Below are 56,841 nucleotides of genomic sequence, written 5' to 3' on the forward strand. Positions count from 1 at the left end.
CCAGGATCAAACTCTTCACTTAAGTTTTCGACAACCTCACCCTCGCGGGCTCGGCCATCTATCTTTCCGAAGCGTATGTCCCAACCAACAAACTCATTACTGTGTTTCTTTGGTTGGACGCTTGCATTTCTATGGACAGGTCGTAACCCTCCATCGCAAGACGTCCACACAATTCACCTGCGCACACTGTCAAAGATCAATCACTTGCCACCGATTTCTCGATCGCCCCGAGGACGTTTCGTCCTAGGTGAGCCGCCCATTCTACATCGCTTTTTACGACCGTCAACACCTTCGTTGAGAAATTTTTCAGCGAGGTTCGTTGCGGAAATCTTCGCGAGAGGGCGTCTCGTCGAACGGGCGAGAATCATAGCGCCGTGTCGCACGCCTGTGAAGAGGGCACGACGATTTTCTTTCATGAAAGTCGCCCGCGATCGCGGCGCTACACTTCTCGCCATACCTATTCCACTGCGACGAGTACACATGATGAAGCGATGGCTTGCACCGATATTCTTGTTGCTTACCGGCTGCGTCAGCGCTGCTCCCGGAAGCAAGGCGCCCGCGGTGGTGCTTCACGGGCAAAGGTTCTCGGCGGAATTCGCCGCTGACGAGCCCAGCCGCGAACACGGCCTGATGATGCGCACCACGCTGGCTCCGGATCACAGCATGCTGTTCGTGTTTTCCTATACTGCACCGCAGGCGTTCTGGATGAAGAACACACTGATCCCGCTCGACATACTGTACTTCGACACGGATCGACGACTGGTCTCGATGCAGTTGGATGTGCCACCGTGCAAGGCCGACCCTTGCCCCGTCTATCCCAGCGACGCGCCAGCGCGTTACGTACTCGAACTGTCAGCCGGTACGGCGCGGCGCATTGGTGCAAAGGCCGGCGATGAACTAAGGATCGAGGGCGACATCGGCCCGGTGCGTTGAGCTGCCGGGCCGGACCTGTTCAGCATCCCCACGCGATAGGGGATCAGTTCTTCGGGCCGCAGGCTTGCCAATACGTCCCAATCGTCTTCGAAAGGAATGAACTGTCGCACGGGATGCTCCTCGGTTGCGCGCCACGATACGTGCGCAGGAACATCAGAGCAGACGGCCCGGCCAATGCGCCGGCAAGATCGGGCCGTTTGCAGGCGGAAGTCGGCCTTCAGTCGAGTTCGATCATCTCGAAATCATCCTTGGTGGTGCCGCAATCCGGGCAAGTCCAGGTGTCGGGCACATCTTCCCAGCGGGTGCCTGGTGCAATCCCTTCGTCAGGAACGCCCACAGCTTCATCATAGATATAGCCGCAGACAACGCACATCCATTTGTGCAAGGCAACGGCTTCGGCGGAACTCTGGCTCATGGTTGGACTTCTTTGGATCGTCATGGAATGGCACATTCTCGCAACTCGCCCGGCAATGCGAAAGCATCGCAATGCGCTGGCCACACATCTGCACATATGAGGTATCGAATTGAACAGGTTTGCACCATGGTCAGGCCGCGGCCTTTACGCCCTCACCGACGGGCCTCGCGAGGATCTGTTCGAAGTCGTCTCCCAGGCGCTTGCCGGCGGCGCGCAACTACTGCAGTACCGCGACCCGACCGCTGACGCAGCACGCCGTCACGCCGAAGCGACTGCCCTCAGACAGCTATGCCACGAGCATGGTGTGCCATTGATCATTGACGATGACATTGCGCTGGCCAAGGCCGTCGGCGCGGATGGCGTTCACCTGGGCGATGCAGAGAACGATATCGGTGTCGCCCGCAGCGAACTGGGCGACCACGCGATCATCGGCATGGCCTGTCGCGACTCGCTGCAGCTGGCCCAGATCGCCGCCCACGCCGGCGCGAGCTATCTGTCGTTCGGCGCGTTCTTTCCCTCAACGACCAAGCCATTGGCGCCACGTGCCTCGATCGATCTGCTGAGGCAAAGCGCCGCGCTCGGCCTGCCGCGGGTGGCGATCGGCGGAATCACACCGGACAATGGCGCACCGTTGATTGAAGCCGGCGCAGATTTTCTGGCGGTAGTTTCAGCCCTTTTCGGTGCCTCCGATGTACGCGCTGCCGCGCAACACTTTTCCAACATGTTCTCCCCCGATCGAGAATCCACACGATGACCAACCACGAACTCTTCCAGCGCGCCCTGCAACTGATGCCCGGTGGCGTGAACTCGCCGGTACGCGCGTTCCGGTCGGTCGGTGGCGAGCCGTTCTTCACGGCGCGCGCGGATGGTGCTTATCTGTGGGATGTCGAGGGCACTCGCTATATCGATTACGTCGGCTCGTGGGGGCCGATGATCGTCGGCCACAACCACCCGGCGGTGCGCGAAGCGGTTGAGCGCGCAGTGAAGGATGGGCTTTCATTCGGCACACCTTGCGCAGCCGAAGTCACCATGGCCGAGATGATCACCCGGCTGATTCCCTCGGTGGAAATGGTGCGCATGGTCAACTCCGGAACCGAAGCGACGATGTCGGCCATCCGGCTCGCACGCGGCGCCACCGGCCGCGCCAGGATCGTGAAGTTCGAGGGCTGCTACCACGGCCACGGCGACAGTTTTCTGGTCAAGGCCGGCTCCGGCGCGCTGACCTTCGGCGTGCCCACCTCGCCCGGCGTGCCCAAAGCCAATGCCGATCTCACGCTGACCTTGCCCTACAACGATATCGATGCGGCACAGACCCTGTTTGCCGAACAAGGACACGACATTGCCGGCCTGATCATCGAGCCGGTCGCCGGCAACATGAACTGCATCCCGCCCGTGGACGGCTACCTGCAGGCATTACGCGAACTGTGCACGCAGCACGGCGTACTGCTGATCTTCGACGAAGTGATGACCGGCTTCCGCGTCGCACTCGGCGGCGCACAGGCGTATTACGGCGTGACACCGGATCTGACCACGTTCGGCAAGATCATCGGCGGCGGTATGCCGGTCGGCGCCTATGGCGGCCGTCGCGATCTGATGGAACAAATTGCCCCGAGCGGCCCGATCTACCAGGCCGGCACGCTCAGCGGCAATCCGGTGGCGATGGCGGCGGGCCTGGCGATGCTGGAACTGATTCAGACGCCAGGCTTCCACGATCAGCTCGCCGCCCGCACACGCCTGCTCGCCGACGGCTTTCAATCGGTCGCCGATGGCGAGGGCATTCCGTTCAGCACGAATCGCGTCGGCGGCATGTTCGGTCTCTTCTTCAGTGCTCAAAAAAAGGTGACCAGCTACGCGCAGGCGACAGCGGCTGATGTGGCGCTGTTCAACCGCTTCTTCCACGGCATGCTGAAACGCGGCGTGTACTTGGCACCGTCCGCATTCGAGGCCGGCTTCATGTCCAGCGCGCACAGCGACCAGGACATCGCCGACACCCTGGAAGCCGCGCGCGGCGCACTGCGCGACGCGCGGGCCTGATTCACCAGCTGCCGGTATTCGGCATCGACGCCCACGGTTCGCGTGACGGCAGATGGCCTTCCTGCAGTAGCTCGATCGAAATCAGATCGGGTGAGCGCACGAAGGCCATGTGCCCATCGCGTGGCGGACGATGGATGGTGCAGCCCATCGCCTGCAAACGCTCGCAGGTGGCGTAGATATCCTCGACGCGGAACGCCAGATGGCCAAAGTTGCGCGCCGAGCCGTAATCCTCCTGCGAGCCCCAGTTCCAGGTCAGCTCGATCTCGGCCTCCGGGCTGTCCGGCGCCGACAAAAACACCAGCGTGTACTTGCCTTCGGGCACTTCGGTGCGGCGCACTTCACGCAGGCCAAGACCGTCGCAATAGAAGCGCAACGAGGCGTCGAGGTCATGTACGCGCACCATGGTGTGAAGGTATTTCATCGGAATGCTCCTGATCGATGGGCCGCCGCGAAAAATCGCCTCAGCCTGCCGCAAAGTCACTCAACGCCGCGTGCAGACGGGCGAGGCCTTCGGCCAGTTCTTCGTCGGTGATGGTCAGCGGTGGCACGAAACGCAGCACATCCGGCCCGGCCTGCAGCAATAGCAGGCCATGCGCGGCGGCGTGATCGAGAATCGCGCCCGCCTTGCCCTTGTGCGTGTCTGCGAGCACCGCCCCGATCATCAGGCCGCGGCCGCGCACTTCGGCGAACAGGTTCAACTCATGGTTGATGTGGGCCAGTCCGGCGCGCAAGGCGTTCGCCTGGCGTTCCACGTTCATCAGTACCGCCGGCGAAGCCAGCTTGGCCAGCGCGACACGCGCGACCGCAGCCGCCATCGGATTGCCGCCGAACGTGGTGCCGTGTGCGCCGTACTGCATGATCTCGTCCACTTTCGGGCCAGCCAGCATCGCGCCGATCGGGAAGCCGCAACCGAGTGCCTTGGCCAGGGTCACGATGTCCGGTGTGACGTTCTCGTGGGTGTGCGCGAACAGCGTGCCAGTGCGGCCCATGCCGCACTGGATCTCGTCCAGCACCAGCAAGGCGTCATGCTGATCGCACAACTCGCGGGCGCGCTTCAGAAAACCCGGCGCAGCCGGCAGCACACCGCCCTCGCCCTGTACCGGCTCAAGCATCACTGCGGCAATGTCGCCCGCAGTGAGGGCTGCCTCCAGCGCGGCCTCGTCATTGAAATCGAGATAGCGAAAACCCGCCGGCAGCGGCTCGTAGCCCTCCTGGTATTTCGGCTGCGCCGTGGCAGTGACCGTGGCCAGCGTGCGGCCATGAAACGAGCCCCTGAAGGTGATGATGTTGCGTTGTTCCGGCGTGCGACCTTTCGACGCCGCCCACTTGCGCACCAGCTTGATCGCCGCCTCGTTCGCCTCGGCGCCGGAATTGCACAGAAACACCCGCTCGGCGAATCCGGAGGCAAGCACCAGCTCCTCCGCCAGTCGCAGCGGCGGCTCGGTATAGAACACGTTGCTGGCATGCCACAGCTTGTGCACCTGCGCGATCAGTGCCTCGATCAGATCCGGATCCTGATGGCCGAGCGCGTTCACCGCGATGCCGGCGCCAAAATCCACGTAGTCGCGACCTTGCGTATCCCATATGTATGCACCCTTGCCGTGGTCGAGCACGAGCTCGCGCGGCCGATAGACGGGTAGCCAATAACGCTTCCCCAGATCCGTCAGGGATGTGCTGGGCGGCAGTCGTTCGTGCATGTCTTGCTCCGGGCATCGCCGACAGGCGACACCAGCGATGGATGATCAAGGTGGGGATTCGGGCCACCCTCGGCACATGGTCGGGGCGACACACACCATGCATCGTAAAACCTGGGGGCAGGTTTTGCACGGCTCCGTACGGCCGCGCTGTATACCAACCAACACGTTGTATCGCTTATGTATCACTCCAGCAGAAACGGTTCACCGCGCCATCTGCCAACCCAACCATGGGCGGTAGAGCGGATGCCGGGCTGTAACGCTGTGACAGTTCCGACCGAGCAACAAACCATCGCATCCGTTGGCAACCCTTGCTGTTGCAGCATTGCCGGCCCTTGGCACAGGCATTGCTGTACTTCGCACGCTTGCCAGGGTTGAGGGCGGTCACCGAGACAACTCATCCACTTTCGAAGGTGTGGGTTTGCCGCGATGGCTGACCCGCGAGAACAACCTGCTGCCGCGGAGCGCGGCGAAGGCGAACGAGGGCGGTAACCCGGCACCCTGTAGCCGGGCACCACTGGAACCCCCGGCCCGTCCCCTGCGGGCCGGGGGATTCCTCTGACGAGGCCTGACGTAAGGCTGACCCGAACGCTGCAAACCGCAGCCGCACCTTGGTGGCTCTACATGCTCTGCGCCACTGGCGACCCATGGCCGTTCACGGCGGCTATTCGCCGCCCGGCAGGTGGCCGATCACCGTCGCGAAGCTCTTCCAGCGCCACCTTGTGCTTCTTGCACAGACGGTACACGGTGACTCGCGACACGTTGAGTCGTCGCGCACATTCGCTGATATTGAAATGGCTTTCGTGCAGGCAGTTCAGTACCGCCTCGCGTTCGGCCGAAACGCGGGTCAGACCGAGACTCGAACGACTGGCGGGCGTCGGCTGCATGTCCTGCAGATCCAGGTCCGCGGCGCTGATCAACGTGCCCTCGGCGACCACGGCCGCGCGTTGCACCCGATTGAGCAGTTCGCGCACGTTGCCGGGCCACGCAAACCCGCGCATGGCCTGTCGTGCCTGGATGCTGAAGGCATGGGCACGGCTGTGATGTCGCAGACGGAATGCATCGAGAAAATGTTGCGCGAGCAACTCGACATCACCCTCGCGTTCGCGCAGTGCCGGCATGCGCAAACGCAGCACGTTGAGCCGATAGTACAGATCCTCGCGGAAACGACCTTGCGCCACGGCCATTTCCATATCCACATGCGTGGCGGCCAACACCCGGACATCCAGCTTGATCGGCTGGCTGGAGCCCACCCGCACCAGCGTGCCCTCTTCCATCAGGCGCAGCAGGCTGGTCTGGGCATCGAGCGGCAGGTCACCGATCTCGTCGAGAAACACGGTGCCGCCGGCCGCCGTCTCGAAATGCCCGATGCGGCGCACATTCGCTCCGGTGAAAGCGCCGCGCTCGTGACCGAACAGCTCGGACTGCACCAGGTTCGACGGCAGCGCACCGCAGTTGATCGGCACGAACGGGTGTTCGCAGCGCGCCGATAACCCATGCAGAGCGCGGGCGGCTATTTCCTTGCCGCTGCCGGTCTCGCCGGTGATCAGTACCGGCAACTCCACCGGCGCATATTTGCGCAGGCTGCTCATGATGGTGCGCATCACCGGGCTGACGGCGCCGACGATACCGGGGATATCCGCTTTTTCGGCTGTCGGCGACCAGCCGTTGCTGATCTTCATCAACGTGTGGAGCAGGCGCTTCATGTCAACCGGCACGGTGAAGAAATCGGCACTGTCGCGCAGGACGCGCACCACTTCCGGCTTGCCCGCGGCGGTCTCCTGCGGAACAAGCACCAGCCACGGCAGCCACGGATGATTATCCATCAACCGCCCCATGGCCTGGATTGCCTGCTCGTCGCCGTGCCGCAGATCGGCCATCGCCACCACGATATCGTCGCGTCGCATGCCGACACCGTCCTGCAGCCGGGCATCGCCTATCCGTGTGCGCCATCCTGCTTGCGCCAGACTGGCACACTCCTCGGCGGTGGGTTGACCAAACCAGACTACGCAACGCCTCGATGCCTGTTCATTCGTCATGGCACTGACCCCTGTCCCCACGGTCGCTGATGCAGTTCGAGACGACCACCTTGGCAGGCGATGATTCCCGGTACTTTCGCAGCCGCATCCTGCGCCCTGGTTGCTACAAAAGTGTGATGTGCATCACGCAATATACTCCCAAGTAAGCCGGAAATGCATGAAGCGACAAAGCATTTTCGTCCGCATAAGTCCATCGGTGACAAGGGTTTACAGCATATGCAGGCTAGGTACACCACCCCCGGTCTTGTCAGATTTTGCCGATTGGCGGCCCGATCACGGTCATACCAGCGCTCACTCGGAGAGATTCAGTCCAGAAAAAGATCCGGCAATAGCGACATGCCCGGCTGTACGGCGTAGTTGGCGAAGTCGCCTAGACCCGTCTCACGCAGGACGTCTTCGTCGATCGCGAAGTGGCCCGTATAGTCGCGTGCCGGACGGCTCAGGATGACGTGCGCGGCATCGGCGACGATCTCCGGTTTGCGGCAATGCTCGACCTTCACGCCGTCGATCATGCCGATGGCCGCGGTGGCAATCACCGTGCGCGGCCACAACGCGTTCACCGCGATACCGATCGAGGCAAACTCCGCGCTCATGCCCAGCACGCACAGGCTCATGCCGTACTTGGCGATCGTATAGGCGGTATGCGGCGCGAACCATTTCGGATCGAGATTCGGCGGCGGCGACAGCATCAGCACATGCGGATTTGCCGCCCGTTTCAGGTAGGGCAGACAGCTCTGGGTAACCAGAAAGGTGCCACGGGTATTGACCTGCTGCATCAGGTCATAGCGTTTCATCGGTGTGTCGGCAGTGCCGGCCAGCCAGATCGCACTGGCGTTGTTGATGACGATATCGATGCCACCGAAATGGTCGGCCGCCTGCGCTGCGGCGGCGCGCACCTGCTCCTCTTCCCGGATATCCACCTGCAACGCCAGCGCCTTGCCACCGGCGGCCTCGACAGCGGCCGCCGCGGTGTGGATGGTACCGGGCAGTTTCGGGTTCGGCACGCCACTCTTGGCCGCGATCACGATATTGGCGCCGTCGCGTGCGGCGCGTATGGCAATCGCCAGGCCAATGCCGCGCGAGGCGCCACTGATGAACAAGGTCTTGCCGGCCAGGTTGCCCATGCGCATCGACTCCGTCGCGGGTGTCAGGTGAGGTCCGGCCAGTGTAAGGCTTGTCGATTCACGGTTTCTGGAAACGCGGCAGGATGTCGCGCAGTTCGGCCAACCGTTGCAGCGGATCGTTCAACTCCAGCATGTGCTGCTGTTCGATCGCATCCAGCGGCAACAGTTCGGCCAGCCGGAAGCCCACCCAGCTGGCGTCGTCATAAGCACTGCGTGGAGCCTGCCGCCAATGCGGAGCCATAGTCTCGATCAGTCGTTCGAGGATGCTCTGCAGCAAGGCAAACTCTACCGGCACCGGTAGCTCCGGCTCGGCCGGCCATACCTCCACTTCGCCGCGCACCAGGCCGTCGGCGCGAACGCGGCTGCGCGCAGCCCGAAAGCGCTGGTCGCCCACGGCAACAATGCCGAGCAGGCCATCTTCGTCGCGATGAAAGTCGCTGATCCTGGCAATCGTGCCGATGGCGGCCGGCACTGCCGGCGCGCCCGTTTCATGTCCATCGAGGATCAGACACACGCCGAAGCCGGTACCATGGCGGGTGCACTCTCGCACCAGGTCGAGATAGCGCGGCTCGAAGATCCGCAGCTGCAGCTGGCCGCCGGGAAACAGGACGGAGGCGAGTGGAAACAACGGCATCTCGATAAGCGGCGATTGGGCGACCATGCAACGAGTGTAACCAGAGGGCCCTTGTCGTGTTCAGGTGCCTGCCCGCAACGCCTCGACGAAGCGGCGCGGCGCGTTTTCGAAACCGCCGTTGGACATGAACACCACTTGATCGCCGGGCCTGGCCAGGGCGCGCAGCGCAGCAATCAGGGCATCGACGCTCGGCGCGGTGGTGCCCCGCCCGCCCAGTGCATCAGTAACGTGATGCGCGTCCCATGGCAATTCCGGCCGTTGCAGAAACACCACCGCATCGGCATCGGCCAGCGATGGCGCCAGCGTCTCGGCATGCGCGCCCTGACGCATCGAATTGGAGCGTGGTTCCAGCGCCACCAAGATGCGCGCTTCAGCCACCTTCGCGCGCAGTCCAGCCAAGGTCGTGGCGATGGCAGTGGGATGGTGGGCGAAGTCGTCGTAAATGCGCACACCGCCCATCTCGCCAACCAGCTCCATCCGCCGCTTGACGCTTTCAAAGGTGGCGAACGCGGACAGCAACGCCTTCGTGTCGGCCCCGGCGGCTGTGGCGGCGGCCAGCGCGGCCAACGCGTTCATCACGCTGTGGTTGCCGAGCAGCGGCCAGCTCACCTCACCGATCAGCTCGGTACCGTGATGCACGGTGAATGCCGAGCCATCCGCTTCAACCAGTGTCGCCTGCCAGTCACCGCAACCGATGCCGAACGTTTCCACCGGCGTCCAGCATCCCATCGCCAGCACTTCGGCCAGCCGCTGATCGTGCGCGTTGACGATGAGCCGGCCGTTGCCCGGCACCGTGCGCACCAAGTGATGGAACTGGCGCTGGATCGAAGCCACATCCGGAAAGATATCGGCGTGGTCGTATTCGAGATTGTTGAGGATCGCGATGCGTGGGCGGTAGTGCACGAACTTCGAACGTTTGTCGAAAAACGCCGTATCGTATTCGTCCGCCTCGATCACGAACGGCTTGCCCTGCCCCAGCCGCGCCGACACGCCGAAATTGCCTGGCACGCCGCCGACCAGGAAGCCCGGCGAGAGTCCTGCACATTCCAGCAGATGCGCCAGCAAGCTGGTGGTGGTGGTCTTGCCGTGGGTGCCGGCCACGGCCAGCACATTGCGCCCCTGCAGCACTGTCTCGCCCAGCCATTGCGGGCCGGAGATGTAGCGCAGCTGCTGATCGAGCATGTATTCGACGGCAGGGTTGCCGCGGGTCATCGCGTTGCCGACGACGACAAGATCCGGCCGGCCATGGTCAGGCCCGGGCTGCAGATGTTCGGCCGTGTAGCCGCTCATCAACGCAATGCCGAGTGCTTCGAGCTGGGTGCTCATCGGTGGATAGACGTTGGCGTCGGAGCCTTCGACCGTGTGGCCGAGTTCGCGAGCCAGCGCGGCGACACCGCCCATGAAGGTGCCGCAGATGCCGAGGATGTGCAGACGCATGGTGGGACGCGATTCCTTGAAGCCCGCTCCAATGGGAACGGGGTGTACTCAGCCGTTCGCTGCTGCCGATTCGTTCTGCAGCGCCTGCTTAACCCGCGCGGTGACGTCGCTCAATTCGCCGACGCCATCGACGATCTGCAGCTTGCCGCGGCGGGCGTAGAAATCGGCCACGGGGGCGGTCTGCTCGGCGTAGATCGCCAGGCGCCGGCGCACGGTGTCGGGGTTGTCGTCGGCGCGGCCTTCAGCCTTGAAGCGGATCTCGCAGCGGCCGATGATCACTTCGCTGGGTACCTTGAGCTTCACTACCGCATCCAGCGGCTGGCCTATCTTCGCCAGCAGCTGGTCGAGCGCATCGGCCTGGGCCAGATTGCGCGGGTAGCCATCGAGGATGAACCCGGCTTTCGTGTCGTCCTGAGTCAGCCGGTCTTCCAGCATGCCGAGCAGGATGTCATCGGAGACCAGCTGGCCGGCGTCCATCACCGCCTTGGCTTTCAACCCCATCGGCGTGCCGGCGGCGACGGCGGCGCGCAACATGTCGCCGGTCGAGATGTGCGGCACAGCGAATTCCGTCTTCAGCCGCGCAGCCTGCGTGCCTTTGCCCGAGCCGGGCGCACCAAGTAGGACGAGTCGCATAATGCTCCACAAGTTCGGCGGGCTGCCGCACACTGCAGCAGCCCGCCGGATTCCCAGAATTGGCTGTCAAATTAGCGTCTGCACCCGGTGCCGTCAAACAGAGGCATTCCCGCGCTTGCGGCAAGTATTTGTTGCCAAAAAGATTTACCGCCGACCGCCATCGTCCCGCAACCGCCCTTCAAGAGGATCCCCATGAGCCCGAACCGTCGTCCGCCAGCCATCGCCGGCAACCTGCTGTACGCCCAGTCCGGCGGCGTAACCGCGGTGATCAATGCCACCGCCGCCGGCGTGATCGAGGCGGCCCGTGACAAGGGCATGAAAGTGTATGCCGCACGCAACGGCATCCTCGGCGCGCTGCGCGAGGAGCTGATCGACACCTCGAAGGAGTCGGCCGCGGCAATCACCGCGCTGCGCCACACGCCCGGCGGCGCGTTCGGCTCATGTCGCTACAAGCTGAAGTCGCTGGAAGACAACCGCGCCGAGTACGCGCGACTGATCGATGTGTTCCGCGCCCACGACATCCGCTGGTTCCTCTACAACGGCGGCAACGACTCGGCCGATACCGCGTTGAAGATTTCGCAGCTGGGCAAGGCAATGGGTTACGACATCCGCTGCATCGGCGTGCCGAAGACGGTGGACAACGACCTGGCCGTCACCGACTGCTGCCCCGGTTTCGGCTCGGTCGCGAAGTACACCGCAATCTCCACGCTGGAAGCGAGCCTGGATGTGGCCTCGATGGCCGAGACCTCGACCAAGGTGTTCATCCTTGAGGTGATGGGTCGCCATGCCGGCTGGATCGCCGCCGCCGCCGGCCTGGCCGGTGAAGGCGCCGATGCGCCGCCGCACGTCATTCTGTTCCCTGAAAACACGTTCGACGAGACGGCGTTCCTGGCGAAAGTGAAAGCCACCGTCAAACGCGTGGGCTGGTGCACCGTGGTGGCTTCCGAGGGCGTGCGCAACGCGGCCGGCCAGTTCCTCGCCGAGGCCGGCACGCGTGACGCGTTCGGCCATGCGCAGCTCGGCGGCGTCGCACCCGTGCTGGCGGCGCTGGTGAAGGAGAAGCTCGGCTACAAGTACCACTGGGCACTGCCCGACTACCTGCAGCGTTCGGCACGCCATGCCGCCTCGAAGGTCGACGCCGAGCAGGCCTACGCGGTCGGTCGGGCCGCGGTCGACTACGCGCTGGCCGGCATGAATGCGGTAATGCCCGTGATCGTGCGCGCGTCCGATACGCCGTACCGCTGGAAGGTCGAACCCGCGCCGCTGGCGAAGATCGCCAATCGCGAAAAGAAGATGCCGAAGAACTTCATCACTCGCGATGGTTTCGGCATCACCGCCGCCGCACGCCGTTACCTGGCGCCGCTGATCCGCGGCGAGGCGCCATTGCCATACGGCAAGGATGGATTGCCGCGCTACGTGCAATTGAAGAACGTGGCGGTGGCAAAACGGCTGCTGGCGTTCACGCGCTGAATTCAGGTCCGCTGCCGCCGGTTGGCTGAGCGTCACCTGAAATCGCGCACGCCCTGTGCGTACTCTGTTCAGCCGCAGCTTCCTACGATCCATCCCATCCGAGTCAAAGGCCGCACTGTTGCGGCCATGACCCCAGGGAGGAGACCCCAGATGAAGCTCATCAACCGCCTGCTCATCGCCCTTGCCCTGTTCTCCACCGGCAGTCTCGCACTGGCCGCTCCCGAACAGGATCATGGCCGTGGACACGGTGACCATGATCGCGACCACCACGGCCACGATCGCCGCCATGACAACGGCCGCTGGCATGGCGGCGATCGCCGCTGGGATCGTGACGATCACCGTCGCTACGGCTACTACCGGTCAGGCCCGCGCTACTACGGTCATCCGCATCGTTGGGAGCGCGGCCATCGTTACGAAGGCCCGACCTATGTCGTACGCAACTACGGCTATTACCGCCTGCGTCAACCACCGCGCGGCTATCACTGGGTGCGCGCGGACAACGATTACTTGCTGGTCGCCATCGCCACCGGCATCATCCTGGACGTAGCCTTGCATTGAGTCCGCATCAAGGCGAATGACCCCCGGGCCATGCATTCGTGCATGGCCCTTTTCTTGGGTGGATGCCGCGGCTCCGATGCGCTGCGCCGCACAACAGCCTGCGCGTCAACGTCTGCCTATACTCCCCGGGACCGCCCATTCCGGACGGCCACTTACAACCATGGGGAGGCTCCGATGCTGCAGCAGTATGGCTGGTGGATCGTTCTGGCGTGTGCGGTGGTGGCGGTTTTGTATGGCGCGTTTTCCGCGCGCTGGATCCTGGCGCAATCGCCCGGCAACGAGCGGATGCAGGAGATTGCAGCGGCCATCCAGGAAGGCGCACGTGCCTACCTCAACCGTCAATACACTACCATCGCGCTGGTCGGCGTGGTGCTGTTGCTGCTGATCGGTTTCTTTCTGAGCTGGCCGACCGCGATCGGCTTCCTGCTTGGCGCGGTGCTGTCGGGGGCAGCCGGTTACATCGGCATGAACGTCTCGGTGCGCGCCAACGTGCGCACCGCCGAGGCGGCCCGCGGTGGCTTGAGCAAGGCGATGGACGTAGCGTTCCGCGGTGGCGCGATCACCGGCATGCTGGTGGTCGGTCTGGCCTTGCTCGGCGTGGCCGGTTACTGGCTGCTGCTCAATCGCATGGGCATCACCGGCGAGCCGGCGTTGCATGCGCTGGTCGGTTTCGCGTTCGGCAGCTCGCTGATCTCGATCTTCGCGCGCCTGGGCGGCGGCATCTTCACCAAGGGCGCGGATGTCGGTGCGGACCTGGTCGGCAAGGTCGAAGCCGGCATCCCCGAGGATGACCCGCGCAACCCGGCGGTGATCGCCGACAACGTCGGTGACAACGTCGGCGACTGCGCCGGCATGGCGGCCGACCTGTTCGAGACCTACGCGGTGACGGTGATCGCCACCATGCTGCTGGGCAGCCTGATGGCCAGCGAAGTGGGTGCCAATGCGGTGCTGTATCCGCTGCTGCTCGGCGCGGTGTCGATCATCGCCTCGATCATCGGCACGCTGTTCGTCAAGGTGAAGGAAGGCGGCTCGATCATGGGCGCGCTGTACAAGGGCGTGATCGTCTCGGCGGTACTCGCCGCTGCGGCCTTCTATCCGATCACCACCCAGCTGATGCCCGACTTCAGCCACGGCGCGATGAATCTGTGGGGTTGCACCCTGATCGGGCTGGCGTTGACCGGCGCGATCGTGTGGATCACCGAGTACTACACCGGCACCCAGTACAAGCCGGTGCAGCACATCGCGGCCGCCTCCACCACGGGTCACGGTACCAACATCATCGCCGGCCTCGGTGTCTCGATGAAGTCCACCGCATGGCCGGTACTCGCCGTCTGCGCCGCGATCTGGGGCGCGTTTACATTGGGCGGCCTGTACGGCATCGCGATCGCCGCCACGGCGATGCTGTCGATGGCCGGCATGATCGTGGCACTGGACGCCTATGGCCCGATCACCGACAACGCCGGTGGCATCGCCGAGATGGCCGACCTGCCACCGGAAGTGCGCGGCGTCACCGATCCGCTGGACGCAGTCGGCAATACCACCAAGGCGGTGACCAAGGGCTATGCGATCGGCTCGGCCGCGCTGGCTGCGCTGGTGCTGTTCGCCGACTACACGCACAACCTCGACGTCGCGACCCAGGCCAAGGCGGCACTCACCGGCGTGGCAGCGCAGGCGATGACCTTCGACCTGTCCGACCACATGGTGATCATCGGCCTGCTGATCGGCGGTCTGATCCCGTATCTGTTCGGCGCGATGGCGATGGAAGCCGTGGGCCGTGCGGCGGGTGCGGTGGTGGTCGAAGTGCGCCGGCAGTTCCGCGACATCCCCGGCATCATGGCGGGTACGGCCAAGCCGGAGTATTCGCGCGCGGTCGACATGCTGACCAAGTCGGCGATCCGCGAAATGATCGTGCCCTCGCTGCTGCCGGTCGCCGTGCCGATCGTGGTCGGCCTGCTGCTCGGCCCGAAGGCGCTCGGCGGCGTGCTGATCGGCACCATCGTCACCGGCCTGTTCGTGGCGATCTCGATGACCACCGGCGGCGGCGCGTGGGACAACGCGAAGAAGTACATCGAGGACGGCCACCACGGCGGCAAAGGCTCCGAGGCCCACAAGGCTGCGGTCACCGGCGACACCGTGGGCGATCCGTACAAGGACACCGCCGGCCCGGCGGTGAACCCGCTGATCAAGATCATCAACATCGTGGCGCTGCTGCTCATTCCACTTCTCTGAGCGTTGTGTTCCCGCAGCAGGGAGAGTCCGCTCATGCGGGTCTCTCCCTGCTGCGATCAGGCAGGCTCTCTGGGAGTCCCCACTTGGGGGACGTCGCCAGGGTCAAACCCCTCGATCCTGCCTTCGCTCGATTGCCATGCCTGTGAGCGTGCCTGCCTTCCGCATTTGCAGCTTCCCGGCGTATTCTCCCGACGAACCCGCCACTGGCCAGGATCAATCATGTTCACTGCACTGTCGTCCGTTATCCCGCGTCGCAGGATCGCCTTACCATGGCTGTTGATCGGCGGTTACACCGTTGCCACGCTGGATATGCTGGTCGCCATCACCTACTGGTCGGGCCACGGCGTGCCTGCAAGTCGCGTCCTGCAGGTGCCAGCCACATGGCTCCTGGGTCACACTGCCTATAGCGGCGGCATGGTCACAGCAATGGTCGGCGCCCTCGTCTACGGTCATCTGATGTGGGGCGTGGTCGCGCTTTACCGCGCCATCGCCCGGCGCCACCCGGTGTTCTGGCGGCGACCATTTGTGTGTGGATCACTGTACGGAGCAGCTGCATATTTCGTCATCTTCCAGATCATGGCGCCACTGTTGACGAGCACACTTCCGAACTTTCACAACTTGCCCTGGCAACTGATCTGCATCGCGACTTTCATGACACTGGTCGGCATTCCCTGTGCGCTGTTTTCACGTATGGCAGACGACCGCCCCGCACAGGATGTTTCGCGGGAAGACTGCGCGCTTCCGGCGCAGTAACTTCAAACACGACGCTTCACCGATCATCCTTTCCCGGCTGCAGCCTCGCAGGGTGCGGAAGGGTCATGGCGACTGGGAGAATTTCTTGAAACACGTCTGGATGATCCTGGCGCTCGGCGTCACACTGACCGGCATGAACAACGCCACCGCCCATGTCGACCAGCCCGCCAAGCCCGCGGCCACAGCCAAGTCGACGGACGATCCGTTCCTGTGGCTGGAGGACATCCGCGGCACCCGCTCGATGGACTGGGTGAAGCAGCAGAACGCGTTGTCGACGAAGCACTTCGTCGACAACGCCGAGTTCGCCAGCACCCGCGACAGCATCCTCGAAGTGCTCGATTCGGATGCGCGCATCCCGTACGTCAATCGCATGGGCAGCCATCTCTACAACTTCTGGCGCGACAAGACGCACCCGCGCGGCGTGTGGCGACGCACCACGCTGGAGGAGTACCGCAAGGCCGAACCCCAGTGGGAGGTCCTGCTGGACATCGACGCGCTGAACAAGGCCGAAGGCAAGCGCTGGGTATACAAGGGCGCGCAATGCCTGAAGCCGGCGTTCGAGCGCTGCCTGATCTCGCTGTCGCCGGACGGCGGCGACGCTACCGTGGTGCGCGAATTCAGCATTCCGCACAAGGCGTTCGTGAAGGGCGGTTTCGAGTTGCCGGTGGCGAAAAGCCAGGTCGGCTGGATCGACGAGGACACCATCTACGTCGGCACCGATTTCGGCCCCGGCTCGATGACCGAATCGAGCTATCCGCGCATCGTCAAGCAGTGGAAGCGCGGTACGCCGCTGTCCGTCGCCGCCGCCGTGCACGAAGGCAAACCGACCGACCTCGCGATCAGCGCGTATCACGATCGCACGCCAGGCTACGAACGCGATTTCGTTTCCGTCGCCAAGGATTTCTTCCACAGCGAGCTGTACCAGCGCAGCGGCGACAAGCTCACCCGCATCAATGTGCCCACCGACGCGGATGCCGACGCCCATCGCGAATGGCTGCTGGTGCGGATCCGCTCGCCGTGGACAGTCGATGGCACCACCTATCCCTCCGGCGCGCTGCTGGCGACGCAGTTCGACAGCTTCATGGCTGGCAAGCCGCACTTCACCGTGCTGTTCCAGCCCGATGCGCATACCTCGCTGGACTCATACGCCTGGACCCGCCACCACCTGATCCTCAACCTGATGGACGACGTCAAGAGCCAGCTGGAGGTACTGACCCCGCCGCTGATGGCCACGCCCAGCGGCGACTGGAAGCGCGAGGCGATGCCCGGCGCGCCGGCGATGAGCACGATCAGCGTGGTCGACACCGACCCCGACCACAGCGACGAGTACTGGCTGGACGTCACCAGCTTCCTCACTCCGTCATCGCTCGAACGCGGCGTGCTGGGCAGTGCCGCGGCACAGACGATCAAGCAGGAGCCGGCGTTCTTCGACGCCGCGAAGTTCAGCGTGAGCCAGCACTTCGTCAATTCGAAGGACGGCACCCGCGTGCCGTATTTCGAGATCGCGCCGAAGGACATCCAGCTGGACGGCTCCAACCGCACCTTGCTGTACGGCTATGGCGGCTTCGAGGTATCGCTGCAACCGCATTACAGCGGCAGCATCGGCCGCGCCTGGTTGGCGCGCGGCGGCGTCTACGTGATCGCCAACATCCGCGGCGGTGGCGAGTACGGCCCGCAGTGGCACCAGGCCGCGCTGAAGGCAAATCGCCCGCGCGCGTATGAGGACTTCGCTGCGGTGGCCGAAGATCTGGTCAAGCGTGGCGTGACCTCGGCGAAGCATCTCGGTGCCGAAGGTGGCAGCAACGGCGGCCTGCTGATGGGCAACATGCTGACGATGTATCCGCAGCTGTTCGGCGCGATCGCCTGCGAAGTGCCGCTGCTGGACATGAAGCGCTACATCCACCTTTCTGCCGGTGCATCGTGGATGGCCGAGTACGGCAACCCGGACACCGATGACTGGAACTTCATCAAGACGTTCTCGCCGTACCAGAACGTGAGCAAGGAGGTGCATTACCCGCCGGTACTGTTCTACACCACCACCAGCGACGATCGCGTCGGCCCGGTGCAGGCCCGCAAGATGGCGGCGAGAATGCAGGCGCAGGGTCATCCCGACGTGTGGTTCTACGAGAACCTCGAAGGCGGCCACGGCGCTGGCGCCGACAACCAGCAATCCGCGCACATGCACGCAATGGCGTATGACTTCCTGTGGGATCAGTTGAAGTAGCGCAATCGCGAAGCACCGCGGCAAGGCCGGTTCAACGGCGGAACGTGCAACTCGCCTCAGGTAGATCTCCATCCCGCGACAGCTCGCCGCGGGACCGGCGATGCCCTCCGCCCCGGAGCGCACGCCCCAAGTACAGCTGCAGATCGCGCGATACATCCCGGTTGAACTGCGCGCTGGCCGCAGTGCTGCGGTAGCGTGCGGACCTGGGCTACCGGCGCACGCTGGTGTAACGCTGCCAGGCCAGATCGGCGGCGAAGCCCCTGTACCCACCGAGCACCAGACCCAGTACGGGATCGGACTCGCATCCGTGGTTGGCATCGATGCCCTGCAGGCGATCCCTCGCCGCGTAAGGTTCGATCGTGTTGAGCCGTCTCGCGGTCGAATAGAACGACCCGTAGTACACCGCGTGCAGCAACTGGTGGCCGACTCGATGCGGCGCTGGCTGACATGGATCTGGCGATGCGGCTGCGCCCGGCGATTCGGCAAGCCCTGCCGACAGCGCTTCATCCGTAAAAAGGGGCGTCAACTTTCGTTTCGGCGCGTTGTGCTTCTGGATCCGGCACTGAAAGCCATGACTTTTTGCATACAGACAAATGGTAGTCCCCGTCATCTCCAGGTCGATCGGCGTGGGTTCTTGTCCGGCGACCGCGGATGGCCGGGCAATCCGGCCGATGGCTTTGCATCGCGGCTTTCAGCAGCTTTCACACGACCGACGGCGCGAGTCCCCAAGCGCATGGTTCGGCACGAATAGCGCCTGCGAGCCCAATGAATTGGCATCACCCAGGTTCCGACAATTGGCTATGTATCGAGTCGATGCAGGTACCTACGCTACAAATCAGACGTTTTTGTAACGAATCATTGACATCGCTACACATTCGTCCCCCTCCCCCCCAAAAAAAAGATGCTTCGTTTTGCAGCCTCGCGGCTGCATTCCCCATCACGGAGATCACCACGATGCCGACGATTGCGCCGTGCCTCGAACCCGTTCCACCGCGCGCGGACATGGCGCGTGGCCATGCAGCCGCGCTGATGCGTGAAGACCTGATCACGCGCATGGGCTCGCTGAAACAGACCGCGAGAGTGCATGCCGTCGGGCCGCGCACGGATGAATCACCGCCAGCACGCGTGGCGAACATCGCGGGCGATCTGGCTGCGCGCATGCAACAGCTGATCGAACTTGAGGGCAGTGTCTCGGCGCTCGCCGAACGCTGCGGTTTTTCCGAAGGAGCGGTACGCAATTGGCGCGATGGACGCAGCGACATCTCGCGCGAGCGCTGCATCACCATGGCGCAGATTCTTGGCGTGTCGGTGCTCTGGCTGGTTGCAGGCGAAGGCCCCATGAAAGTCGGTCCGGAAAACTCACCGCCTCCGCAACCGATCTCGAGCACCTCGTCGCCATCGGCGCACTCGGCACCCGACACCGTGCGGATGGCGGGGCTCGATTCCAGGCTCCTCGCGGACAGCTTGCGCCTGTTGCAGTCGTATATAGGGCTCATCGGCGGGTCGCTGGATCCGAACTCCCGCGCCGACCGGGTGGCAGAGCTTTACGACATCCTCAGCCATGCCTGCGACGCTACCCATGTCAATCGCCTCATGAGCTTCCACAGCACGCTCAGCGATCAGCTCCGCCGAAACCGCGCGCTGATTGCCTGAATCGTTGGGGCAACACCAAACCCGTGTGACGAGCTGCGGCCGTCCACGCAAACAAACCGGACCCCATGCCACGGAATTTCCATTCCAGGGTGGACAGGGATTCCTGTTTTCCGGGTCCGATTTTCATCACCACAGAGACGGGGATTTACATGAGTAACCGCAGAAACATTGAACACAAGCCACGCAAGCAGCGCATGGCGGGTCAGGCGTTGAGCCTGGCCGTGGCAGTCACGCTGGGCCTGTACGGCACCATCGCGTCTGCGCCGGCCCATGCGCAGGCCACTACCGGCAGCATTTTCGGCCAGGCACCCACGGGTAGCGGCGAGACGGTATTGGTTCGCAGCAATTCCGGCATATCCCGCCAGGTCGCGGTGGATGCGAGCGGCCACTACACCGTGGACTCGCTTCCGCTCGGCGACTACAGCGTGACTCTGCAGCGTGCCGGGCAAGCTGTCGATTCGCGCTCCCACATCACCATGCGGGTGGGGGCCGGTACCGAGGTTTCCTTCGCTGCGGCAAACGCCGCGGGTGCGCAGACGCTGACCGCGGTCACCGTGCAGGCCAATGCCCTGCCCACCATCGACGTAACCGGTGTCGACTCCCGTACCGTCATCACATCCCAACAACTGGCCCGCCTGCCGCTGGCACGCAGCGCCGAGGCGATCGCACTGCTCGCGCCGGGCGTGGTCGAAGGCAGCGGCCTGTTCAACGGCCTGAGCACCACCGGCGGCTCGGTGGTTTCGCTGGGCGGCTCCTCGGTCGTCGAGAACGCGTACTACATCAACGGTTTCAACACGACCGATCCGCTGAGCGGCTTCGGCGGCCTGACCCTGCCCTACGGCGCCATCGATCAGCAGGAAGTCCTCAGTGGCGGCTATGGCGCGGCGTATGGCCGCTCCGATGGCGGCGTGATCAGCCAGGTCGGCAAGCGCGGCACCAACGAGTGGCATTTCGGTGGCCAGGTGCAATGGACACCTACCGACCTGCAAGGCGACCCCAAGAACTTCTACTACGTCAACAGTGACGGTTCGCGCGGCAGTATCTATCGCCGTCGCGGCGACAACAAGTCGTGGACGACCACGGTCGATGCCTACGTCGGCGGCCCGCTGATCAAGGACAAGCTGTTCTTCTTCGCCGCCGTCGAAGCCGAGCGCGAACAGGGCCTCGGCGACTCCAACAGCCCAGTCGACCGCGGCGTGGGTCCGGTGACGGCGCCGTTCATCACGCACACGCGCGAGGATCGGCCGAAGTGGTACGGCAAGCTGGACTGGAACATCAACGACAGCAACGTGCTGGAGCTGACCGGCGCCTCCAGCAAGGACTCGTACCAGGGCACGACCTACAACTACGACTACGACAGTGGCAAGCAGACCGACTACGTCGGCGGCGCCACCTCGACCAAGAACGGTGCCGATCTGTACTCGGCGAAGTTCACCAGCTACATCACCGACGACCTCACGGTGAGCGCGCTGTACGGCAAGATGAAGGGCACCTATTACAGCGACACGCCCGGATTCGATCCGACCAACCCGTACCTTTTCCACCCGGAAAACCAGAATCCGGCCATCACCGGCGGCGACATCATCACCAACAACCAGACGGTGTCGACGATCAACCTGCCGGGGCATCGCTCGACCAACACCAACCTGCGCGTCGACATCAGCTACAAGCTGGGTGATCACACGTTGACCGCCGGTATCGACAACCAGAACTCGGCCAATGTCGACGCGGGTACGTACTTCCCGCCCAACGGTACCGGTTATGCGTGGTACTACGACCAGATGACCGATGGCGACGGCAACCCGCTGCCGAACCAGTACATCCTGGGCGGCCCGGGAACGGCCGCAGCAGGTGCCGACTGGCACAACTCCCCGTGGGTGGCTGCGGCCGGCCCGGGCACCAACGGCTACTACGTCTACCAGTACCGCTATCACGACAACGGCTCGTTCCGCGTCGCACAGCGGGCGCAGTACATCGAGGACAGCTGGCAGGTCAACGACCGCTGGCTGGTCAAGATCGGTCTGCGCAACGACCAGTTCACGAACTACGGTGGCGACGGCCAGCCCTATCTGCGCCTGACCTCGCCGCAGTGGGCGCCGCGCGTGGGCTTCAGCTGGGACGTCAACGGCGACTCCAGCATGAAGGTCTACGGCAATGCCGGCCGCTATTACCTCGCCTTGCCGAGCAGCGTGGCGCAGCGTTCGGCCGGTACCTCGCTGTACACCAGCACCTACTACACCTACACCGGTATCGACGCGAATGGCGTGCCCACCGGCCTGACCCCGATCGACACCAGCGTCGGCGCCGGGCAGCCGCTGTCGAACAACGGCGAATATGGCCAGGGACGTGATCCCCGCACCGCGGCCTCGACCAACCTGAAGTCGGAGTACCAGGACGAATACATCCTCGGTTTCGACAAGAAGTTGAACGACTCGTGGGTATACGGCGCCAAGGCGACCTATCGCAACCTGCGCAATGCCATCGACGACGTTGCCGACAACGTATCGATCATCGCGAAGATGAACGCGATGGGCATCGATCCGAACAGCTATGACGCCACGCAGGTACCGGGCAGCATCCTGATCAACCCGGGCAGCACCTCGTACTTCAACATCCCGAAGCTGGCCGGCGGCTACTACAACGTGCAGATGGACTGGAAGAACGACTTCCATTTCAACACCACGATGAAGCGCAAGTACTACGGCCTGGACGTCTACCTGGAGCATCCGTTCGACGGCAAGTGGCAGGGCAAGATCGACTACCTGTGGTCGCGCAGCTACGGCAACAGCGAGGGCCAGGTGAAGACCGATGTCGGCCAGACCGACGTGTCGGCCACGTCCGACTGGGATTACGCGCAGATCATGGACTACGCCAATGGCGAGCTGGCCAACAGCCGGCGTCACCAGATCAAGGCGTACGGTTCCTACCAGTTGAACCCGGCGTGGATGCTCTCCGGCAACCTGACGGTGATGTCGGGCGCGCCGAAGAGCTGCCTTGGCCTGTATGCCAACAACACCAACCCGGGACTCGGTTACGGCACCTACTACCACTTCTGCAACGGCCAGCCTTCATCGCCGGGCGAGACGCACAACCCGTGGACCTACCTGCTGAGCCTGAGTGCGGAATACCGGCCGGAATGGGCTCAGCGGCGACTGGGTTTCAACGTGATGGTCTACAACGTGCTTGACCAGCAGGAAACGACGCAGACCTATGCACGCCAGAACGTCAATTACATGCGCCCGTTCACCGCGCAGACACCGCGTTACGTGCGCTTTGGCGTGAACTACGACTTCTGACCCACCAGGAAGCGTAAGCAACGGGGGCACCGCCGGGGATCCGGCGGTGCCCCTTTTTTTCAACCCGTCCATTGAAGGTTTCCCGGATGCCAGGTTCGACTGTTGATGTATCGCGCAGCTCGGCCGCGGCGTCGCGCGCCGTACGCGGCAGACAATGTCTGCCGCATGGAGCAGGCCCAGCGCGTCATGCGCATGCCCCATCGTGGCCGATCCCGAATACCGGTCATCCCGCGCGGGTCTCCGCTAACCCGGCACAAGCCGGGCCATTCCGAGCCAATCGATGACTTTCGGCGGGCATTGCTGACCATCTCGGCAGCTTCATCGAATCTGCCCATGCAATGACTTCTGCCGCACGACGCTCGCTGCCGAAATACCTAAACTCGCTCGCAGGCCAGTGCGTATTCCCCCTGCGTGCTGGCTGCAATCCAACAACGACAGCATTTCTGAAACCCCTCGGAGATCTGGCATGTTTCTCATTCTTGACGGAGACGGCCCGCAGTATTCCCAGCTCACGCGTGCGATGCGGGCCGCCATCCTGAGCGGCCGCATGGGCGCCGGCTCACGACTGCCTCCAACCCGGCAGCTTGCGCAGGAGCTGGGTTTGTCGCGTACCACCGTGATGGCCGCCTACGAGCAGTTGCGCGCCGAAGGCTTTATCGAGGCGCGGACTGGCTCGGGCAGTTACGTGGCCGCATTGCAGACCAACCACCCGCCACCGCCGACCGTGCGCTCGATTGTCGCGCCTTCGCGCTATGCGAGCCGGGCACGCCTGATACAGGACCGGACGATTGCCCGCACCCACCGCGATGTGCGCTACGACCTGCAATACGGCAATCCCCTGATCAATCCGTACCTCAGCGAGATCTGGGGACGGGAGTTGGCACGTGCGGCCGCCTATACGGCACCCAACGGAGTCTCGTCGGAAGGCCTGCTGGCCCTGCGTGTGCAGATATGCGAGTACCTGGCTCGCCGACGTGGCGTGCAAACGGTGCCCGAGAACGTGCTGATCGTCAGCGGAACCCAGCAGGCACTCTCGCTGGCCACCAGGGTGCTGCTGAACGAAGGCGATTCGGTGGTGCTTGAGGAGCCCCATTACTTTGGGGTCTACCAGGCCATGGTCGCGCATGGTGCACGCGTACTGGGCGTCCCCGTCGACGAACAAGGCCTGCTTTGCGCCGCACTGCCAAAGCCTTCGCCGCCGTTGATCTGCGTAACTCCGTCGCACCAGTTCCCCACCGGTGCCGCCATGTCGCTGCCACGGCGACTGGAACTGTTGCGCCATGCCCATGCCCAGCGCTGCTGGATTCTCGAAGACGACTACGACGGCGAGTTCAGCTATCGCGCCCAGCCACTGGCCGCCCTGCGATCACTCGACCGGGACGACCGCGTGATCTACGTCGGCACCTTTTCCAAGGTCATGTTCGGCTCCCTGCGACTTGCCTACATGGTGTTGCCGGTGGCGCTGCGGGAGGACTTCATCAATGCCAAGTTCCTCAGCGACTTTGGCTGCTCGGGCATCGAACAAGCGGCCCTCGCGCACTTCATGGAAAGCGGTGGGTTCGAGCGGCATCTGCGGTTGGCCCGCAAGGAGCTCAAAGCCCGTCGCGAGGAGCTGATTCGCGGTTTGCAGCACTACGCTGGAGCACGGGTCGAGATCGTCGATTCCTCCGCCGGCATGCACGTGGTCGCCTGGTTGCCCGGTTATGACCACGCGGCAGTGCAGGAACTGGTCGACCTTGCGCACGCGCGCGGCCTGGGCCTGTATCCGATGGCGCCGCATTACCTCAATGCACCGGCGCGGCCGGGCCTGCTGCTGGGGTATTGCGGCCTGTCGGCGCAGGAACTGCGGGAAGCGATGCAGTTGTTGGGCAACTGCCTGGACGAGCTCGACCGGCGACTCGGGGATCAACCGGTCGAGCTTCGGCAACGCCGGTGCATGCCGTAAACGCGAGTCGTCGTCAGGAAACGGCGGAACCGGGCGGAACCAGGGAGCCAGGCTGCGCGGCCCAGCGTGACGCCCAGGCAATGGGCAGACCGACAAGCAGGACGTGCACCGCGACGCTACTGAGTACCCAACCCGCAACGAAGGGCGGTCTCGCCGCAGCCGACAAGGGCAGCACGATCAGGTTCATGACGAGGTAGAGCAGCAGACCGTACAGCGGCCCGCTGAGCCGCGGCTTGCGCGTGAGCACCGGCACCCACCGGCGTGCGGCGTAGAACGTACCGACCATCGCCCACATCATGGCGTAGTGCAGCAGTGCCCCAAGCCACGCGGTCGCCGAACCACCGCGGAAAGCCTGCCCGCCCAGCCACCCCGCGGCGATGCCCTGAAGAATGCGCGACGGTCGCACGTTCCAGTACGTGCAGGCAAAGACGAGATCGAGGGTGCCCAGCACCACCGCCGTGCCGAGCAGCACCAGCGACGGCCGGATGGCAGATTGAAACCAGGACATCGGCGACATCAGGACTTGCTCCATCGGGTGATTGATCGGGTCCGGCCCGCGCCATGCTGCAGCATTTTTGGGCTCCGGCATTTCTTACGGAAAGTCCCGCTGCCGCGTAACGAAACGCACCTACGCGTGCCGGCAACCGCCGGCCCGACGACCACTGAAGCCGGACGTCCCCGTGGATGGCCGCGCCCCTTTGCACGACTGGCAGCGTACGACACCGCGACGTGCGCTTACACGACCAATTCTTTCGCGTTGACGCTTGGCGACACGCCGATTGGCTTCGTCGGATTTGAAAAAATTGGTTATGTATCTGCCAAGTTCTGCTCTCTATCCTCCAAAAAAAGACGCCTGCGTAACGAAACATTGACGTCGCAACAGAGTTGTCCCCACGGTTGTCCAGCGCATCCCCGCCAACGCCTTTTCGAGGCGGGGTTACCACCATCGAGGTCTCGACCGATGACGACAGATGCAGCCAGGCTCGAACCACCCGCATCGCATCAGGTTGCTGATCACGGATGCATGACCGGCTCGCCGAGCGACAACTTCCACAACCAGATGAGCCTGGTTCAAGGCACCGCCGCAGCGCAGTCGACCATGGTGCACGTCGCACCAGTGCAGACGACGGCGACGGTTGCACGAGGCCTGCCCGAGCGCATCCGCAAGTTGATCGACCTGCAGGGAAGCGCTGCTGCCCTCGCCGAGCGCTGCGGCTTTTCGGCCGGTGCCGTGCGCAGCTGGCGCGATGGCCACAGCGACATCTCGCGCGAGCGCTGCGTGACCATGGCGCGGGCGCTGGGCGTTTCGCTCCCGTGGCTGGTCGCCGGCGAAGGCCCCATGGCCGCCGCTGCGGACGATGTGATCCACCAACCGGCGCCGCTCGACAGGACAGCACACAGCCTGGCTCGCGCAGCGAGCTCGCGCGCCGGCAGCCTCGACTCCAGGCTTCTCGCTGCCGCGCTGCGGCTACTCCAGTCCTATATCGGACTGGTCGGCGGATCGCTGGATCCAACCGCGCGTGCCGAGTTGCTTACCGAGCTCTACGACATTCTCGCGCGCGCCGAGGATGCCGAGCACATAGATCGTCTGATCACTTTTCACAACGCGCTCAGCGACCAGCTTCGTCGTCAGCGCGCGTTGATTTCCTGAGCTGCCATACCTGCCGGCGAGGTTGACCGGCAGCTTGGGCACCTGGCGAGGAACAGGTAGTTCCATCGCCACCGATTCTTTCTTCCAGGTGGGCTCGGATCCGTTTCCGGAGAATCCGACCCCACCGCCACTGAGACGGGGAGTTACATGAATAATCGCAGGATTGTCCAAAGCAACCACCGGCGCCGCTACCTGGCGAGTCACGCATTGAGCCTGGCCATTACCGCCACCTTGGGGCTATACGGTTCAACCGCGCTTGCCCAAGCCACCACCGGCTCCATTTTCGGGCAGGCGCAGGCCGGGGAAACGGTCGTGATCCAGAGTACGTCCGGCATCAATCGACAAGTCGTCGTGGATTCAACCGGCCACTACACCGTCAGTTCCCTGCCGCTGGGCAGCTACACGGTGACTCTGCAGCAGAACGGGCAGACCGTTGACTCGCGCCCGAACGTTACCTTGCGCGTGGGCACGGGCACCGAGGTCTCGTTCGGCGGTGCAGCCAACGCGCAGAATCTGCAAGGCGTGACTGTCGTCGCCAATGCGTTGCCGTCGATCGACGTGAGCGGTGTCGATTCTCGTACGGTCATCACTGCCGGGCAGCTTGCGCGGTTGCCGCTGGCGCGCAGCGCGGAAGCGATCGCGTTGCTCGCGCCGGGCGTGGTGGAGGGCAGCGACACGTTCATGGGCATGGGCATGGGCGCCTCGTCGCCGCGGAAGTTCGTTTCGTTCGGCGGCTCGTCGGTGACCGAGAACGCGTACTACATCAACGGCTTCAACACCACCGATCCGATCAGCGGCTTCGGCGGCCTGAGCCTTCCCTACGGCTCGATCGACCAGCAGGAAATCCTCAACGGCGGTTACGGGGCGGCCTATGGCCGTTCCGACGGCGGCGTGATCAGCCAAGTCGGCAAGCGCGGCACCAACGAGTGGCACTTCGGCGGGCAGATACTGTGGAAGCCCAAGAGCCTGCAGGGCGACCCGCGCGACATCTACTACTCCAACGCCAGCCCCAATGCGGGCAAGCTGTACTGGCGGCGTGGCAGCAACAAGTCCAGCACGACCACGGTTGACGCGTACGTTGGCGGCCCGCTGATCAAGGACAAGCTGTTCCTGTTTGCCTCGGTGGAGGGCGAGCGCATCCAGGGTACCGGCGCCTCCGGCGGCACACCCTCGGGTGCAATCGGCGATCCGGCGGGCGTGGGCATCAACACGCCGCCCAGTTACAACAACCACACCCGCCTGGACGACCCGAAATGGTACGCCAAGCTGGATTGGAACATCACCGACAGCAACCTGCTCGAGCTCACCGGCGCCTCGAACAAGTCGTCCTATCGCGGCAACCTTTACCAGTACGACTACGCCACCGGCAAGCAAGGGCCGTTCGACCATCCCGACCTGCACATCAAGGACGGATCCGACCTGTACGTGGCCAAATTCACCAGCTATATCACCGACAGCCTTACCTTCTCCGCGCTGTACGGCAAGATGACCGGCACGCACTACAACGAGTTGCCCGGCTACGACCCCACCCTGATTCCCATCGCCGGACAGACGTCGCAGAACCCCGACATCACCGGTGGCCAGACCATCGGCAATGCGCAGACGATTGGCGCGCTGTTCGACCCGCAACATGCCACCAAGAACACCAACCTGCGCCTGGACCTGAGTTACAAGCTGGGCAGCCACACGCTGACTGCGGGCATCGACAACCAGAACGTGCGCGACATCCACGACGGCCAGTTCCCCTCCGGTCCCGGCTATGCATGGGCGTATGCATCCGGCGACCCGAACAGCTGGATCGCCGGCGGTCCGGACGCGAACGGACCCGGTTGGCAGGGGTATCCGTGGGTGCGACCGCCGGGCCAGTACACCGGCGGCGAGACCGGCTACTACGTTTCGAAACAGATCTTCGCCAACAGCGCCTCGGTGCGGGTGAAACAGCAGGCGCAATACATCGAGGACGCCTGGCAGATCACCGATCGCTGGCTGGTCAAGCTGGGTCTGCGCAACGACCAGTTCACCAACTACAACGGCGTGGGCATCCCGTATCTGCGACTCACCAGTGGCCAGCTGGCACCGCGGCTGGGCTTCTCCTGGGACGTGAACGGCGATTCCAGCTTCAAGGTGTACGGCAACGCCGGGCGCTACTACCTGGCGGTACCGGCCTCGGTGGCGCTGCGCTCGGCCGGCTCGTCGACCTTTACCAACGTTTACTACACCTACACCGGTATCGACCCGAGCACCGGCTATCCCACCGGCCTGACCCCGATCGATACCTATCGCGGCCTCGAGCAGCCGATCTCCGCCAATCTCGAATACGGCAATCCGCGCGATCCCAAGACAGCCGCCGCCACCAACATCAAGTCCGAGTACCAGGACGAGCTGATCCTCGGCTTCGACAGGAAGCTCGGCGATGCCTGGGTGTACGGCGCCAAGGCCACCTGGCGCAAGCTCGGCCGCGCCATCGACGACTGGGGCGACACTGGCCGCATCGCCGCCAAAATGGCGGAGCTGGGCATGAACGACTACGACCCGGTCAACGGCATCCAGGGCAGCTACCTGATCAACCCGGGCAAGAACCCGATCATCCAGATCCCGAAACTATCCGGTGGCTACTACCAGGTGCCGCTGGACTGGAAGAAGGACATGGGCTTCAACACCTCGCTGAAGCGCAAGTACTACGCGCTCGACCTGTACCTGGAGCATCCGTTCGATGGCAAGTGGTACGGCAAGATCGACTACCTGTGGTCGCACAACTTCGGCAACACCGAGGGTCAGGTACGTTCGGACATCGGCCAGACCGACGTGTCGGCGACGGTGGACTGGGATTATGCCCAGGTCATGGACTACGCCAACGGCGCGCTGTCCAACGACCGCCGCCACCAGATCAAGGCCTACGGCTACTACCAGCTGACCCCCGAGTGGATGCTGTCAGGCAATGCCGCGGTCCTGTCCGGCGCGCCCAAGACATGCATGGGCTTCTACGGAGCAGACCAGACCAACCCGGGCCTGGGCTACGGTGCGTTCTACCACTTTTGCGGCGGCACGCCGGTTTCACCCGGCTACAAGCGCGAAGCGTGGACCTACCTGCTGAGCCTGGGTGCCGAGTACCGCCCGGACTGGGCAGACCACAAGCTGGCCTTCCAGGTGCAGGTCTACAACGTGCTCGATCAACAGCGCATCACGCAGCACAACGGACGCTACGGCAGCTCGGCGAAAGTGCGACCCACCTACGATCTGCCCCTGTCCACGCAACCGCCTCGCTACGTGCAGCTGGGCATAACCTACGACTACTAGTCCTCGCGGCACGCGCCCCGGCCGGGGAACGGCCGGGGCGTCATGCAGACATGCCACTGGTGTGCGAGGCGGGTATCCGTGCCGCTTCCGGTTCGCGGAGTAAATGTCATGAAGCAACTTTTGCTGTTCATCGGCCTGTTGCTGGGGAGTGCAGCCGGCGGCGCCGGCGCGTCAGTGACGCCGGCACATCCGCCGGAATTTGCCGGCATCTCGCAGTGGATCAACTCGCCGCCACTGACCCTCGCCGGCCTGCGCGGCAAGGTCGTGCTGATCGATTTCTGGGCCTACTCTTGCATCAACTGCCTGCGCGCGATGCCGCACGTCGAGCACCTGTACGAGACCTACAAGGACAAGGGCCTGGTCGTCATCGGCGTGCATTCGCCGGAGTTCGATTTCGAGAAGGATCTGGCGAACGTCAAGGGTGCGGTGACACGCCTTGGCATCACCTACCCGGTGGCTACGGACAACCATCTCGGCACATGGAATGCCTGGCAGAACCTGTACTGGCCGGCGGAATACCTGATCGACCAGAACGGCAACCTGATCGGCCACCACTATGGCGAAGGCGACTACCTGAAAATGGAAAACGCCATCCGCCTGCTGCTCGGAATGAACCTGCTGCCGGAAAACGGGAGCGCCGGCAATTCCGCTGCCGGCGCCGTTGTAGCTTCACCCGAGATGTACATCGGCAGTGCCAAGCAGAAAAACCTGGCCAGCCCGGAAACCGGCCACAACGGCACCCGGCACTTCAGCATCCCGGCACGACTCGCAATGAATCGCTTCGCGCTCTCCGGCGTGTGGGAGATCAGCGACAAATATGCCCAGTTGGCCAGTGCACATGGCGAACTGCAGCTGCATTTCAAGGCGGGCAAGCTGCACATGGTTGCCAGCTCGGAGCAGCCGATCCCGCTGGAGATAGTCGTCGACGGAAAGCTGCAGCCCACGGTTACGGTACAGACCAGTCGCCTGTACACCTTGTTCGACAGTGACGATTACCGGGAGCATTCGCTGACCCTGCGCATTCCACAAGCGGGCCTGCAGATATACACCTTCACCTTCGGGTGAAAGCATCAGTCGTCGTGATTCGCCCCAGGCCAACCGACATGGGGCGAAAGCGAACAATCAGGACTATCAAAATTCATCAGCAAGCTCGCGTGGCGTGCGCCGCAACACGATCACCAGGTACCTCACGACGGCCGGCTATCCACGCGTCATGCGGAAGCGGGTTCCCGTTGAGGACGATGCTCCGGGCCGGCGTCCATCGTCACCGCAGACCGCGCGAAATATCCAGCCATCAGCCAGGCACCACCACACAGCGCGATGGCAACACACAGACTGGTCCATTCCGCCTGGCTCCGCGGATTCGCCAGCACGCGCGGAACGTGCACAATCAGTACCCAGCTCCCGAACATGACGCCCAGCATCGTCGCGGCCAGTCGCGCCTGCACGCCGCTCAGGATGGCCAGACCGGCCGCGATGTGCGCACAGCCGGTGAAATATGCCCAGAACACCGGCGAGCCGGGGATCCAACCGGGAATCACGCTGGCGACGTATTGCCAGTAAATGAAATGCAAGGCGCCGAACACCGGCAGCGAGACGCCAAAACCGTAGCGTCCGCTGTCTGCCAGTCGACGGAATCGACCGTACCAGGGTGTGCGCCCGGCCGCGCTATCCGACAGTGCGCACGCCAGCACCCATGCAACACTGCACAAAGCGAGACACTCGAATGCGGAGGTCCACTTGCTGCCATTGTGAAGATGCGTGAGCAGTGTCGGCACATGCAACAAGATCAGCCAGAGCGACAGCAGAACTCCCAGCGCAATTGCCGATTCACGTGGCCGCAACCGATTGCTCAGGACACCCCCTCCACCCGCGACAAGTAGCAAGGCAGTGATATAAGTCCACAGCGTCTGCGCCGGCAGCCAGTCAGGCAGCGGCTCCAGCCCGAGAACGGGAATGGCAAACACGAAGTTGAGCACGCCGAAAGCCAGCATGCCGATACCGAACAGACCGCTACCAAGACGTGTGGCACTTCTCATGAGGCATCCTTTGTCGGATGAAGTACGAGGTCGTTCGCGCCATGCAACCCAGGACATGCCGGGCGATACCGACCTGTCCTGGCCTGATTCTGGCAAAGCGCAGCAATGGCGCTTTTTGAAACTTCACTGGCACAAGACAGACTAGGCACTGCAGCCCCTGTCATCCATGACCAATTTCGCCATATTTGCAGGAGCCAATCGGAGGGTCGGCATGTTTCTGGAACTGGATGGCCATGGGCCACACTACGCGCAGCTTACCCGCGCCATGAAGACCGCGATCCTCGACGGACGCATGGCTGCAGGTTCGCGACTGCCACCCACCCGGGTTCTGGCGCACGAGCTCGAACTTTCGCGCACCACCGTGCTGGCCGCCTACGAGCAATTGCGCGCGGAAGGTTTCATCGATGGCCGCGTGGGCTCGGGCAGCTATGTGACGAACCTGCCCATTGCTTCGACGCAGAGCCCTTGCGAGGCCGAGTTCACATCGCCCTCGCGCTACGTGCGGCGCGCGCGTCTGGGGCACGACCTGAGACCGACCCGACAGCAGTACAAAGTGCGCTACAACCTGCTGTCCACCAACCCGCTGATCAACCCGGCGCTGGTCGACCTCTGGAGTCGCGAGCTGGCCCGCGCGGCCACGCATACGGCGCTGGAGGAGAACAGCGCGCAAGGCCTGTTCGCCCTGCGCCAGCAGGTATGCGACTACCTGGCCCGTCGCCGCGGCATAAGGGCTTCGCCCGAGGACGTGCTGATCACCAGCGGTGCCCAGCAGGCGTTCTCGCTGACGGCGCGCGTGCTGCTCGACGAAGACGACACGGTAGTGATGGAAGATCCGGACTATTTCGCCGCGTACCAGGCGTTCGCCGCACACGGTGCGCGCCTGCGCCTTGTGCGCACGGACGCCGACGGCCTGGTCTGCGGCGAATTGCCGGCGGCGCCGCCGCGACTGGTTTGCGTTACCCCTTCGCACCAGTTCCCCGGCTGCAGTGTGCTCTCGCTGTCGCGTCGCCTGGAACTGTTGCGCTACGCGGCAGATCAGTCGTGCTGGATCCTGGAGGACGATTACGACGGCGAGTTCCGCTACGACGGCCGCCCGCTGGCCGCGCTGCGCTCGCTCGACGACGGCAATCGCGTGATCTACGTGGGCAGCTTCTCCAAGATGCTGTTCAGTACTTTGCGACTGGGCTACATGGTGCTGCCTGCCGCGTTGCGCGACGACTTCGTCGCCGCGAAATACCTGTGCGATTCCGGCTGTCCCGGCATCGAACAGGCGGCGCTGGCGCACTTCATGGAAAACGGCGGGTTCGAGCGGCATCTGCGACGCGTCCGCAAAGAACTGATGGCACGCCACCATGCTCTGATCGAAGGCCTGCGCCGATACGTCGGTCGGCGCGTGGACATCGTCGACTCGCCAGCCGGCATGCACGTGGTAGCGTGGTTGAACGGCTACGGCCATGCCCGCGCGGAAGAGCTGGTCGCGCACGCGCGCACGCGCGGCCTGGGCCTCTATCCGATGACGTGGTACGTGCATCAGCCGCCGCCGCGTGCCGGCCTGCTGCTCGGCTACGGCCGGCTGTCGACCACGGCGCTGCACGAGGCCATGCAGCTGTTCGGCCAATGCCTGGACGAAATGGATGCCGGCAGCGACCGCACGCCGCGCCGCCGCACCGCCGCTCTCCGGCCGGCCGACGCAACCGATCCGGCGGAGCCCTGACATGTTCCTCGAACTGGATGGCCACGGGCCACACTACGCGCAGCTCACCCGCGCCATGAAGGCCGCAATCCTCGACGGCCGCATGGTCGCAGGCTCGCGACTGCCGCCCACGCGGGTTCTGGCGCACGAGCTCGAACTTTCGCGCACCACCGTGCTGGCCGCTTACGAACAACTTCGGGCGGAAGGCTTCATCGACGCCCGCGTGGGCTCGGGCAGCTATGTCGCCACGCTGCAGCCGGGGGCGGCATTGCAGCCGCCGACTAAAGTGATCAGCGCACCTTCGCTCTACGCGGCGCGCGCGCGACAGGTGCAGGACCGCAAGATCGCCACGCAGCATCGCGGATTGCGCTATCACATGCAGTACGGCGAACCGACGATCAATCCCATGCTCAACAGTGCCTGGAGCCGCGAGCTGGCGCGTGCCGCCGCCTATACGCCGGCAAGCGGTGCCGGTTCGCAGGGCCTGCCGGCGCTGCGCCAGCAGGTTTGCGACTATCTCGCCCGCCGGCGTGGTGTACAGGCGGTGCCGGAAAATGTGCTCATCGTCAGTGGCACCCAGCAGGCGTTCTCGCTGGCCGCCCGCGTGTTGCTGAACGAAGGCGACAGCGTGGTGCTGGAGGAGCCGCATTATTTCGGCGCCTATCAGGCGCTCATCGCGCATGGCGCCCACGTCTGTGGCGTACGCACCGACGCTGACGGCCTGGTCTGCAGCGAATTGCCTGCCACGGCGCCTTCGCTGATCTGCGTGACGCCGTCACACCAGTTCCCGACTGGCGCCGTGCTGTCGCTGCCGCGCCGACTGGAACTGCTGCGCTACGCCGATGCGCAGCGATGCTGGATCCTCGAGGACGATTACGATGGCGAATTCCGTTATGACGCCCATCCGCTGGCGGCATTGCGTTCGCTCGATCAGGCCGACCGGGTGATCTATGTCGGGACCTTTTCCAAGGTCCTGTTCGGCACCCTGAGACTGGCCTACATGGTGCTCCCTGTAGCACTGCGAGACGACTTCATCATCGCCAAGTATCTCAATGATTTTTCCTGCCCAGGTTTCGAACAGGCGGCACTGGCGCACTACATGGGAGACGGCGGATTCGAGCGGCACCTGCGGGTGGTACGCAGGGAGCTCAGGGCCCGTCACGAGGAGCTCATCCGGGGTCTGCGCGAACATGCCGGCGAGCGGGTGGAGATCGTTGACTCGCCAGCGGGCATGCACGTGGTCGTGTGGTTTCGCGATTACGACGAGGCGCAAGCGAACGCACTGCTCGAACTGGCCAGCTCGCGCGGCCTGGGCATGTATGCAATGGCGCCGCACTACCTGAACCCACCGGCGCGCCAGGGCCTGTTGCTCGGCTACTGCGGACTCTCGACCGGTGAGCTTCGCGACGCGATGAAGCTGTTTGGCGCCTGCATGGACGAGATCGACGCGCGCATGCTTTCTGGCCGTGCCCTAAGCGCCGGCGCCCGTGCGTGAAGTAAGCTTTCCAGCTCGTCAGCCAACACGCCACACCGCCCATGCACCAGCGCATCACCATCAGCCCCGAACTGCGCGACTGGATTCTTGCCACGACGCGGGCCGGCCATGGCGTGCCTGAGATACTGCGGCTGCTGAAGGAGAACGGCTACGACCCGCGGCAAAGCCGCAGCATCGTGGCCGAGGTGCTGAAGCTGCCGCTGGCAGCACTGCATGCGAGTACCGGCAAGGCGCCGCCGCGAGGCCTGCGCACGAAGCACCCCGAAGCGCCCGACGTCTGCATCGATGGACACACCATCCAGATTTCGCTCAGCGTGGAAACGCCCCTGCTGCGCGTGCTCGACGGCATGCTCACCGGGCAGGAATGCGACGAGCTGATCGAGCTCGCACGGCCGCGACTGCAGCGTGCGCTCACCGTCGACAGCGATGGCAGGCATCAGGTCGATCAGCGGCGCACCAGCGAAGGCATGTTCTTCACGTTGAACGAGCTGCCGCTGGTCGGCCGGATCGAGCAGCGCCTTGCCGGCCTGCTCGGCGTGCCGGTCAATCACGGTGAAGGCCTGCAGATCCTGCACTACCTGCCGGGCCAGGAGTACGAACCGCATTACGACTGGTTCGATCCGGAGCAGGCCGGCTACGACGCGATCACCGCGGTGGGCGGGCAGCGCATCGCCAGCGTGGTGATGTACCTGAACACGCCAGCGCAAGGCGGCGGCACGGCGTTCCCGGAGCTCGGCCTGACCGTCACCGCGCGACGCGGTTCGGCCGTCTATTTCGCCTACGAAGGTGGCGATCGCAGCTCGCTGCATGCCGGCCTGCCGGTGCTTCAAGGCGAGAAGTGGATCGCCACCAAATGGCTGCGCGAACGACCCTACAGCAACCCGAAGAAACCCTGAGCCACGGCGCGAGCGGGCCGACCCGGCCATGATGTTGCTGCGATGCAGCAGCGTTTGGCGTATCCTTGCGAGCCAACGTTCCCCTCCGCAGCAAGGACATTCCATGGGTCTGCATCTCGTCTCCGCCGGCCGCAACGTGCCGGAAGAAATCAACGTCGTCATTGAAATCCCGAAGGATGCCGAACCGGTCAAGTACGAAGTGGAGAAGGAGAGCGGCGCGATCTTCGTCGACCGCATCCTGTCCACGCCGATGCGCTACCCATGCAACTACGGCTATGTGCCCGGCACCCTGGGCGGCGACGGCGATCCGCTGGATGCGCTGGTGATCCTGCCGCTGTCGCTGATCCCCGGCTCGGTGATCCGTTGCCATCCGGTGGGCATGCTGAAGATGAGCGACGAGGCCGGCAGCGACGAGAAACTGATCGTCATCCCGTCACCGAAGGTATTCCCCGGCTACGCGCACATCACCGACATGAAGGGCGTTTCACCGCATTGGCTGGAGCGCATCGGTCACTTCTTCGAGCACTACAAGGATCTGGAGAAGGGCAAGTGGGTGAAGGTCGAAGGCTGGGTCGGCGCTGACGAAGCAAAAGCCGAGATCGTGGCCGGCATCGAGCGCTACAAGGCCGAGAAGAAAAGCTGAGTTCGCCCCTGCTGCCAGGCAGCGAGGCTAGACCCACCGGCTGCGCGATCCGGACGGAGCGCGCAGCCGGTTTTTCAATCGCGACAGATCGCTGCGCCGCAGATCCTCGCGCAACTCGCTGGGCGAAACGCCCAGCGAGTTGCGAAACGCCCCGGTCATGTGGCTGTGGCTGCTGAAGCCCACGTCGCAGGCGAGTGCGGCCAGATTTCCTCGCCGTCGCCCAGACGTCCCAGTGCGGTACCGAGTCGTTGCTGCAATCGAAACTGTCGCAATGATTGCCCGATGCTGCTGCGGAAGATCCGGCACAGATGAAACGGCGAACAGCCAGCCAGTCTTGCCAGCGCATACATGTCCAGATTCTCGCCGACGCGCCCAATGATGGCCTCCTCGACGCGCGCCACCTGGCGTGCCACTCCGCTGTGCCGCGTATGTGCACGAACCGGCGCGCATGACTGCCGCCAACGCGACCCAGCCGTTTCTGCCGACGACTGTCTCAACCCGATGCTGTATCCGAAGGACTCGCAGCCATTCGGCAAGAGCATGTCCAGCTGGGCGGAACTCAACTGGCAATGGATCTACGCGCGGCCCTCCGATCACAACCCGTATATCGATCCCACCGGCGCCGATTGCGCGGTCGACCAGAGCGGACCGGTCTGGCAGCTGGCGCCGATCGCCGCCATGATGTCCGGCACCTACACGCGCGCCTGCACGATTCCGCGCGGCAAGGCGGTGTTTCTGCAAATCGGCAGCGTCGCCAACGACTGGCCCTGCCCCGACCCGGCCTTCGCCCCGCAACCGGGACAGTCGCTGTACGACTTCCTGGTCGCCGACGCACGCGGCTTCAACATGGTCACCAAGCTGGACCTGACGCTGGATGGGCGACCGATCTTCAATCCGAAGGATTACATCTACACCTCGGGTGATCTGTTCGCACTCAAGGGCGACGCCAGCGAGGCCCAGTTCGATCCGTGCATCACCGGCGCCTACCAGCCCAGCGTGATGTACGGCTACTTCATGATGTTCCGTCCGATGTCGCCGGGCTTGCACACCATCGTACGGCACAATCACGACAGTGACGGCAAGGACCTGACCTTCATCTACCATCTCACTGTGCGATAGCGGCCTCACCGATCCTCACGCATCGGCATCATTCCCAAACCCCGCCTGCCCTCGGCGGGGTTTGTTCATGGCGCAATCAGCCGCGCTTGAGCAGCTCGCGCAGGTCGATGATCGCGGCATTCGCGCGCGACACGTAGTTCGCCATCACCAGCGAATGGTTGGCGAAGAAACCGAATGGCGAACCGTTCAATACCATCGGACTGTGCAGCGGGCGCTGCGCCTCCTCGAGTTCGCGGATTACCTGCTCCAGGCTGACGTCAGCGTGCTTGCTGCGCAGGATCGGGCCGAAGTCCTGCTGGAAGGCCTTGAGCTGCTCCAGCAGAGTCCAGGTGTAGCCGCGCGCTTCGTAGAAGTTGTCGTCGATCTTGTTCCATGGGGTCTTCACCAGCCGACCGCCGCCGGGCGTACGCACCGTGCTGGTGCTGGCCGGATCCGACGCATCCACGTCGCCGATGCGGATCTGGCCCACGCTGGCCGACAACCGCTGCGATAGCGAGCCGAGTCGCGCGGAGACCACCTGCAAATAGTCGGCGAGATTGTCGGCACGCGCATAGAAATGCGCATTGCCGTCGTCGCTGTCGCTGAGCCGTCCCAGATAGCCGTCCAGATGGCCAATCGCCTTGTCGTACTGACTTTCCGAACTCGGCAGCAGCCAGCGATCGTTCGGGCTGTTCAGCAGCGGATCGGCCTCGGCCAGATCCTTGTCCTCGGTCGATTGCGTCTGCGAGCGGCTGAAGTCGTTGCGCAACGCGCGCACCAGATCGCGCGAAGCCGTCAGTGAACCGAATTCCCAATTGGGGATATTGTCCATGAACACGCCGGGCGGCAGCTTGTCGTTGCTGAGGTAACCGCCGCGCTTGTCGAGCAAGGTGTGCACCGACGCGATCAGGGTCGCCGTGGTGGTCGCGCCGATGCTGGTCGGGCGCTTCAGCTCCTGCATTTGTGTCTGCGTAACAGCCACCGGATCGAACAGCGGCGGCTCGGTATCCCACCACCACATCAGGGCTGCCACGAACAGCAGCAGCAGCGCGAGCAACGCCAGGATGGCGCGCCGGATACGGTGACGCGAAGGATTCGACGTGTCCTGGGCTTGCATCGGCTGCTCCTGCGGATGGGTAAGGGTAAATGGGGTGGCTCAGCTTACAACGCCGCTCAGTGCTCCCAGGGTGGATGATCGCCCAGCCGCTCGGCCAGGAAATCGACGAACGCACGTACCCGCGGCGGCACCAGCCGGCGCTGCGGCATTACCGCATGGATGCCGGTGGCGGCCAGCGGATAATCCGGCAGCAACACCTGCAGCCGTCCCTCACGCAGCTCTTCGTGCACATGCCAGATCGAGTGCATCGCGATGCCCAATCCGGCTACTACGGCATCACGCAGCAGTTCACCGAGATTGCTCTCGAAGCGGCCGTTCACCCGCTGCGCGATCTCGACGCCGTGGCCATCGTCGAAACGCCACACGTCCTGGCGCCCCTGACTGCCGACCAGCAGCAGACAATCGTGTGCGGCCAGATCCGCCGGTGTGCGCGGCGTGCCGTGCCGGCGCAGGTAATCCGGCGCGGCGCACAGCACGCGCCGGTTGACCGCCAGCTGGCGCGCGACCAGGCCGGAGTCGCCCAGCGCGCCGACGCGGATGCCCAGGTCGAAACCGGAGCCGACCAGATCCAGCATCTGGTCGTTGAGGTTCACGCTGAGCTTCACCCGCGGATACAGCGCCAGGAACTCCGGCAGCAAAGGCGAAATGTACTGACGGCCGAACGACGCCGGCAAGGTGACCCGCAAGGTGCCGGTCACTTCGGTGGCGCCCTGGCGCAGGCCGCCAGTCAGGGCTTCCAGGTCCTCCACCAGGGCACGACCCTGCTCGGCGAGGGCGGCACCTTCGGGCGTGGCGTGCAGCTGGCGGGTGGTCCGGTGCAGCAGGCGCACGCCGAGGTCGCGCTCCAGCCGTTTCAGGCGCTGGCTGGCCACCGCCACCGACAGGTCGAGGCTGCGCGCGGCCGCGCTGATCGAGCCCAGGTCGAGTACACGCAGGAACAGGCCGAGGTCGCCGACACGATCCATGACTATCAACCATGCATTGATAATGATTAGCCATCTTGGTGGTTTTTAGCGAAAAGGCAACCGCCTAAGCTGACGCATCGTTTCTGCCCGGATTGTCGTCATGCCCACTATTTCATCCACCCGACCACGCACGCCGTTGGCGTTGTACGCACTGACCGTGGGCGCGTTCGGCATCGGCACTACCGAATTCGTGATCATGGGCCTGCTGCTGCAGGTGTCCGCCGACCTGCACGTCAGCATCGCCGCCGCCGGCCTGCTGATCTCCGGCTATGCGCTGGGCGTATTCGTCGGTGCGCCGCTGCTCACTGCGGCGACCAGCCGGTTGCCGCACAAGACCGCGCTGATCGCGCTGATGGTGATCTTCACCATCGGCAACCTGGCCAGCGCGCTAGCGCCTAACTACGCCGTGCTGATGCTCGCGCGGGTGATTACTTCGCTGGCCCACGGCACCTTCTTCGGCGTGGGCGCGGTGGTGGCGACCGGCCTGGTGGCGGAGGACCGCAAGGCCTCGGCGATCTCGATCATGTTCACCGGTCTGACCGTGGCGACCCTGCTCGGCGTGCCGGCCGGTGCGTGGCTGGGACTGCATTTCGGCTGGCGCGCCACGTTCTGGGCGGTCAGTGCGATCGGCGTGCTCGCCACCGTGATCATCGCCACCCTGGTACCGGTCGACCGCGGCGACAGCGCACCGATGAAGTTCGTCGAGGAGCTGAAAGGCATCGCGCATCCGCAGGTGCTGCTCGGCCTGCTGATGACCGTACTCGGCTTCGCCGGCGTGTTCGCGGTGTTCACCTATATCCAGCCGATCCTCACCCGCGTCACCGGCTTTGCCGACAGCGCGGTGTCGCCGATCCTGCTGGTGTTCGGCGGCGGCATGGTGGTCGGCAACCTGTTTGGCGGCCGGCTCGCCGACAAACGACTGGTAGCGACACTGCTGGGCTCGCTGGCCGCGCTGGCGATCGTGCTCGGCGCGATGACGTTCGCGTTGCACAGCAAGCCGGCGATGATCGCCTTCAGCGGCCTGCTCGGCATCGCCGCGTTCGCCACCGTGGCACCGCTGCAGTTGCGCGTGCTGCAGAAAGCCACCGGTGGCCAGGTGTTGGCGTCGAGCTTCAACATCGCCGCGTTCAACCTCGGCAACGCGATCGGTGCATGGCTGGGCGGCATGGTGATCAGCCATGGCCCGGGTCTCGGCGCGGTGAGCTGGGTGGCGGCGCTGCTGCCAGTACTCGGGCTCGCCGTTGCGTTGTGGAGTGTACGGCTGGACACCCGACTGCCGCGGCGTCTACCCGCCTTGGCCTGTGTCGAAACCGCTCTCTGACTTTCACAAGGACTGCCTTCATGGAATACCGTTATCTCGGCAACTCCGGCTTCAAAGTACCCGCACTCGGCTTCGGCGCCGGCACGTTCGGCGGCAAAGGGCCGTTGTTCAGCGCGTGGGGCAATACCGATATCGAGGAAGCGAAACGGCTGATCGACATCTGCCTCGACGCCGGCGTGAACCTGTTCGACACAGCGGACGTCTATTCGGATGGAGCCTCGGAGTCGATCCTCGGCGCGGCGCTGAAGGGTCGGCGTGAGCAGGCAATCATCTCGACCAAGCTCACCCTGCGTGCGGGCGATGGCCCGAACGATGTCGGCGCCTCGCGTCATCATCTGATCAGCGGCGTCGAGCGCGCACTCAGACGCCTCGATACCGACTACATCGACCTGCTGCAGCTGCACCACTTCGACGCGATGACGCCGGTGGAACAGGTGATGTCGACGCTGGACGACCTGGTGCGCGCGGGCAAGGTGCGTTACCTCGGCGCGTCGAACTTCTCCGGCTGGCAGCTGATGAAATCGCAGGCCGCCGCCGACCGGCACGGCTACTCGCGCTTCGTCGCCAACCAGACCTACTACTCGCTGATCGGCCGTGACTACGAGTGGGAACTGATGCCGCTCGGGCTCGACCAAGGCGTTGGCGCGGTGGTCTGGAGTCCGCTCGGCTGGGGCCGGCTCACCGGCAAGATCCGCCGCGGCCAGCCATGGCCCGAAGGTAGCCGGCTGCACGACACCGCCGGCTTCGCGCCGCCGGTCGAGGAAGGGCGGCTGTATCGCGTGGTCGATGCACTCGATGCGATCGCCGCCGAAACCGGCAGGAGCGTGCCACAGGTCGCGCTGAACTGGCTGCTGCAGCGGCCGACGGTATCGACCGTGCTGATCGGTGCGCGCAATGAAGCGCAGCTGCGCCAGAACCTCGATGCCATCGGCTGGAATCTCACCCGCGACCAGGTCGCGCGGCTCGATACCGCCAGTGCCGTCACACCACCCTATCCTTACTACCCGTATTGGAATGGGCAGTTCGCCGAGCGCAATCCACCGGTCGTCTGAATCACCCCATCATGCATGCGATGCACTACTGCGGAGTCCCTATGAAAGCTGTTGCCCTCACCCGCTACCTGCCGATCGACGATCCGGAATCTCTCGTCGATGTCGAGCTGCCCAAACCGGTCGCTGGCGTACACGATCTGCTGGTGCGCGTCGAAGCAGTATCGGTGAATCCGGTCGATACCAAAGTGCGCTCGCAGAAACCGCAAATCGAGGCGCAACCAAAAGTGCTTGGTTACGACGCGGCCGGTACGGTCGAAGCGGTCGGCAAGTCCGTCAATGGCTTCAAGCCGGGCGATCGCGTGTACTACGCCGGCGATGTCACCCGCCCCGGCAGCAATGCCGAGTACCAGCTGGTCGATGCGCGACTGGCCGGCCACGCCCCTAAGTCGATCGAGCTGGCCGACGCTGCGGCGCTGCCGCTGACCACGATCACCGCGTGGGAGCTGCTGTTCCAGCGCATGCCGTTCGACAGCGAGAAGGGTGGCGTGGGCAAGTCACTGCTGATCATCGGCGGCGCCGGTGGTGTCGGCTCGATCGCGATCCAGCTGGCACGACGCGCCGGCTTCGCCGTGATCGCCACTGCCTCGCGCCCTGAGACCATCGCGTGGTGTCGCTCGCTGGGTGCGCAGCACGTGATCGACCATCGTCAGCCGCTGGCACCGCAGCTGGCTGCACTGGGTTTCGACCAGGTCGATGCCGCACTCAACCTCGCCGATACCTCTCGCTACTGGGACATCCTCGGCGAGATCCTGGCACCGCTCGGCCATGTCGGCCTGATCGTCGAGCCGAGCAGCGCACTGAAGATCGGCGATCCGTACAAGGCCAAGGCCATCGGCATCCACTGGGAAATGATGTTTGCGCGGCCGCGTTTCAAAACCGCTGATCAGGCCGAGCAGGGGCGCATTCTTGAACGCGTGGCCGCATTGATCGATGCCGGCGAGCTGCGCGGTACCCGCACTGAAACAGTGTCGCCGATCAACGCCACGAACTTGCGTGAAGCACATCGCCGGCTGGAGTCCGGCACCAGCATCGGCAAACTGGTGCTCGCAGACTGGTGATGCTGGGAGCGAAAAAAGCGCATGCGCTTCTTTCGCTCCCAGCAATCAACCGCGTTTGCCGGCGGCGGCCTTCTTGCTTGGCGCCGGCTTGGCTGGCTCGCCTTTCTTGCCCAGCTGTTCCAGCAGCGTATTCATGTCTTCGGCGTGCTCCTCTTCCATCGCCAGGATGCCTTCCAGCATGCGGCGGGTGGTCGAGTCGTCCGTGCCTATGTAGTCGATGATCTCGCGGTAGCTGTCGATCGCGATGCGTTCGGCGACCAGGTCTTCCTTGATCATGTCGACCAGATCCTCGCCCTCGACGTAGTCGGCATGACTACGGCTGAGCAGGCCTTCCGGTGACAGGTTGGGTTTGCCATCGAGCTGGGTAATGCGCTCGGCAATCAGGTCGGCATGGCCCTGCTCCTCGTTCGCATGTTCCAGAAACTCGGCCTTGACGCTCTGCGAATTGATGCCCGATGCCATGTAGTAGTGATATTTGTAACGCAGCACGCAGACCAGTTCGGTAGCCAGCGCGTGATTGAGCAGCTTGATCACCGTTTCCCGGTCAGCGTTGTAGCCCGCCGTCATCGCGCCCTTGTCGATGTCCTTGCGCGCGCGCTTGCGGATGTTCTCGATGTCGCTGACGAACGGCTTGGTCTTGGCCATGATTTGCTCCTGCGTACGGGAAAACGGGCGCGGGCGGGATGGTCCGACCGGCACCCACGAAAGTCCGCACAGCGTAGGAACGCATATGGAAAAGCCAGGTGAAGATTGCCTACGCCCGACACTCGGCCGCGCGACCAGCCTGGCGCAAGCGGAGGCCCTAACGCGGCAGGTAGGCGCGCAGAAACATCTCGACGCCGGCGCGGGCGGTGCTTTCGATTTCCTCGATGTAGCTCTCGGGACATTCGGTGCAACCGAACATCTGGCGCATCATCAGGTTGCCCTTGATCAGGGTTAGGAACTGCACGGTGCTGCGTGGCACGTCGTCGATGACGAGCTGGCCGGCGTCGACCGCCTGTTGCAGCAGACGTTCCATCAGGCCATGGGTGCGCGTGGCACCCTCTTCCCAGATCAGTTTGCCGTAACGCGGGTTGCCCTGGCGACAGTCACTGAGGATGGCGCGGAAGGTGCCCACGGTTTCGGCGTTGCAGTCCAGATGGGCGTGGGTCAGCGCCACCCGCAGCAACGTCTGGCGGATGTCGACCTGCGGGTCGAACAGATAGGTTTCTTCCGGCAACAGATCCTGGATGCGCGAACGGATCACCTCGCGGAACAGGTTGTCCTTGTCGCCGAAATGGCTGTACACAGTGAGCTTGGACACGCCCGCATCCGCCGCGATCGCGTCCATGCTGGTACCGGCAAACGCATTGCGTATGAACAGCGCCTTGGCCGCGGCCAGAATGGCGGCGCGCTTCTCCATGTCCTTCGGGCGACCGGGGCCTTGGGCTCTGATCTGCACGCTGGTATTCATGCCTCCACCTTCACAAACGGGAATTCGAGCTTTATTATACGCATCGGTTCAATTATTTTCCAGAATGGCGCCGGCGCAGTGATCTCGACGCCGTTCGTGCGCATCCGGCGGCAGATGACGTCCGTCAACCATTTGCGATGACTTCCGGCACTTCGTGGGTTGGCAGACAACCGGCAGGCTTGTCACTGTCGGGCATGTCATTGTAGGACCGGGCTCCAGCACTTATCCTCTTTGACCTTTTTTATCCGTACGGGACACGAGCAGATGGCGATGAATATCGAGCAGGCGCGACTGAACATGGTGGAGAACCAGGTCCGCCCGTGGGAAGTGCTGGACGGCCGCGTGCTGGATGTCATCGCGCGCGTGCGTCGCGAGCATTTCGTCGCACCCGAGCACCGCCAGCTTGCCTTCGCCGACCTGTGCCTGCCACTGGGCCATGGCGAGGTCATGATGAAGCCGGTCGTGGAAGGTCGCGTGCTGCAGGCGCTGGAGTTGCTGCCGACCGATCGCGTGCTGGAGATCGGCACCGGTTCGGGCTTCCTTACCGCCTGCCTGGCCACGTTGTCGGCGCAGGTGATCAGCGTGGACATCCATGCCGATTTCACCACCGCCGCTGCGCAGCGACTGCAGGACACCGGCGTCAGCAACGCGACCCTGGTCACCGGTGAGGCCGTCAATGCATGGCACCCCGATGGGTTGTTCGATGCGCTGGTGGTGACCGGCGCGGTGTTCGATATTCCGCCGCGCTGGCTGACCTGGCTCAAGCCGGGTGCCCGCGCGCTGGTCGTGCGTGGCCAGTCGCCCGTGCAGCACGCCACCTTGCTGACTCATGAAGGCGCCGGCCGCTACCGCGAAGAGATCCTGTTCGAAACCGACCTGCCCTACCTGACCCACGCCGAACCGCCACAACGGTTCGTCTTCTGACTACGCCCCAACCGATTCGATTCCCCATGAGGCAACCCATGCGTTTGAAGCTGCTCACCCTGGCCCTGGCACTGGCCGCCATCTCGCTGCCCAGCCACGGCGAGGATCTGCTCGATGCCTACCGTGACGCACGCGCCAACGACCCGGTGCTGTCGCAGGCCGACGCCACCCGGCTGGCCACTGGGGAAGGGGTCGATCAGGCGCGCGCGCTGCTGTTGCCGCAGATCTCCGGCAGCATGGGCCTGAGCCAGACCAACGGCGGCAACCAGACCGGTCACAGCCGCGCACGCACCATCAACGGCACGCTCAGCCAGACCGTAATCGACTTCAGCAAGTACGCCAACCTGAAGGCCGCGCACTCGGCGTCCGATGCGCAGGAGGAGTTCTACCAGGCCGCCGCACAGGAGCTTTACGTGCGCGTGGCCACCGCCTATTTCGGCGTGCTGACCAGCGAGGACGAACTGACCTACGCCAAGGCCAACGAGGACGCGTTCCGGCAGCAGTACGAGCAGTCCGACCAGCGCTTCAAGGTCGGCCTTTCGGCCATCACCGACGTCTATCAGGCCAAGGCCTATTACGAGGCGGCCAAATCGCAGACCATCGCGGCGCAGAATCAGCTCAACGATGCCCGCGAGGCGCTCACCCAGATCACCGGCAAGCCGACCGCCGACCTAAAGAAGCTGCGCGACGACCTGCCGATGCAGCCACCGGCACCGGCCGACCAGGACAGCTGGGTCAAGCAGGCGATGCAGACCAACCCCAGCCTGCTCGCGCAGAAGAACAACGTGGAGACGGCGCAACACAACATCAGCGTCGCACGTGCCGCCCATCTGCCCACGCTGACCGCCGGCGTGTCCTACGGCAAGGGTGCCGGCTGGTCGGATACCAATCCCACCGGCCGCTATCGTGACCCGGCCTCGACCACGATCGGGCTGACCCTGAACGTGCCGATCTTCTCCGGCGGCGGGACTCAATCGCGCGTGCGCCAGTCGATCTACCAGCGCGATGCCGCCACCGACGCGATGGAGTCGCAACGTCGCCAGGTGGTGCGCGACACGCTCAATTACTACCGCTCGGTGATCGCCGGCATCGCCCAGGTGGAATCGGCCAAGGCCTCGGTGGATTCCGGCCAGAAGGCGCTTGAGGCAACCCGCGCCGGTTTCGAGGTGGGCACCCAGACGATGACCAACGTGCTGCTGGCAATCCAGACCCTGACGTCCTCGGAAAGCAGCTACTCGCAGGCTCGCCACCAGTTCATCCTGAACAAGCTGCTGCTCAAGCAGACCGCCGGCACGGCTGACCTGAAGGACATCGAGGAGATCAATACCCTGCTGCAGTAAGCCGCCGCAGGTGACAGACACAAACGGCCGGGTTTGCGCCTGGCCGTTTTGCTGTCGGCACGACCTGGACGCGGGCTATTCCTGCAGCTGCGCGTCGATCAGCTGCATGATCCGCTGCACCGCGCCACGCTCGCGTTCGAAAACCTGCTGCGCCGCCTGCCCCATCCGCTCGCGCCTGGCGACATCGAGCAAGAGTTGCAGCATCTCTGGGCCGAGACGATCGACGCCCGCCACCCGTGCGGCACCGCCCTGATGGATCAGGCTGGCGGTGATCTCTTCGAAGTTGAACGTGTGCGGTCCCACCAGCACCGGCACGGACAGGGCCGCCGGCTCCAGCACGTTATGGCCACCGATCGGGACCAGGCTGCCGCCGACAAAGGCCACATCGCTGGCCGCGAAGAACGGCATCAGCTGCCCCATCGCGTCGATCACGAACACCTGATGCGCAGGCGACGGCACGCGATCGATGCTGCGCGTGGCCACCGCGAAGCCCAGGCTGCGCACCGCATGCTCGACCAACCGGAAGCGCTCGGGATGGCGCGGCGCCAGCAGCAGCAGCGCGTCGGGCAATCGCTTCAACACCTGCAGGTGCGCTTCCAGTACCGCCAGTTCCTCGCCTTCATGGGTACTGGCTGCCATCCATACCGGCCGACGCGGGCCCCAGTGTTCGCGCATTGCCGCGCCATCGGCTACCGCACCTTGTGGTATCGGCATGTCGAACTTCATGTTGCCAATGACCACGATCTGCTGTGGATCGGCGCCCAGCAGGCGATAGCGCGCGGCGTCGGTGCGCGACTGTGCGGCAATCAGGCTCACGCAGCGCAGCGCCGAACGCAGCAGCGCGCGCAGTGGCTTGTAGCCGCGCAACGAACGCTCGGACAGTCGCGCGTTGACGATCATCAGCGGAATCCCGCGCCGGCGGCAGGCGAAATACAGGTTCGGCCAGATCTCGGTTTCGACGATCAGGGCCAGTCGCGGGCGGATCTTTTTCAGGAAGCGGCCTACCGAATACGGCAGGTCGTACGGCAGGTAGACATGAAACACGCTGTCGCCGAACAGCTGGTGCACGCGCGCGGTGCCGGTCGGCGTCACCGTGGTGATCACCAGCGGCGCGTTCGGGTAGTCGCGGCGCAGCGCCTTGATCATCGGCTCGGCGGCATTCACCTCGCCCACCGACACTGCATGCACCCACAGGCTGCCGCTGAATCCTGGCGCATCAAAAAAGCCGAACCGCTCCGGCCAGCGTCGATGGTAGGGCCGCGAACGCACCCCGCGCGCCAGCAACCGCAGCACCAGCAGCGGCGTTACCAGAAACATCGCGAGAGTGTAGAGATAGCGCAGCAAAGTAAGTGCCCGGCATTCAACGCGGCAGTATACGAGAGCGGGGGGCGGTACACGGGCACGCGCGGTCGTTCCCCGATGCCACCTCCACTACAATGCGCACGATGCCCGGCATGCCCCGTCCCGCCTTCACCCGTTCCCTGCTTGCACCGCGCCACTGGCCGGCATGGCTCGGGGTGGCCGTGATCTGGCTGATCGCGCGACTGCCGCAGCGTGCGCTGTCGTGGCTGGGCCGCCGGCTGGGCGCACTGGTGCTGCGGACGCCCTCCGCGCGCCGGCATATCGCGCAAACCAACATCGCGCTGTGTTTCCCCGAACTCGATGCTCCCGGCCGGGCCGCGCTGGTCGATGCCAACCTGCGCGACATCGGCATGATGCTGGTGGAGTTTGCACTGGGATGGATGGGCAGCGATCGGCGCATGGCAGATATCCCGACCCGCATCGAGGGGCTGCAGCATCTCGAGGCAGCCCGTGCGCAGGGCCGCGGTGTGCTGTTGGTGGGCGGGCACTTTTCCCATCTGGAGCTGTGCGCCCGACTGGTCTCGCAGCGCATCCGCATCGCCGGCATGTACCGGCGGATGGACTCGGCGGTATTCGAGTGGGTCGTGCTGCGTGCGCGACTGCACTACGCCGCTGCGATGTTCGACAAGGACGACATCCGCGGCACCGTGAAATATCTGCGCAACGGCGGCACGCTGTGGTATGCCCCGGATCAGGACATGCGCAGCAAGGACACCGTGTTCGTGCCGTTCTTCGGCATACCGGCGGCCACCATCACCGCCACCCACCACCTGGCACGCATGTCCGGCGCGGTGGTGATCCCGTTCTTCCATCGGCGCCTGCCGGATGGACAGGGTTATGCGCTGCGGCTCGGTGCGCCGCTGGAAGGTTTCCCGGGCACCGACGTGCTGGCCGATACCGCTCGCGTCAACGCCTGCATCGAGCAGATGGTGCGTGAGGCGCCCGAACAATATCTGTGGGTGCATAAGCGCTTCAAGACCCGCCCGGCTGATGAGCCGGCGATCTACTGATTCCGCCGACAGCCAGGTGAAAGCCTGATTCGCTGAAAATTGCGCCGCTTTCGCGACCAGAGTCGATCACGCCGACTTGCCTCGCGTCCGAGTGGCGACCTCGCACAATCATTCCACCATCCTGAGACGGCACCCTCCGGGTTTGTCGCACGATCGGGCCGGAGACGACCCGTGCAAGGTTTCGCCACTCCATCGCGCCGCATCGGCAAAGGAGTTGGAAAAATGGACGAAGCCGGCCCGCGGGGGACATCCCCCATGCCCATTCTCATGTACCACAACATCGCACGCGCGCCGCGCGATCTGCGCGTGTATCGCAGCCTGTTCGTGAGCCCGGCTGCGTTCGCGCGGCAGATGTGGCTGCTGCGCCGATTCGGTTACACCGGACTGTCCATGTCGGCCGCGATGCCGTATCTGCGAGGCGAACGCGCAGGCCGCATTGCCATCATCACGCTGGACGATGGCTACGTGGACAACCTGGACTACGCGCTGCCCATTCTGCAGCGGTACGGTTTCAGCGCCACCTGCTATGTCGTCAGCGGCAGTGTCGGGCAATACAACCAGTGGGATGCCGAGCGGCTGGGTGTGCGCAAACCGTTGATGTCGGTGGAGCAACTGCGCGGCTGGCACCGCGGCGGCATGGAAATCGGCGCACATACGCGCAGCCATCCCCGGCTGACGCAATGCGATGGCGCGCAATTGCACGACGAGATCCACGGCAGCAAGGCGACGCTGGAGGATCACCTCGGCGCGCCGGTCACGCAGTTCTGCTACCCGTATGGCGACGCCGACGACCGCGTGGCTGGTGTGGTGCGCGAAGCCGGCTTCGCCGCCGCGACCACGACCCGACGCGGCCGGACCACCGCCGGCATGGACCTGTGGCGACTGCCGCGGGTCCAGGTTGCACGACACCACCTGTTGCCACAGTTCGGCATGCGGGTGCTGTCGCGCTATGAGGATCGCCGCGCATGAAGCTCCTTTTTGTCGGCACCAACCCCGAGAACACCGGGGCCGCCAGTCACTTTGTCGCACTGGCGCAAGCCATGGTCGAGGCCGGGCATCAGGTCACTGCGGTGGTCTATCCCGATGGTCTGATCTGGCAGGGGCTGGCCCGCTCCGGCATCCGTCGATACCAGTCGCAATTCCGCAACGTGTTTGACCTGCGCGGCTATGTCGCCGTCTTCAAGGCGGCACGACAGCTGAAACCGGACTGGCTGGTGGGAAACTTCGGCAAGGAGTACTGGCCGCTGATCCTGATCGGACGACTGCTGCGCATCCCGGTCGCGCTGTTCCGGCATCGCACGCCAGCCATGAAACGCCTCTCCGCCCGTCTGGTCCCGCGCCTCGCACAACGATTCCTTGCGGTCTCGGAGCACGCCCGCCAGGCCTATCTGGATCGAGGCATCCCGGGCCATCTGGTACGGGTGCTCTACAACCCGGTCGACACGGAACTGTGCCGGCCCGATCCGCGCGGACGCAGCGAGATCCTGCGCTCGCTTGGCCTGGATGAGGAAACGATCGTGCTCGGCTACACCGGCCGCATGCACAACGGCAAGGGCATCTTTCCCCTGTTCGAAGCCGCCACCGCGGCCATGGCGGAACAGCCGCGGCTGCACTGCCTGTGGCTGGGCGACGGCCCGGATGCACGAACGCTGCGTGAACGCGCCGCTGCCGATCCGACCGCGGACCGGCATCACTTCCTTGGCTGGATCCATGACGTCCAGCCCTATTACAGCGCGATGTCCATGCTGGCCTTCCCGTCGATAGCGACGGAAACCTTTGGCCGGGTCTCGGTCGAGGCGCAGGCCGCCGGCGTGCCCGTGTTGTGCAGCGATATCGGCGGGATTCCCGAGACACTGGAGGCGGGGGTGACCGGCCTGCTGCTGCCGCCGGGCAACGTGGCCGCATGGCGCGACGCCATCCTGAAGTTATGCGACCCATCCCTGCGGATGTCGATGGGTGCAGCCGCGCGCGAATATGTGCAAAAGCATTTCAGTACGCTGGTGATCGCCAGCCAGTTCCTGCAGATACTGACCAGCGACTGAGCCTGCGTCGGATCAATCCCGCGGCCGGCGCCGCCCCTCGTACAACTTCGCGTATTTCAGGAACGCGTAGAAGGCGTGGACCCGCGCCGCGATGAAGCCGGCCCAGCCGGAACGCCAGTGCCCGCGCAGCACGTAGTAGCGCAGGAACGCCACGGCCGGATACGCCACCATGCGCAGGCGCAGCCAGCGCACCCGACGTTGGGTCAGGTCGGCCAGCTGCAGGCTGGAGTAGCGGTTCGCCTTGGCCACGCGCCCGGCGATGTCGGGTTCGCCGTAATGATCGATGACCACGTCGAGCACGCCCACTGGGCCGTCCACTTGCACCTCCTCGTGCACCTCGTGATCGCTCATGCGTGCACGTTGCCGGTCGAACAGACGCACATAGTGATTGAGCCGGCTGCGCGCAGACTGCCAGCGCCAGAACTGCCACTCGCGGCGCCACAACTGGTAACCCGCATGCGCAGGCGCCTGCAGCGCCTGTTGCAGCACTGCGGCTGCGGCTGCACCCAGCGATTCGTCCGAATCCAGCAGCAGCACCCAGCGATGGCTGGCCAGGTCGATCGCCGCCTGCTTCTGCGCGCTGTAGCCGGCAAACGGCTGGGCGTGGATACGCGCGCCGTAGTGCGCGGCGATCGCCTTGGTGGCGTCGGTCGAACCCGAGTCCAGCACAACGATCTCGTCGGCCCAGCTCACCCCGCGCAGGCAGGCGTCGAGCGTATCGGCGTTGTTGAATGTGGTCACCACCACCGACAGCGGCTCACGCCCGCTCATCATCGGCCTCCACGTACAGCGCGGCGCACCACAAGCCGAGCAGCCAGCCGAACAGCAACCCCCACCAGGCCGAATAGAAGGCCAAATGCGTATTCAACGGAAACAGCATCACGCCCAGCGCCAGCGTGACCGGGAACGCCCGCGCGCGCGCTGCCGCGCCGACCCGGCGCCATGCGCGCAGCGCCAGCGCCACGGCGGCGAGCCACAGCAGCAGGCCGATCGCACCGGTTTCGGTAAGCACCTCCAGCACCAGCTGATGCGCATGGCAGGCACCTTCGCCCACGCCGCAGGCTTCGCCGGTAGCCACGAAGTGATCATTCGCCGGCGCATAGGCCGGATAGGCGTAGCGAAAACCCCGCGCGCCGACACCGTTGACCGGATGTGCCGCAATCATGCCGACGCTGGCATGCCAGATGTCGAGCCGGCCACTGAGCGCCGTGTCGATCGACTGGTCGGTGCCCTGCAGCACGAGCAGGGTGCGCTCCATCCGATCATGAAAACGGCTGGAGGTTTTCCAGGCGACGCCGCCGGCCAGCGCCAGCAGTGCCGCCGCGATCGCGCACAGCCCGGCAAAGCGCAGCGGCGACTTTGCCTCGCGCCAGGCAAAGCCCAGCGCCACCAGCGCGTAACACAGCCATGCCGCGCGTGAGCCCGCCAGCAGCACCGGGCCCAATACCAGCACGAACGCGAGCAGCAGACCCGGCAAGCCCCAGCGTCGCCGCGCAGCCCACAGTGCAAAGGGCGACAACACGGCCAGGGTCGGCCCCAGCTTGAGATTGTCGGCACCGAAGATACCGGAGACGCGCTCCGCCTCGGCGTGGCCGCCCAGGCTCCAGCCGGTCAGTGCCTGCACCCACGCGTCGACACACCACAATCCAAGCACCAATGCCACGGCCACATACAGTGCCTGCAGCTTGTGCTCGCGACGGATCGCGAAACACGCATACAAACCCAGCGGCGCGTAACGCAGCAACGCAGCCACCGTTCCCCAGCTCTTGCCCGGCATGATCGCGTCGACGGCGGACAACAACGCCGCGCCCACGTACGCGGCCAGCAGCCACAACAGCAGGCGCGCACCAGGATGTTGCCGCAGCGCCTGCGGTTCGCGCGCAAACAGCAGGATCACGCCGAGCAGGCACAGCGCGGTACCCAGCTCCGAACTGCGCCCGAACGGCAGCAGCGCCATCACCAACCAGAACGGCAGCAGCGGGGAACGCAGCGCAGCCTTGAGTGAGGTGCCGAAGGAATTCATGCGTGGATCGAAGAGGAGGCGGTCCCGCATTGTAGGCGAGCGCGAACGCCCGCGCGCCCGAACCGCTCTCAGCTGGTGGCCACTTCGTCGTACAGCGCCAGGGTGGCATCCTGCATGTCGGTCAGGCGGTAACTCTGCAATGGCGAGATCGGCGGCGCCACGCGCAACAACTCGGCGGCACGTTCAACCAGCCGCTCGCGATCGCCCGGCGGCACGCGACCGGCCGGATACAGTTCGGCCAGCAATTCGCCGACGCCACCATGCGCATAACCGAGCACCGGCCGGCACAACGACAGTGCCTCGATCACCGTGCGCCCGAACGATTCGGGTTTGTTCGACAGCTGCAGCACCAGCGCGGATATCGCGTAGATGTCGCGGATATCGTGGCGCGGTGGCGACAACACGACCTGCGAGGTGACTCCACGCACGCGGATCAGGTCCCGCAGCTCGGCCACGTAGGCTTCGCGACCGGGCTCGATCACGCCCAGCAGCAGCAGGCGGGCCTCGATCCCGCGACGCTTGAGGTCGGCCAGCAGTTCGATCGCGTCGTGATGGCCCTTCAGGCGCGTGCCGCGTGCAGGCAGGGTCAGCAACGGTGCACCGCTCAGCGCCGGGTATTCGGCAAAGAAAGCTTTCTGCCACGCGTCGTCGGGCCGATGCCCGTAGGGGAACGCGACCGGGTCGATTCCGCGCGGGATCACCCGCACCCTGGCTGGCTCCAGCCAGCGGTAATGGCTGAGCACGTAATCGCGCATGGTCTGCGAGACCGCGATCACGCGCTCCCCACGCAGCAGGATCGCGCTGTAGCGTCCCGGCGAATTGAGCCCGTGCACGGTGGTGATGAAGTGCGGCCGCGGCGTCATGCCCTTGAGCGCCCACCAGCCCATCCAGGCCGGCAATCGCGAACGGGCATGCACGATGTCCGGCTTGAGCTCGCGCAGCACCCGGCGCAACGCACCGAGCCGGGTCAGGGTGAACAGCGACTTGCGACCCAGGTCGAGCGTGACATGCTCGCTGCCCTCGGCCTGCAACTGCGCGTCCAGCCGGCCGCCGGCGGAGATCACCACCGAGCGATGACCGGCCTGCACCAGCGCGCGGGCAATCTCCAGCGCCGATCGCTCCGCACCGCCGGAATGCAGCGCGGGGATCAACTGGACCACGGTCAACAGCTTGGCGGGAACGGCAATGCTGGACATGAGCTCTGGGCTGGAGGCTTTCATTCTCTAAAGGCAAGCAAAAACAATGCCGCCAGCGGCTCGCGCCAGTCGGACGATCAGTCGCGCAACACGTAATGCGCACCGCAGTAGGCGCAGGTTGATTCACCGTCGTCATCGACGATCGGCAGGTACACCTTCGGGTGCGAATTCCACAGCTCCATGCCGGGCATCGGGCAGGACAGCGGCAGGTCGGTGCGCGTCACTTCGTAACGATTTTCGGCATTTGCCGGCACCGGTGGCACCGTCGCGGACAGGGGGCGTGACATCGGTGAACTCCAGACTGGACATCAGGCCGCAAATGGTAGCAGGCTGCAGCCTTCTGTCGGGGGGCAGGAACGGGGAAGCGGGGCGAATCAACCACGGCGTTCAGCCGACAGGTTGCTGCAGGTTTTGTCACCAAGTGGGCACACCATCATCGACCGGTGCTTCGCATCGGGCCAACTGCCACTGCTTTAGGAGCAGACCATGGATTCCGGAAAAGTCATCGAACGCGTCAAGGCCATCCTGACGACACCCAAGACCGAATGGCCCGTGGCTGCCGCCGAGCCGGCCACGGTGAGCGGCCTCTACGCGGGCTATATCGCGATCATCGCCGCACTGCCGATCATCGCCGGCTTCATCAAGGGCAGCCTGATCGGCGCCAGCATCTTCGGCATCACGGTGCGTACCCCGATCGGCATGGGCATCGTCGGCATGGTGCTGCACTATGCACTGACCCTGGCGCTGGTCTATGTGATGGCGCTGATCATCAATGCGCTGGCGCCCACCTTCGGCGGTCAGAAGGACATGCTGCAAGCACTCAAGACCGTCGCCTACGCGTGGACTGCCAGCTGGATCGCCGGCATCGCGGTGATCGTGCCGTGGCTGGGCTGGCTGATCGCGATCGCGGGCGCCGTCTACGCCATCTACCTGCTGTACCTGGGCCTGCCGCACACGATGAAATGCCCACCGGAGAAGGCCGGGGGCTACACCGCCGTCAGCATCATCATCGCGATCGTGCTGAGCTGGATCGTCGCGCTGATCGTCGGCGGCGTGATCGGCACCGCCGCCATGAGCGGTGCGGCCATGAGCGGCCTGCATGTCACCGGCAACAACGGCGACAGCGTCACCGTCGACAGCAACAGCGCACTCGGCAAGCTCGCCGCGATGGGCCAGCGCGCCGAGCAGGCCAGCAAGGAACTGGACGCCGCGCAGAAATCCGGCGACAGCGCCGCCCAATCGGCGGCCATGGGCAAGATGATGGGCGCGGTATCCGGCAGCAACGGCCCGGTCGAGGCGCTCGCGCCCGACCAGATCAAGGCGTTCCTGCCCGAGAGCCTGGGCAACCTCAAGCGCACCAGCACCTCGGCCCAGCGCAACAATGCGATGGGCATGCAGATCTCCGAAGCCACCGCAGAGTATTCCGGCGACAACAACCAGCGCATCACGCTGGAGGTCACCGACACCGGCGGCGCCAAAGGCTTCATGGCGATGGCCGCCGCCATGGCGCCCGAGGAAGAGAAGGAAACCGACCACGGCTACGAGAAGACCTACACCGCCGACGGCAACATGGTCCACGAGGCGTGGGACACCCAGTCCAAGTCCGGCGAGTACAGCGTGGTGCTCGGCAAGCGTTTCACGGTGAAGGCGAACGGCAACGTCGACAGCATCGACCAGTTGAAGCAGGCGGTGACCAGCGTCGACATGAGCAAGCTGGAGTCACTGAAGGATGCCGGCGTGAAGTCCAACTGATCCATCGCCCCACGGGCACAAAAAAACCGCGCCATTACCGGCGCGGTTTTTTTGTGTGCCGTGGAAGCTTACTTGGCCGGATCGGCCTTCGGCACCGAGCCCTCGGTGGTGATGCGGATGGTGAGCTCGTCACTGACATTCGGCACGTAGGCGCCGAGGCCGAAATCCGAACGCTTGATGCTGGCGGTGGCGTCGAAACCGATCGACTGCGCCTTGCTCATCGGGTGCGGTCCGACCTTGTTCAGCGTGGCCGCCAACACCACCACCTTGGTCACGCCGTGCACGGTCAGGTCACCGGTGACCTTGAAGTTGTGGCCGCCCAGCGGCTGCACCTTGGTGCTCT

At 64.5% G+C, this 56,841-nt stretch carries 49 protein-coding genes (1 of these 49 only partly in view); 28 read left to right on the forward strand and 21 right to left on the reverse strand.

The features are described from left to right. Positions 1–483: 483 nt before the first annotated feature. The gene (locus EAH75_RS18855; protein ID WP_140806545.1) at positions 484–933 is read left to right on the forward strand and encodes a DUF192 domain-containing protein; all 450 of its coding nucleotides are present in this window, start codon (positions 484–486) and stop codon (positions 931–933) included. 217 nt (positions 934–1,150) lie between these two features. Here EAH75_RS18855 and EAH75_RS18860 read toward each other — a convergent pair whose 3' ends face one another. Next, positions 1,151–1,348 carry a rubredoxin gene (locus EAH75_RS18860; RefSeq protein WP_140656048.1) on the reverse strand — a complete coding sequence of 66 codons (198 nt, stop codon included), beginning with the start codon at positions 1,346–1,348 and terminating at the stop codon, positions 1,151–1,153. A 109-nt stretch (positions 1,349–1,457) separates the two neighbouring features. On the opposite strand from EAH75_RS18860, the gene thiE reads away from it, so the two are divergent. Together thiE and hemL are read left to right on the forward strand one after the other, a co-directional pair. Beyond that, positions 1,458–2,102 (forward strand): thiamine phosphate synthase, encoded by a 645-nt coding sequence (thiE, locus tag EAH75_RS18865; protein WP_140656044.1) that lies wholly within the window; start codon positions 1,458–1,460, stop codon positions 2,100–2,102. Further along, on the forward strand, positions 2,099–3,382 hold the full coding sequence (gene hemL / locus EAH75_RS18870) for a glutamate-1-semialdehyde 2,1-aminomutase (protein ID WP_140656041.1): 1,284 nt from the start codon (positions 2,099–2,101) through the stop codon (positions 3,380–3,382). Before thiE ends, hemL begins: the two co-directional genes overlap by 4 nt. Before the next feature lies 1 nt (position 3,383). On the opposite strand, the gene EAH75_RS18875 is transcribed toward hemL, so the two are convergent. The 7 genes from EAH75_RS18875 to EAH75_RS18905 form a co-directional block, all read right to left on the reverse strand. Then, positions 3,384–3,803, reverse strand: a complete 420-nt coding sequence (locus EAH75_RS18875) for a VOC family protein (protein WP_140656036.1) — start codon at positions 3,801–3,803, stop codon at positions 3,384–3,386. A 40-nt stretch (positions 3,804–3,843) separates the two neighbouring features. Further along, the gene (locus EAH75_RS18880; RefSeq protein ID WP_140656033.1) at positions 3,844–5,079 is read right to left on the reverse strand and encodes an acetylornithine/succinylornithine family transaminase; all 1,236 of its coding nucleotides are present in this window, start codon (positions 5,077–5,079) and stop codon (positions 3,844–3,846) included. 617 nt (positions 5,080–5,696) lie between these two features. After that, on the reverse strand, positions 5,697–7,115 hold the full coding sequence (locus EAH75_RS18885; protein ID WP_140656030.1) for a sigma-54 dependent transcriptional regulator: 1,419 nt from the start codon (positions 7,113–7,115) through the stop codon (positions 5,697–5,699). Between the two features lie 305 nt (positions 7,116–7,420). Continuing rightward, on the reverse strand, positions 7,421–8,239 hold the full coding sequence (locus EAH75_RS18890; RefSeq protein ID WP_140806519.1) for an SDR family oxidoreductase: 819 nt from the start codon (positions 8,237–8,239) through the stop codon (positions 7,421–7,423). A 58-nt stretch (positions 8,240–8,297) separates the two neighbouring features. After that, positions 8,298–8,900 (reverse strand): LON peptidase substrate-binding domain-containing protein, encoded by a 603-nt coding sequence (locus EAH75_RS18895; RefSeq protein ID WP_140656025.1) that lies wholly within the window; start codon positions 8,898–8,900, stop codon positions 8,298–8,300. 33 nt (positions 8,901–8,933) lie between these two features. Beyond that, positions 8,934–10,310, reverse strand: coding sequence for a UDP-N-acetylmuramate:L-alanyl-gamma-D-glutamyl-meso-diaminopimelate ligase (gene mpl / locus EAH75_RS18900; protein ID WP_140656022.1), 1,377 nt, complete (start codon positions 10,308–10,310; stop codon positions 8,934–8,936). A gap of 48 nt (positions 10,311–10,358) precedes the next feature. Next, the gene (locus EAH75_RS18905) at positions 10,359–10,943 is read right to left on the reverse strand and encodes an adenylate kinase (protein WP_140656019.1); all 585 of its coding nucleotides are present in this window, start codon (positions 10,941–10,943) and stop codon (positions 10,359–10,361) included. A 192-nt stretch (positions 10,944–11,135) separates the two neighbouring features. Here EAH75_RS18905 and EAH75_RS18910 point away from each other — a divergent pair, with 192 nt between their 5' ends. The 5 genes from EAH75_RS18910 (at position 11,136) to EAH75_RS18930 (ending at position 18,177) form a co-directional block, all read left to right on the forward strand. Then, positions 11,136–12,413 carry a 6-phosphofructokinase gene (locus tag EAH75_RS18910; protein ID WP_140656015.1) on the forward strand — a complete coding sequence of 426 codons (1,278 nt, stop codon included), beginning with the start codon at positions 11,136–11,138 and terminating at the stop codon, positions 12,411–12,413. Between the two features lie 150 nt (positions 12,414–12,563). Next, complete coding sequence (locus EAH75_RS18915) at positions 12,564–12,971, forward strand: RcnB family protein (protein ID WP_140656012.1); 408 nt, start codon at positions 12,564–12,566, stop codon at positions 12,969–12,971. Between the two features lie 174 nt (positions 12,972–13,145). After that, positions 13,146–15,200, forward strand: a complete 2,055-nt coding sequence (locus tag EAH75_RS18920; RefSeq protein ID WP_140656009.1) for a sodium-translocating pyrophosphatase — start codon at positions 13,146–13,148, stop codon at positions 15,198–15,200. Positions 15,201–15,419: 219 nt separating this feature from the next. Further along, positions 15,420–15,953, forward strand: a complete 534-nt coding sequence (locus tag EAH75_RS18925) for a hypothetical protein (protein WP_140656006.1) — start codon at positions 15,420–15,422, stop codon at positions 15,951–15,953. A gap of 133 nt (positions 15,954–16,086) precedes the next feature. Beyond that, positions 16,087–18,177, forward strand: coding sequence for a prolyl oligopeptidase family serine peptidase (locus EAH75_RS18930; RefSeq protein ID WP_205043293.1), 2,091 nt, complete (start codon positions 16,087–16,089; stop codon positions 18,175–18,177). Between the two features lie 208 nt (positions 18,178–18,385). Here EAH75_RS18930 and EAH75_RS18935 read toward each other — a convergent pair whose 3' ends face one another. Next, on the reverse strand, positions 18,386–18,703 hold the full coding sequence (locus EAH75_RS18935; protein WP_140655999.1) for a hypothetical protein: 318 nt from the start codon (positions 18,701–18,703) through the stop codon (positions 18,386–18,388). A 503-nt stretch (positions 18,704–19,206) separates the two neighbouring features. On the opposite strand from EAH75_RS18935, the gene EAH75_RS19685 reads away from it, so the two are divergent. The 3 genes from EAH75_RS19685 to EAH75_RS18950 all read left to right on the forward strand — a co-directional run bounded on the left by EAH75_RS19685 (position 19,207) and on the right by EAH75_RS18950 (position 25,071). Continuing rightward, positions 19,207–19,830, forward strand: coding sequence for a YdaS family helix-turn-helix protein (locus EAH75_RS19685; protein WP_161596239.1), 624 nt, complete (start codon positions 19,207–19,209; stop codon positions 19,828–19,830). Between the two features lie 194 nt (positions 19,831–20,024). Beyond that, positions 20,025–23,126 carry a TonB-dependent receptor gene (locus EAH75_RS18945; RefSeq protein WP_428993526.1) on the forward strand — a complete coding sequence of 1,034 codons (3,102 nt, stop codon included), beginning with the start codon at positions 20,025–20,027 and terminating at the stop codon, positions 23,124–23,126. A gap of 466 nt (positions 23,127–23,592) precedes the next feature. Continuing rightward, complete coding sequence (locus EAH75_RS18950) at positions 23,593–25,071, forward strand: PLP-dependent aminotransferase family protein (protein WP_140655989.1); 1,479 nt, start codon at positions 23,593–23,595, stop codon at positions 25,069–25,071. Positions 25,072–25,084: 13 nt separating this feature from the next. Here EAH75_RS18950 and EAH75_RS18955 read toward each other — a convergent pair whose 3' ends face one another. Then, entirely contained in the window at positions 25,085–25,603 is a 519-nt protein-coding gene (locus tag EAH75_RS18955) for a hypothetical protein (RefSeq protein ID WP_140806520.1), read from the reverse strand. A 492-nt stretch (positions 25,604–26,095) separates the two neighbouring features. On the opposite strand from EAH75_RS18955, the gene EAH75_RS18960 reads away from it, so the two are divergent. The 3 genes from EAH75_RS18960 to EAH75_RS18970 all read left to right on the forward strand — a co-directional run bounded on the left by EAH75_RS18960 (position 26,096) and on the right by EAH75_RS18970 (position 31,084). Next, complete coding sequence (locus EAH75_RS18960; RefSeq protein ID WP_240046345.1) at positions 26,096–26,722, forward strand: helix-turn-helix domain-containing protein; 627 nt, start codon at positions 26,096–26,098, stop codon at positions 26,720–26,722. Between the two features lie 147 nt (positions 26,723–26,869). Beyond that, on the forward strand, positions 26,870–30,019 hold the full coding sequence (locus EAH75_RS18965) for a TonB-dependent receptor (RefSeq protein ID WP_140655983.1): 3,150 nt from the start codon (positions 26,870–26,872) through the stop codon (positions 30,017–30,019). A gap of 108 nt (positions 30,020–30,127) precedes the next feature. Beyond that, entirely contained in the window at positions 30,128–31,084 is a 957-nt protein-coding gene (locus EAH75_RS18970) for a thioredoxin family protein (protein WP_161596321.1), read from the forward strand. Positions 31,085–31,230: 146 nt separating this feature from the next. Here EAH75_RS18970 and EAH75_RS18975 read toward each other — a convergent pair whose 3' ends face one another. Next, complete coding sequence (locus EAH75_RS18975) at positions 31,231–32,058, reverse strand: DoxX family membrane protein (RefSeq protein WP_161596322.1); 828 nt, start codon at positions 32,056–32,058, stop codon at positions 31,231–31,233. Between the two features lie 211 nt (positions 32,059–32,269). Between EAH75_RS18975 and EAH75_RS18980 the strand changes: the two genes are divergently transcribed. The 5 genes from EAH75_RS18980 (at position 32,270) to EAH75_RS19000 (ending at position 37,904) form a co-directional block, all read left to right on the forward strand. After that, the gene (locus tag EAH75_RS18980) at positions 32,270–33,772 is read left to right on the forward strand and encodes a PLP-dependent aminotransferase family protein (protein ID WP_140806524.1); all 1,503 of its coding nucleotides are present in this window, start codon (positions 32,270–32,272) and stop codon (positions 33,770–33,772) included. 1 nt (position 33,773) lies between these two features. Beyond that, a complete protein-coding gene (locus EAH75_RS18985) occupies positions 33,774–35,246 on the forward strand; it encodes a PLP-dependent aminotransferase family protein (RefSeq protein WP_140806525.1) in 1,473 nt (490 codons plus the stop codon). Between the two features lie 41 nt (positions 35,247–35,287). Then, on the forward strand, positions 35,288–36,142 hold the full coding sequence (locus EAH75_RS18990; RefSeq protein WP_140806526.1) for a 2OG-Fe(II) oxygenase: 855 nt from the start codon (positions 35,288–35,290) through the stop codon (positions 36,140–36,142). A gap of 103 nt (positions 36,143–36,245) precedes the next feature. Beyond that, the gene (gene ppa, locus EAH75_RS18995) at positions 36,246–36,785 is read left to right on the forward strand and encodes an inorganic diphosphatase (RefSeq protein ID WP_140806527.1); all 540 of its coding nucleotides are present in this window, start codon (positions 36,246–36,248) and stop codon (positions 36,783–36,785) included. Between the two features lie 378 nt (positions 36,786–37,163). Beyond that, the gene (locus EAH75_RS19000; RefSeq protein ID WP_140806528.1) at positions 37,164–37,904 is read left to right on the forward strand and encodes a hypothetical protein; all 741 of its coding nucleotides are present in this window, start codon (positions 37,164–37,166) and stop codon (positions 37,902–37,904) included. Between the two features lie 76 nt (positions 37,905–37,980). Here EAH75_RS19000 and EAH75_RS19005 read toward each other — a convergent pair whose 3' ends face one another. After that, on the reverse strand, positions 37,981–39,000 hold the full coding sequence (locus tag EAH75_RS19005; protein ID WP_140806529.1) for a DUF2333 family protein: 1,020 nt from the start codon (positions 38,998–39,000) through the stop codon (positions 37,981–37,983). 56 nt (positions 39,001–39,056) lie between these two features. Then, positions 39,057–39,965 carry a LysR family transcriptional regulator gene (locus EAH75_RS19010; protein WP_140655950.1) on the reverse strand — a complete coding sequence of 303 codons (909 nt, stop codon included), beginning with the start codon at positions 39,963–39,965 and terminating at the stop codon, positions 39,057–39,059. A 100-nt stretch (positions 39,966–40,065) separates the two neighbouring features. On the opposite strand from EAH75_RS19010, the gene EAH75_RS19015 reads away from it, so the two are divergent. The 3 genes from EAH75_RS19015 to EAH75_RS19025 are packed head-to-tail and all read left to right on the forward strand — an operon-like array spanning position 40,066 to position 43,396. Further along, positions 40,066–41,286 carry an MFS transporter gene (locus tag EAH75_RS19015; protein WP_140806531.1) on the forward strand — a complete coding sequence of 407 codons (1,221 nt, stop codon included), beginning with the start codon at positions 40,066–40,068 and terminating at the stop codon, positions 41,284–41,286. 20 nt (positions 41,287–41,306) lie between these two features. Continuing rightward, a complete protein-coding gene (locus tag EAH75_RS19020) occupies positions 41,307–42,338 on the forward strand; it encodes an aldo/keto reductase (protein WP_140806532.1) in 1,032 nt (343 codons plus the stop codon). Between the two features lie 41 nt (positions 42,339–42,379). After that, a complete protein-coding gene (locus EAH75_RS19025; RefSeq protein WP_140806533.1) occupies positions 42,380–43,396 on the forward strand; it encodes a zinc-binding alcohol dehydrogenase family protein in 1,017 nt (338 codons plus the stop codon). A gap of 45 nt (positions 43,397–43,441) precedes the next feature. Here the strand turns inward: EAH75_RS19025 and EAH75_RS19030 are convergent, their stop codons facing one another. Together EAH75_RS19030 and EAH75_RS19035 are read right to left on the reverse strand one after the other, a co-directional pair. Continuing rightward, positions 43,442–44,041 (reverse strand): ferritin-like domain-containing protein, encoded by a 600-nt coding sequence (locus EAH75_RS19030; protein ID WP_140655937.1) that lies wholly within the window; start codon positions 44,039–44,041, stop codon positions 43,442–43,444. A 157-nt stretch (positions 44,042–44,198) separates the two neighbouring features. Further along, on the reverse strand, positions 44,199–44,849 hold the full coding sequence (locus EAH75_RS19035; RefSeq protein WP_140806534.1) for a TetR/AcrR family transcriptional regulator: 651 nt from the start codon (positions 44,847–44,849) through the stop codon (positions 44,199–44,201). Between the two features lie 264 nt (positions 44,850–45,113). Between EAH75_RS19035 and EAH75_RS19040 the strand changes: the two genes are divergently transcribed. After that, positions 45,114–45,773: a protein-L-isoaspartate O-methyltransferase family protein gene (locus EAH75_RS19040; RefSeq protein WP_140655929.1), complete on the forward strand. Its 660-nt coding sequence runs from the start codon at positions 45,114–45,116 to the stop codon at positions 45,771–45,773. A 38-nt stretch (positions 45,774–45,811) separates the two neighbouring features. Then, positions 45,812–47,113 carry a TolC family outer membrane protein gene (locus tag EAH75_RS19045; protein WP_140655927.1) on the forward strand — a complete coding sequence of 434 codons (1,302 nt, stop codon included), beginning with the start codon at positions 45,812–45,814 and terminating at the stop codon, positions 47,111–47,113. Positions 47,114–47,188: 75 nt separating this feature from the next. Here the strand turns inward: EAH75_RS19045 and waaA are convergent, their stop codons facing one another. Continuing rightward, a complete protein-coding gene (waaA, locus tag EAH75_RS19050; protein ID WP_241668997.1) occupies positions 47,189–48,430 on the reverse strand; it encodes a lipid IV(A) 3-deoxy-D-manno-octulosonic acid transferase in 1,242 nt (413 codons plus the stop codon). Between the two features lie 137 nt (positions 48,431–48,567). Here waaA and lpxL point away from each other — a divergent pair, with 137 nt between their 5' ends. From lpxL to EAH75_RS19065, 3 genes are all read left to right on the forward strand, one after another. Continuing rightward, on the forward strand, positions 48,568–49,485 hold the full coding sequence (gene lpxL, locus EAH75_RS19055) for an LpxL/LpxP family Kdo(2)-lipid IV(A) lauroyl/palmitoleoyl acyltransferase (protein WP_240046344.1): 918 nt from the start codon (positions 48,568–48,570) through the stop codon (positions 49,483–49,485). Between the two features lie 255 nt (positions 49,486–49,740). After that, positions 49,741–50,454 carry a polysaccharide deacetylase family protein gene (locus EAH75_RS19060; protein WP_428993525.1) on the forward strand — a complete coding sequence of 238 codons (714 nt, stop codon included), beginning with the start codon at positions 49,741–49,743 and terminating at the stop codon, positions 50,452–50,454. Continuing rightward, entirely contained in the window at positions 50,451–51,527 is a 1,077-nt protein-coding gene (locus tag EAH75_RS19065) for a glycosyltransferase family 4 protein (RefSeq protein WP_140655919.1), read from the forward strand. Before EAH75_RS19060 ends, EAH75_RS19065 begins: the two co-directional genes overlap by 4 nt. Positions 51,528–51,539: 12 nt before the next feature. Here the strand turns inward: EAH75_RS19065 and EAH75_RS19070 are convergent, their stop codons facing one another. The 4 genes from EAH75_RS19070 to EAH75_RS19085 all read right to left on the reverse strand — a co-directional run bounded on the left by EAH75_RS19070 (position 51,540) and on the right by EAH75_RS19085 (position 55,033). Beyond that, entirely contained in the window at positions 51,540–52,301 is a 762-nt protein-coding gene (locus tag EAH75_RS19070; RefSeq protein WP_140655916.1) for a glycosyltransferase family 2 protein, read from the reverse strand. Next, positions 52,285–53,550, reverse strand: coding sequence for an O-antigen ligase family protein (locus tag EAH75_RS19075; protein WP_140655913.1), 1,266 nt, complete (start codon positions 53,548–53,550; stop codon positions 52,285–52,287). The genes EAH75_RS19070 and EAH75_RS19075 overlap by 17 nt, the downstream gene beginning before the upstream one ends. A gap of 68 nt (positions 53,551–53,618) precedes the next feature. Beyond that, positions 53,619–54,746 (reverse strand): glycosyltransferase, encoded by a 1,128-nt coding sequence (locus EAH75_RS19080; protein WP_140655910.1) that lies wholly within the window; start codon positions 54,744–54,746, stop codon positions 53,619–53,621. Positions 54,747–54,823: 77 nt separating this feature from the next. Continuing rightward, complete coding sequence (locus EAH75_RS19085) at positions 54,824–55,033, reverse strand: zinc-finger domain-containing protein (RefSeq protein WP_140655906.1); 210 nt, start codon at positions 55,031–55,033, stop codon at positions 54,824–54,826. Positions 55,034–55,232: 199 nt separating this feature from the next. On the opposite strand from EAH75_RS19085, the gene EAH75_RS19090 reads away from it, so the two are divergent. Beyond that, the gene (locus EAH75_RS19090) at positions 55,233–56,498 is read left to right on the forward strand and encodes a Yip1 family protein (RefSeq protein ID WP_140655903.1); all 1,266 of its coding nucleotides are present in this window, start codon (positions 55,233–55,235) and stop codon (positions 56,496–56,498) included. A gap of 68 nt (positions 56,499–56,566) precedes the next feature. Here the strand turns inward: EAH75_RS19090 and EAH75_RS19095 are convergent, their stop codons facing one another. Next, positions 56,567–56,841, reverse strand: the 3' portion of a protein-coding gene (locus EAH75_RS19095) for a YceI family protein (RefSeq protein WP_140655900.1). 319 nt of this gene lie beyond the right edge of the window; 275 of the gene's 594 nt are visible here — the last part of the coding sequence; its start codon lies off the right edge, out of view; its stop codon occupies positions 56,567–56,569.

It is taken from the genome of Rhodanobacter glycinis (assembly GCF_006438785.1).
Lineage (GTDB): Bacteria > Pseudomonadota > Gammaproteobacteria > Xanthomonadales > Rhodanobacteraceae > Rhodanobacter > Rhodanobacter glycinis_A.

What these genes read in the sequence shown, in the direction of transcription:
- ppa (WP_140806527.1), top strand. Translation starts at nt 36,246, where the DNA reads ATGGGTCTGCATCTCGTCTCCGCCGGCCGCAACGTGCCGGAAGAAATC.
- EAH75_RS19090 (WP_140655903.1), top strand. Translation starts at nt 55,233, where the DNA reads ATGGATTCCGGAAAAGTCATCGAACGCGTCAAGGCCATCCTGACGACA.
- EAH75_RS18925 (WP_140656006.1), top strand. Translation starts at nt 15,420, where the DNA reads ATGTTCACTGCACTGTCGTCCGTTATCCCGCGTCGCAGGATCGCCTTA.
- EAH75_RS18990 (WP_140806526.1), top strand. Translation starts at nt 35,288, where the DNA reads ATGCACCAGCGCATCACCATCAGCCCCGAACTGCGCGACTGGATTCTT.
- EAH75_RS18910 (WP_140656015.1), top strand. Translation starts at nt 11,136, where the DNA reads ATGAGCCCGAACCGTCGTCCGCCAGCCATCGCCGGCAACCTGCTGTAC.
- EAH75_RS19685 (WP_161596239.1), top strand. Translation starts at nt 19,207, where the DNA reads ATGCGTGAAGACCTGATCACGCGCATGGGCTCGCTGAAACAGACCGCG.
- EAH75_RS18915 (WP_140656012.1), top strand. Translation starts at nt 12,564, where the DNA reads ATGAAGCTCATCAACCGCCTGCTCATCGCCCTTGCCCTGTTCTCCACC.
- EAH75_RS18985 (WP_140806525.1), top strand. Translation starts at nt 33,774, where the DNA reads ATGTTCCTCGAACTGGATGGCCACGGGCCACACTACGCGCAGCTCACC.
- EAH75_RS19030 (WP_140655937.1), bottom strand. Translation starts at nt 44,041, where the DNA reads ATGGCCAAGACCAAGCCGTTCGTCAGCGACATCGAGAACATCCGCAAG.
- EAH75_RS18905 (WP_140656019.1), bottom strand. Translation starts at nt 10,943, where the DNA reads ATGCGACTCGTCCTACTTGGTGCGCCCGGCTCGGGCAAAGGCACGCAG.
- EAH75_RS19025 (WP_140806533.1), top strand. Translation starts at nt 42,380, where the DNA reads ATGAAAGCTGTTGCCCTCACCCGCTACCTGCCGATCGACGATCCGGAA.
- EAH75_RS18885 (WP_140656030.1), bottom strand. Translation starts at nt 7,115, where the DNA reads ATGACGAATGAACAGGCATCGAGGCGTTGCGTAGTCTGGTTTGGTCAA.
- EAH75_RS18970 (WP_161596321.1), top strand. Translation starts at nt 30,128, where the DNA reads ATGAAGCAACTTTTGCTGTTCATCGGCCTGTTGCTGGGGAGTGCAGCC.
- EAH75_RS18975 (WP_161596322.1), bottom strand. Translation starts at nt 32,058, where the DNA reads ATGAGAAGTGCCACACGTCTTGGTAGCGGTCTGTTCGGTATCGGCATG.
- EAH75_RS18950 (WP_140655989.1), top strand. Translation starts at nt 23,593, where the DNA reads ATGTTTCTCATTCTTGACGGAGACGGCCCGCAGTATTCCCAGCTCACG.
- EAH75_RS18980 (WP_140806524.1), top strand. Translation starts at nt 32,270, where the DNA reads ATGTTTCTGGAACTGGATGGCCATGGGCCACACTACGCGCAGCTTACC.
- lpxL (WP_240046344.1), top strand. Translation starts at nt 48,568, where the DNA reads ATGCCCCGTCCCGCCTTCACCCGTTCCCTGCTTGCACCGCGCCACTGG.
- EAH75_RS19080 (WP_140655910.1), bottom strand. Translation starts at nt 54,746, where the DNA reads ATGTCCAGCATTGCCGTTCCCGCCAAGCTGTTGACCGTGGTCCAGTTG.
- EAH75_RS19005 (WP_140806529.1), bottom strand. Translation starts at nt 39,000, where the DNA reads ATGCAAGCCCAGGACACGTCGAATCCTTCGCGTCACCGTATCCGGCGC.
- EAH75_RS19065 (WP_140655919.1), top strand. Translation starts at nt 50,451, where the DNA reads ATGAAGCTCCTTTTTGTCGGCACCAACCCCGAGAACACCGGGGCCGCC.
- EAH75_RS19020 (WP_140806532.1), top strand. Translation starts at nt 41,307, where the DNA reads ATGGAATACCGTTATCTCGGCAACTCCGGCTTCAAAGTACCCGCACTC.
- EAH75_RS18920 (WP_140656009.1), top strand. Translation starts at nt 13,146, where the DNA reads ATGCTGCAGCAGTATGGCTGGTGGATCGTTCTGGCGTGTGCGGTGGTG.
- EAH75_RS18875 (WP_140656036.1), bottom strand. Translation starts at nt 3,803, where the DNA reads ATGAAATACCTTCACACCATGGTGCGCGTACATGACCTCGACGCCTCG.
- EAH75_RS19060 (WP_428993525.1), top strand. Translation starts at nt 49,741, where the DNA reads ATGCCCATTCTCATGTACCACAACATCGCACGCGCGCCGCGCGATCTG.
- EAH75_RS18960 (WP_240046345.1), top strand. Translation starts at nt 26,096, where the DNA reads ATGACCGGCTCGCCGAGCGACAACTTCCACAACCAGATGAGCCTGGTT.
- EAH75_RS19040 (WP_140655929.1), top strand. Translation starts at nt 45,114, where the DNA reads ATGGCGATGAATATCGAGCAGGCGCGACTGAACATGGTGGAGAACCAG.
- EAH75_RS18965 (WP_140655983.1), top strand. Translation starts at nt 26,870, where the DNA reads ATGAATAATCGCAGGATTGTCCAAAGCAACCACCGGCGCCGCTACCTG.
- EAH75_RS19010 (WP_140655950.1), bottom strand. Translation starts at nt 39,965, where the DNA reads ATGGATCGTGTCGGCGACCTCGGCCTGTTCCTGCGTGTACTCGACCTG.
- EAH75_RS19015 (WP_140806531.1), top strand. Translation starts at nt 40,066, where the DNA reads ATGCCCACTATTTCATCCACCCGACCACGCACGCCGTTGGCGTTGTAC.
- EAH75_RS19000 (WP_140806528.1), top strand. Translation starts at nt 37,164, where the DNA reads ATGGCCTCCTCGACGCGCGCCACCTGGCGTGCCACTCCGCTGTGCCGC.
- EAH75_RS18860 (WP_140656048.1), bottom strand. Translation starts at nt 1,348, where the DNA reads ATGAGCCAGAGTTCCGCCGAAGCCGTTGCCTTGCACAAATGGATGTGC.
- mpl (WP_140656022.1), bottom strand. Translation starts at nt 10,310, where the DNA reads ATGCGTCTGCACATCCTCGGCATCTGCGGCACCTTCATGGGCGGTGTC.
- EAH75_RS18890 (WP_140806519.1), bottom strand. Translation starts at nt 8,239, where the DNA reads ATGGGCAACCTGGCCGGCAAGACCTTGTTCATCAGTGGCGCCTCGCGC.
- EAH75_RS18945 (WP_428993526.1), top strand. Translation starts at nt 20,025, where the DNA reads ATGGCGGGTCAGGCGTTGAGCCTGGCCGTGGCAGTCACGCTGGGCCTG.
- EAH75_RS18955 (WP_140806520.1), bottom strand. Translation starts at nt 25,603, where the DNA reads ATGGAGCAAGTCCTGATGTCGCCGATGTCCTGGTTTCAATCTGCCATC.
- EAH75_RS19075 (WP_140655913.1), bottom strand. Translation starts at nt 53,550, where the DNA reads ATGAATTCCTTCGGCACCTCACTCAAGGCTGCGCTGCGTTCCCCGCTG.
- waaA (WP_241668997.1), bottom strand. Translation starts at nt 48,430, where the DNA reads ATGTTTCTGGTAACGCCGCTGCTGGTGCTGCGGTTGCTGGCGCGCGGG.
- EAH75_RS19070 (WP_140655916.1), bottom strand. Translation starts at nt 52,301, where the DNA reads ATGATGAGCGGGCGTGAGCCGCTGTCGGTGGTGGTGACCACATTCAAC.
- EAH75_RS18930 (WP_205043293.1), top strand. Translation starts at nt 16,087, where the DNA reads ATGAACAACGCCACCGCCCATGTCGACCAGCCCGCCAAGCCCGCGGCC.
- EAH75_RS19085 (WP_140655906.1), bottom strand. Translation starts at nt 55,033, where the DNA reads ATGTCACGCCCCCTGTCCGCGACGGTGCCACCGGTGCCGGCAAATGCC.
- EAH75_RS18880 (WP_140656033.1), bottom strand. Translation starts at nt 5,079, where the DNA reads ATGCACGAACGACTGCCGCCCAGCACATCCCTGACGGATCTGGGGAAG.
- EAH75_RS19045 (WP_140655927.1), top strand. Translation starts at nt 45,812, where the DNA reads ATGCGTTTGAAGCTGCTCACCCTGGCCCTGGCACTGGCCGCCATCTCG.
- EAH75_RS18855 (WP_140806545.1), top strand. Translation starts at nt 484, where the DNA reads ATGAAGCGATGGCTTGCACCGATATTCTTGTTGCTTACCGGCTGCGTC.
- EAH75_RS19035 (WP_140806534.1), bottom strand. Translation starts at nt 44,849, where the DNA reads ATGAATACCAGCGTGCAGATCAGAGCCCAAGGCCCCGGTCGCCCGAAG.
- hemL (WP_140656041.1), top strand. Translation starts at nt 2,099, where the DNA reads ATGACCAACCACGAACTCTTCCAGCGCGCCCTGCAACTGATGCCCGGT.
- EAH75_RS18895 (WP_140656025.1), bottom strand. Translation starts at nt 8,900, where the DNA reads ATGGTCGCCCAATCGCCGCTTATCGAGATGCCGTTGTTTCCACTCGCC.